Origin of the sequence: Cytobacillus kochii (genome assembly GCF_020171845.1) — a bacterium.
GTDB lineage: Bacteria > Bacillota > Bacilli > Bacillales > Cytobacillaceae > Cytobacillus > Cytobacillus kochii.
Genome location: NZ_JAIVAM010000009.1, coordinates 115,344 through 172,719 on the forward strand (window position 1 = coordinate 115,344; position 57,376 = coordinate 172,719).

Sequence of the window (57,376 nt, forward strand, 5' to 3'; positions counted from 1 at the left end):
AAGAACAAATGTAGATGCACTTTTTCATAACCCTAAGCACCCTTATACACAGTTATTATTACAATCGATCCCTAAATTGGATGAAGAAGAGAAAGAATTAGGGTCGATTGACGGCTTAGTACCATCTCTTAAAGATATGCCAGAAGTTGGTTGTAGATTTGCTGATCGTTGTCCAAAAAGAATGCCTGAATGTACTGAAATCACACCTTTATTAGGTTTTGTTGAAAATGGACATGAGGCTGCTTGTCTTTTATATGAGAACAGCTATCAGACTAATGGGAGGAATACATATGTCAAATAACACAGCTGAGAAGCGAGAAGTGTTATTAGAAGTAGAAGATTTAAAAACATATTTCCCGATTAAAGCAGGTTTCTTTCAAAGAACGGTAGGACATGTCAAAGCTGTAGACGGAGTTAGCTTTCAAATACATAACGGCGAAACGTTTGGACTTGTTGGAGAATCGGGTTGCGGCAAATCAACGACAGGTCGAACGCTTTTAAAACTTATGAATCCAACAAATGGAAAGATTATTTTTGATGGACAAGATATTTCAAGTTTGAAAGGAAAAACTTTAAGAGCAATTCGCAAAGATTTTCAAATGGTTTTCCAAGATCCATACGCCTCACTTAATCCAATGCAAATGGTTGGGGACATCGTCTCAGAACCGCTCGTTAATTTTAGAGGGAAATCAGTGAAAGAATTAAAAGAAGAAGTCATGGATCTCCTTAATAAGGTCGGACTTCCGTCAGATGCTTATTATAAATATGCTCATGAATTCTCTGGTGGTCAAAGGCAAAGGATTGGTATTGCGCGAGCATTAGCACTACGTCCAAAGCTAATTATTGCGGATGAACCTGTATCAGCACTTGATGTATCTGTACAGTCCCAAGTATTGAATCTCTTAAAGGAACTGCAAAATGAATTTCAATTAACCTTTTTATTTATTGCACATGATTTGAGTGTTGTTAAGCATATGAGTGATCGAATTGCTGTGATGTATTTAGGTGGAATTGTTGAAGTAACTGATAAGAATAGTATTTTTGCAGAACCACTTCACCCCTACACACAAGCTTTGATTTCGGCCATACCTGAGCCGGATCCGAGAAAGAAGAAACAGAGAATTATCTTAGAAGGTGATGTACCAAGTCCGGCCAATCCTCCAACGGGTTGCCCGTTTCATCCACGCTGTTCACATGCCATGAAAGAATGCATGGAAGTAAAACCGACTTTAAAGGAGGTGAAGGCTGGTCATAACGTAGCTTGTCATTTATATAACTAAAAAATCATTTAGGGGGAGAACAATGAAAAAGAAATCTTTTTGGTTAATTTCGTTATTACTCGTATTCTCTATGTTTCTAGCAGCTTGTAATAGCGGGAACGAAACGAGTGGGAATGAAAAAGATGGAGATAAAGAAGAAGCCAACACTGGTGAACCGGTTGAGGGTGGGAAAGTCACGTTAGCGGTAACCACTGCGCCTGAAGGAGTATTTGAGTATGCTTACTACCGTAGTGCAGTTGATGCACAAATCTTGGAATTCACCGGTGGTAGTATTTATCAAGTAAATGATGACCTAGAATATGAGCCAGATCTTGCTTCATGGGAAATTAGTGAGGATAAGTTAACATACACTTTCAAATTTAAGGAAGGTGTAAAGTGGCATAATGGTGAAGAGTTAACAGTTGAGGACTGGCAATTTGCTTTAGAAACAATGGCTGATCCAGCATATGATGGTGAGCGTTTTAACTATGTAGAAGGAATTAAAGGCGCAAAAGCGAAAAAAGATGGGAAAGCAGACTCGATTGAAGGAATTAAAGTGATTGATGACTATACAATCGCAATTACATTTGAAGAAATGAAGCTAAATAACCTTGAGAATTTATGGTCCTATCCGATGCCTAAGAAGCATTTTGAAGGTATAGCTGTAGCTGATTTAGGTGAATCAGAGCAAGTAAGAACAAATCCTGTAGGTCTTGGACCATTTAAAGTAAAAAGTGTGAAACCAGGTGAGTACGTAGAGTTAGAGAAATTCGCAGATTACTATAAAGGCGAACCTAAACTAGATAATATAGTAGTAAAAGTAATTGACGCTTCTGTAGCTAATGGAGCACTCCAAAATGGTGAAGTTGATATTATGGAGGTAATTCCTAACCAAGTGGAAGAGCTTGAGAAGATGGATCATATTTCTGTTGAAGAGACAACAGGAGTTGGTTACTCGTATATTGGTTTAAGGTTTGGACATCGTGACCAAGAAGCACGTACGAATAAAGATGATATTGATAAGTTCAAAAACAAAGATCTTCGCCACGCCCTTTTATATGCAATCGACCGTCAAGCAATGATTGATGCATTCTTGGCTGGTAAAGGTAAAGTCTTTAATACGGTTATTCCATCTACTTTCTGGATAGCAGCAGACGAATCTGAGTTAAATCAATATGAGTATAATCCAGAAAAAGCAAAAGAATTATTAGCAGGAGCGGGCTATAAAGATGTAGATGGAGATGGGTTCGTGGAAGATCCCGATGGAGAACCTTTCTCAATTTCTTTTGGGCATTATGCAGGAAATGCTACATTTGAAGGCCGTGCTCAAGCGATTATTCAATCTTGGAATGATATCGGTGTAAAAACAGAGTTAGCGACAGGGTCATTAATCGAATTTAACCTATATAACGATATGAAAACAGAAGATGATGAAGCATTAGAAGCATTCTTTGGATCATGGAGCACTGGTTCTGACCCAGATCCATCAGGATTATGGGCGAATAATGCGGAATGGAATTTTGGTCGTTGGGTAAATGAGGAAAACGATAAATTACTGAACGATGCATTGAGTGAAAAAGCGTTTGATAAAGACTATCGTAAAGAAGTTTATGTAGAGTGGCAAAAACTATTCAATGAAGAAATACCAGCTATTCCATTATGGGAAAACTTAGATTTATACGGTATTAATAAACGCTTACAAGGTGTTCATATTAATGCTGTTGGATTCCAAACTAATACTCATGAATGGTATGTTACAGAATAAGCGTCACGCGAACTTTTAATTGATAAGGAGAATGGACATGCTGCAATATTCACTTCGCAGAATATTAGGTATGATACCGTTGTTATTCCTTACTTCCATTGTGGTTTTTTCCCTGGCGAAGTTTATGCCAGGGGACCCTTTTGGGGGTGAAATTGACCCATCGAATACAAATCCAGAATATATTGAAGAGATGAGAGAAAAACTGGGATACAATGATCCCATTCATATTCAATATATCAGATGGGTGACAAATTTCGTACAAGGAGACTTCGGACACTCGACAGCACATAAAATACCTGTGTTTGATTTAATTGTAGACCGTTTACCAAATACGATATTTTTGGCGATCGTATCACTTATAATTACATACATTTTTGCTTTTGCTATGGGGATGTATTCCGGTAGAAGGCCATATACATGGGGAGATAATCTAATTGCAGGTTACAATTATGTAGGTCTTGCTATTCCCTCCTTTGTTGCCGGAATCATAGCTATTTACTTTTTCTCTTTTCAACTAGGTTGGTTTCCGTTTGCAGGATCTGTTGAAGTAGGGCTACAACCTGGTACTTGGGATTATTATGTTAGTAGAATGCATCATGTGCTCCTACCAGCTTTAATTCTTGGTCTTATGGGGACAGCTTCCTATACGCAGTTTTTACGAAATGATGTCATCGAAAACAGCCGTAAAGATTTTGTACGTACTGCTAGAGCAAAGGGCACAAGTGAATCTGCTATTTATAATAAACATATTTTACGAAACTCAATGATACCATTAATCACTTTTTTAGGATTTGATATTGCTACATTAATAGGTGGTGCGGTTATCACTGAAACAATTTTTACTTATCCAGGTATAGGTTTATTGTTTTTGGAATCAGTGGATAGAAGAGATTATGCTGTGTTAATGACGATTACCATGCTGCTTTCATTTTTAACTTTATTAGGTAACCTAATTGCGGATTTACTTTATGGCATTGTTGATCCGAGAATTAGATTAGGATAGGAGGCAAATATGGTGAAAGCATCTTTAAATACAGACGGTCAAGTTTTAATTAAAAACAAACAAAAGCAGTTCTCTCCTTGGAAATTAGCGAGAAAAAAATTTCTCAAGAATAAAATTGCAATGACTAGCTTAATTGTTTTCGTCTCTTTTGTACTGATAGCGGTTTTTGGCCCACTATTTACTACACAGGATATTACACGAATCAATTTTATGTCGATGAACTTGCCACCTTCTGCGGAGCATTGGTTCGGAACAGATACAAATGGTAGAGATATATTTACACGTATGGTATATGGAGCGAGAACATCACTGTTAATTGGTTTATCATGTATGACATTTATTATTGTTATCGGAACAATAGTCGGAGCAATTGCTGGATACAATGGCGGAAAAATTGATCAAATATTTATGAGAATAACAGACTTTGTACTAAACTTTCCATTTCTAGTCTTTGTTATTGTTCTTAATACCATTTTAGTTGGGAAAGTCTCTGGCGTTTGGACATTGATATTAGTTATCAGTTTATTAAGCTGGGGTGGCGTTGCCCGGATTGTTCGCAGTCGTTTTTTATCAGAAAAAGAAAATGAATATGTTTTAGCAGCGAAATCAATTGGAACAAGACCTATCAAGATTATTGGGAAGCATATATTACCTAATGTAGCTTCGACAATCATTGTTCAAGCAACTTTAATGTTGGCAGTTACAATCGTTGCTGAAGCAGGTTTAAGTTTTTTAGGGTCTGGTGTACCAGCTAATATACCAAGTTGGGGGAATATGTTATTTGAAGCCCGTGATTCTGATGTATTAAGGAATAAAACTTGGATTTGGGTACCGCCCGCTGCAGCTATTACAATCACCATACTAGCAATTAATTTCATTGGAGAAGGCATAAAAGACGCTCTAAACCCTAAATCTAGAAGGTAGAGGCCTAGCAAGTAAGTCTGAAAAAGAATGCAATTGACCTTTTAAGGTAAATGCATTCTTTTTTTTTTGGATAAATTGGTTATTTGATTAGTAATGAGTGGAAAATTCAATCATTTACTATTTATTCTAAATTATATTAATATTTATTTTAGTGAATAATAAATGAATATTATAACATTTACTTCCATATTAAATACACTTTATATCGATTGTATAATTCAATATAAAGTACAAATTGCTTTCTCATCAAAGATAAAAAAGAATAATAATGGATTAGATTGTAAAAGAAAGGAATAAAAACAGAGTTGTTTGCCCATACTTATTGACAAATAATCATGCGAGTGGGGGTTAGGAAATGTTATATCTTCATGATGTTTGGGTGAACTGGTTTGAAGGGGAAGAGAATGGTTACAATGTTTGTCAATTTCATGAATGGCGAAAAGATGATGCAGTTGAATTATTGGATCAAGTACCATTACTAAGGATCACACCAGCACTATTTCATTATATTGAAAATGATTTATCTGAATTACCACAACAGCTATTGAATGACGTGTATCAAAAAGCGTATTTAAGAAAAAATCATGAAAGAGTGCAATTGGATTATTGTTTTGTCATTACTGATGGGACAAGCATTATGGCTGTTGATACAATAGGGTATCATATTCCAATTCGAAAGAGTAGATTGATACCAAGACAAGAACAACTTACATATGAAATGATTTCTAATCACGATGAAATGGAATATACTTTTGAACAAAAGCCGAGTCTAAAAAGTTTTCACATTCTTTCTCCAGATCCAGAATTAATGAAAGGCCTGACAAGGAAGGAAAGGCAGCTCAAACAATTAATGTTTATGGCATTAGATCAACTTCATAGTTCAGAAAATGAAGCGGAAATTCGCTATTGGTTTACAGAATGGATGCCTGAAGAGTATAAAAGTATTCAATCAATGGGTTTCCATGATGCATGGATGAATTTATATGAAGACAGTAAGATAGGTTGGTCTAAGAAACATGAAAGATTTTGTGAGAATATCATTAAAGGACAACCTTTTTTTGAAAAGTTATGGGAAATGGAAAATGGTTCAAAGGTAAATTAAATCAAAAAGGGACGCTCAATTTAATTTGAACGTCCCTTTTTTTATTTCCTTTTTCTTCCTAATCCCATAGCGTTTTCCATCTTTTTAACCATTTTACCTGCCACTTTATTGGCATTTTCTGCTCCTGCATCTAATATCTCATCTAATTCTGCTGATTCCATGAGATGATGATATTTATCTTGAATAGGTTTTAAGTGGCTAATAATTACTGTAGCTAAATCCCCTTTGAAATCACCGTACCCTTTTCCTTCATATTTATTCACAATATTTTCAATTGATTCACCTGAGAATATCGAGTAAATCGTTAATAAATTTGAAACGCCAGGTTTATTCTCTTTGTCAAAAGCAACGATGCCATCAGAATCTGTTACAGCGCTTTTAATTTTCTTCTCAATTTGTTTCGGTTCGTCCAAAATTGAGATAAATCCTTTTTTATTAGGGTCAGATTTACTCATTTTTTTCGTTGGATCTTGAAGTGACATGATTCGTGCACCCACTTTTGGAATGCTTACTTCTGGAATCGTAAAGATGTCATTGTATTTCTTGTTAAATCTTTCTGCTAAGTCCCTTGTTAATTCTAAATGCTGTTTCTGATCTTCTCCAACAGGGACAATATCTGTACCATATAATAGAATATCTCCTGCCATTAGTGGTGGGTAGGTTAATAAGCCTGCTGAGACAGCTTCTTTACCAGCAGATTTATCTTTAAACTGCGTCATTCTTTCTAACTCACCGATATAAGAAATACATTGTAACATCCATGCGGCTTGTGCATGTGCAGGTACTTCGGATTGAACGAATAGAGTTGCCTTATTGGGATCTAAGCCCACAGCAACATAAAGTGCTGCTAGGCTACGGATATTGTTTCTTAGTTGTAAGCGATCCTGTGGAACAGTGATAGCATGCTGATCGACGATACAAAAGTAGCAATCATACTCATTTTGCAACTCGACAAACTGTCTTAATGCTCCGATATAGTTACCAATTGTTATTGTGCCACTGGGTTGAATACCAGAAAAGAGTGTTTTCTTCATCATAATCCTCCTATTTGCTATGAGAAATGAACATATAAAAAGACCACTCATCCCTAAAAAATCTAGGGACGAATGGTCCGCGGTGCCACCCTAATTATTCACATATGTGAATCTCTTAAAGACAGATAACGTTAGTCTAACGTGAATCGATATATTCATGCTCAAAAAGTCCATTCGATTTAATAGGTTGCTTATTCTCACCTACCATAAGCTCTCTTAAAACCATCTTAAATGTACTACTCTTTTCTCACAGCAATTTGTATTATTTATTTGTAATCATAATATAATATATGTAGAAGTAAATCAAGTGAGCGTTATAACAGCAAAAAAAAAATTATTTGTTATATACCAATAAAAACTTATGAAAACCCTTACATGACAATAATAATACATGTTTCGACATTTTTTTGAAAAAATATAGATAATTTAGATTATTTAAAACGGGCTTGAAATAAACTTTTAAAGAAACTATAATAAAACCTACCAAACGACATCTTTACAAACATATTACATTTTGTTCGGTTACAGGTAAATGGAATGATGAAAAGGTGAGTTTATCGTAGTCTAATAGATACAAATTTTAATATTCAAGCTGAATTATCTGAATAGAGGGAATTTGTTCTATCAAAATAAACTCCTTTCCTTAGTATGCATTAAGGAATCAACTCTTTTTTTATAATAAAAATTGTTTGATTTTTTCATCAATCTACGCTATGTGAACAATTGTTATTTCTGTGAAGAATCGTTTGAATTAAAAATAGGGGGTTTCACCGTGAAAAAAAGATGGTCAATCTTTTTAAGTATGCTACTTTTAGCTAGCATGGTTCTAGCAGCCTGCGCTGGCGGAGGCGATGACAATGCAGATGGTGGCGATGGAGGTAGTGATGTACCTCAAGAATTAAAAGTAAATATTAATACTGAACCACCTTCATTAAATCCAGGTTTGGCTGAAGATTCTACTTCTGGTACTGTTCTTCGTAACGTATTAGAAGGATTAACTCGAATTGGTCAAGACGATAAACCAGCGGCCGCTATGGCGGAAGATTGGGAAATCTCAGAGGACCAAAAAACATACACATTTAATATCCGTGAAGATGCACAATGGTCAAATGGAGATCCTGTAATTGCAGAAGATTTCGAATATGCATGGAAATGGGCATTAGACCCAGCTAATCAATCAACATATGCATATCAACTATATTATGTTGAAGGTGCAGAAGCTGCAAACACAGGAGAAGGTAGCTTAGATGATGTTGGCGTTAAAGCTGTTGATGAAAAAACTTTAGAAGTTACACTAGCAAACCCAACACCTTACTTTCTTGAACTAACAGCTTTCTATACTTATTTACCAGTAAATAGTAAAATCGCAAAAGAAAATCCAGACTGGGCAACAGATGCTGGTGAAAATTATACAACAAACGGACCTTTCCACTTAGCTGAATGGTCTCACAGTGACCAAATTACTCTTGAAAAGAGCGACACTTATTGGGATAAAGACGCTGTAAAATTAGATAAAATTGAAATGTACATGATTAATGATCCAAATACTGAATTATCTATGTTTGATAATGGTGAATTGGATTGGGCAGGTTCTCCAACAGGAGCTCTTCCAACAGATGCAATGCAAGCACTTAAAGATGATGGTAGATTAGAAACACAAGCAATTGCTGGTGTTTATAACTACAAATTCAATACTACAGTTGAACCATTAGATAATGCAAATATTAGAAAAGCTTTAACTCACGCAATTAATCGTGAATCAATTATTAATAACATTACACAAGGGGAACAACTTCCAGCAATGGCAATCGTTCCACCTACGATGTTCCAAGAAAATGAAGAAGGGTACTTCCCTGATAATGATGTTGAAACTGCTAAAGAATTCTTAAATAAAGGTCTTGAAGAATTAGGATTAAGCGATGCATCAGAATTACCAGAAATCAAGCTTTCTTATAACACATCTGAAGCACATCAAAAGATTGCTCAAGCCGTTCAAGATATGTGGAGTGAAAATCTTGGAATTAATGTAACTCTAGATAATGCTGAGTGGAATGTTTTCCTTGATAGTGTAAATAGTGGAGACTTCCAAATTGCTCGTATGGGTTGGTTAGGTGACTTCAATGACGCCATGAACTTCTTGGAAATGTACAAAGATGCTGACGGTGGAAATAACAACACTGGTTGGGAAGATCCTGAATTCCAAAAATTACTTGAACAATCACAAACTGAAACAGATGCTGAAAAGCGTCAACAAATGTTAAAAGATGCAGAAGCTATCTTTATGGATGCGATGCCAGTAGCACCAATTTACTTCTACACAAACAACTGGGTTAAAGATGAAAACTTAAAAGATGTATTTGTATCTGGTTTAGGTGATGTTCAATATAAATGGGCTCACTTTGAATAATTTGATCTTTTAAATGTAAGGTATATGGGATGAAACTTCCTATATACCTTCGTTCTTGTAATAGGTATTATCCTTCTAATGGTAAAATTGTATTATTTTATCTATTGTGAGAATTGCAGTTGTAGACATACTGACCTCAGTAAAATCAATTGGAGGTGTTGGACAATGACGAAATATATAGGAAAACGTCTGTTATATATGATAATTTCATTATGGCTAATTGTAACGGCAACATTTTTCCTTATGCGCATTGCACCTGGAAACCCGTTTGCTTCAGAAAAGAAACTACCACCAGAAATTGAAGCGAATTTACAAGCACATTATGGCTTAGATCAGCCATGGTATCAACAATATTTTGATTATCTAATCAATGTAGTTACATGGGATTTTGGCCCATCTTTTAAATACAAAAGTCAAACAGTTAATGATTTGATCACAGAAGGATTCCCTGTATCTTTTGTATTAGGCTTTCAAGCAATACTAATTGCCGTTGCCTTTGGTGTTTTATTTGGTGTTATCGCTGCTTTAAGACAAAATAAATGGCAAGATTATTCAACAATGGCTGTTGCTGTTTTAGGGATATCAGTGCCATCATTCATAATGGCAACATTTTTACAATATTTCTTAGCAATAAAACTGCAAATATTCCCTGTAGCTCGTTGGGAATCATTTATGCACACCATTTTGCCTGCTATTGCACTTGCAGCGGGACCGATGGCATATATCGCAAGACTCACACGATCTAGTATGATTGAAGTATTAGCAAATGATTATATTAAAACTGCTAAAGCAAAAGGCTTGAGCGGTGGTGTAATTACAGTTAAGCACGCAATGAGAAATGCTCTTCTTCCGGTAGTTACTTATTTAGGCCCATTAACCGCGGGTGTTTTAACAGGTAGCTTTGTTATCGAGAAGATTTTCGGTATTCCAGGGTTAGGTTTCCACTTCGTAACAAGTATTACAAATCGTGATTATACAGTAATAATGGGTGTGACAGTGTTTTATAGTATTCTTTTACTATTAGCTATTCTCCTAGTGGATATTGCGTATGGAATCATCGACCCAAGGATTAAACTAGCTGGGAAGAAAGGAGAATAATCAATCATGCAAAGTGCGAATGATAAATTCAAAGTTGTCGGCACACAATTAGATGATGCTGAAAAGATTTCGAAGCCAAGTCTTTCATTTTGGAAAGATGTCTTCATTAGATTCCGAAAAAATAAGCTTGCTATGTTTGGTATAGTCCTACTTATTATTCTCATCTTCATGGCAATCTTTGGACCATATATGACAGAATATGACTACAAGTCAAATGATTTAACAAATAAGAATCAGCCACCTTCTGCTGAGCATTGGTTCGGTACCGATGATCTTGGACGAGATATGTTTGCTCGTACGTGGGAAGGTGCTAGAATTTCCATCTTTATCGGTGTTGCAGCTGCGTTAATCGATTTATTTATTGGTGTTGCCTGGGGCGGAATCGCCGGATACAAAGGTGGTAGAACCGATGAAATAATGATGCGTGGTGCCGATGTTTTATCAGGTATTCCTTACTTGTTATTAGTTATCTTATTAATGGTTGTACTTGGCCAAAGTTTAAGTACGATGATTATCGCTATGACAATAACCGGATGGATAAATATGTCCCGGATTGTTCGAGGGCAAGTACTTAGCTTAAAGAATCAAGAATTTGTTCTTGCTTCTAAAACCTTAGGTGCAAATACAACAAGAATTATGGGTAAACATTTAATTCCAAACTCAATGGGTCCAATTTTAGTTACAATGACATTAACAATTCCTTCTGCAATCTTTACAGAAGCTTATCTTGGATTCCTAGGATTAGGTTTAACACCGCCTCTAGCGAGTTGGGGTACAATGGCCAATGATGGTTTACCAGCGTTAAGATATTACCCATGGCGATTATTCTTCCCTGCGATCTTTATTTGTTTAACCATTTTTGCATTCAATGTAGTCGGTGATGGTCTACGTGACGCACTCGACCCAAGAAGCCGTAAATAAGGAGTGAGAACATGGAAAAAATTCTCGAAGTAAAAGATCTAAAAGTCTCATTCCAAACTTATGGAGGGACGGTACAAGCTGTTCGTGGTGTTAGCTTTGACCTTCATAAAGGTGAGACATTAGCTATTGTTGGTGAATCAGGTTCAGGTAAAAGTGTTACTTCACAAACACTTATGAAACTAATTCCAATGCCTCCAGGACAAATTACTGGTGGAGAAATTCTTTTCTATGGTGATGATATTGTACCTAAATCAGAAAAAGAAATGGAAAACATACGCGGTAAAGATATTAGTATGATCTTCCAGGATCCAATGACTTCATTAAACCCAACAATGAAAGTTGGTAATCAAATCATCGAAGGTTTGATTAAGCACCAAGGCTTATCTAAAGCAGATGCCAAAAAACGTGCAATAAAATTATTAGAGCTAGTTGGTATTCCAATGCCTGATAAACGAGTGAATCAATATCCGCATGAATTCTCAGGTGGTATGAGACAGCGCGCAATGATAGCTATAGCTTTGGCTACAAACCCTAAATTATTGATTGCTGATGAACCTACAACCGCTCTTGATGTAACTATTCAAGCTCAAATTTTAGAGTTAATGAAAGAGTTACAAGCGAAAATGGATACTTCTATTATCTTTATCACTCATGATCTAGGCGTTGTTGCCAATGTGGCAGACCGTGTAGCTGTTATGTATGCTGGTCAGATCGTTGAAATAGGCACAGTAGATGAAATCTTTTATGATCCGAAGCACCCTTATACTTGGGGACTACTTGCTTCTATGCCAAGTGTCGATAATGATACAAAAGATGAATTAGCTGCGATTCCTGGTACGCCACCAGACTTAACAAATCCGCCAATTGGTGATGCATTTGCTGCAAGGAACAAATATGCATTAGCCATTGATTACGAGGAAGAACCACCAATGTTTCAAATTTCTGAAACACATTTTGCGAAAACTTGGTTGTTACACCCTGATGCACCTCATGTTGAACCACCTGCAGCGGTGAAGTTGCGTCAACGTCAAATGTCCTCCAATTTTGATAAACCAGTAATTGTGAAGGAGGGTATTTAAGTTATGACAGAGAAATTACTTGAAATAAAAAATCTAAAACAACATTTTAATGTTGGTAAATCGAATATGGTTAAAGCGGTTGATGGCATTACCTTTGATATTTACAAAGGTGAAACCCTTGGTCTAGTTGGTGAGTCAGGTTGTGGGAAATCAACGACCGGTAGAACAATTATACGCTTGTATAATGCCACTGATGGACAAGTTTTATTTAATGGTGAAAATGTTCATGGTAAAAAGTCAACCAATCAACTAAAAGCATTTAACCGTAAAATGCAGATGATTTTCCAAGACCCTTATGCATCCTTAAATCCTCGTATGACAGTTGCGGATATCATTGCTGAAGGTATTGATATTCATGGGCTTGCAAAGTCGAAAAAAGAGCGTATGGAACGCGTCTATGAGTTACTTGAAACAGTAGGCTTAAATAAAGAGCATGCTAACCGTTATCCACATGAGTTCTCTGGTGGACAAAGACAGCGTATCGGTATTGCTAGAGCGCTGGCTGTTGAACCTGAATTCATTATTGCTGATGAACCGATTTCTGCTCTTGACGTATCTATTCAGGCACAAGTTGTTAACCTAATGAAAAAACTTCAGCGTGAAAAAGGGTTAACTTACTTATTCATTGCTCATGATTTGTCAATGGTTAAGTATATTAGTGATAGAATTGGTGTAATGTACTTTGGTAAGCTAGTTGAACTTGCCACTGCGGAAGAGTTGTATAGCAATCCTATGCACCCTTATACACAATCATTATTATCTGCTATTCCTTTACCTGATCCAGAGTCAGAAAGAACACGTCAACGAAAAACATATGACCCAGCTGTTCATCAATATAGTGCTGATGAGAAGGTTGAAATGCGTGAAGTTCGTCCTAATCACTTTGTTTTCTGTTCTGAAAAAGAATTTGCACAATACCAAAAAGAACATAAAAGTTAACTTAAAAGCGATCTCTTATTGAGGTCGTTTTTTCGTTGATTAAATTTGCTTAAGACCTGCCTCCATCCTAAAGATTTATTTTCGAAACAAATATTCAGTTAGGAAAAATATGAATATTAGGAATATGTTTAGTGCTTTCAATCACTAAAATGTATGAATATAGTATACAATAGTTTGTATGAAATTACTATCGCAAAAATTAAAATATTTCTCATTATTACTATTTTCTTTTGCATTGTGTTTAACTTCTAGTAGAATAGGAGATAAGAAAAAGAAAATAAATGGATGAGGAGGGAAAAATAGTGAGGTCGATTAAAGTTGCTTTTTTCTTACTTTTATTAAGTGTAGTCCCACAATTAGACCATGCGAATGCTGAACAACAAAGTTATCAGCTTCATGCACAGAAAGAATATGCTGGCTTTTTAATGGAATTACCTGAACAAATGAAACGGTTTACATACGATTCAGGCTACGACTTTACCTACCCAGACGCTATTAGAGGTATTTATGTTACTGGTCCATCAGCAGGAGGAGCAAATTTTGAACGGTTATCTAATTTTGTTGATAAGACAGAATTAAATTCGATGGTTATTGATATTAAAGATGATTGGGGAAACCTTACATACCAACCGGAAGATGATAGTAAATATAAGGATATTGTCGAACCTTATATAAAAGATACGAAAGAGATGTTAACGACATTAGAAGAAAAAGAGATTTACCCTATTGCGAGGGTCGTTGTTTTTAAGGATTCAACACTAGCCAAGTTAAAGCCTGAATGGTCGTATAAAGAAGGAAATAAAGTATGGACAAACGGAAGAGGAGAAGCCTTTGTTAATCCGTTTATGGAAGAAGTGTGGCAATATAATGTAGATATTGCCATAGAAGCAGCTAAAATGGGATTCCAGGAAATTCAATTTGATTATGTTCGATTCCCTGAAGGATTTGAGCATATGGCTGATTCATTGAAGTATAGTAAAGGAAAGTATACGAACGGTAAAGATGATGTTCAGCTGAGAGTAGATGCTGTTACAGACTTCGTTAAGTTTGCGAAAGAACAGTTAGAGCCTTATGGTGTCAAAGTATCTGTTGATATTTTTGGTTATACGGCTACTTTACCAGAGGCACCTGGGATTGGACAGAACTTCTCAAAAATCTCAGAACATGTGGATGTCATATCTTCAATGATCTATCCAAGCCACTGGGGGCCATACTTTGGGATTCAAAAACCAGATTTAGAACCTTACAAGCTTATTAAAGAGTATGCAAAGGTAGAGAATGCCAAACGGGAGGAACTAGCTTCTCCGCCTATTTCTAGACCTTGGCTACAGGATTTTACTGCATCTTATTTAGGTACCGGTAATTACAAGCCTTATGGTAAGCAAGAAATAGAGGATCAAATTAGGGCTCTGAATGAGGAAGGAATTGACGAATTCTTATTATGGAATGCCGGCAATCATTATACGGAAAATGTTGATTATACCCCATTAAATTAAAAAGAAGCAGCTGATATGATGTTTATCAGCTGCTTATTATTTGACACTTATTGTGTATGCGTTATCATAGTATATAGGATGAGGATTATTTCTTCTTTCCGCCCACGTTTTTCCATCCGGTTTGCATAAATGCAGATTGGTCTACGAATTCGGATTTTTTCTTGCCGCCAAAAAATTTTATTCCCAAGCTGTTTATTAGTACACCTAAAAGGGAAGTTAAACTGAGTATGAGCAATGAAACGATAATCAAGTCTGAAAAGTAACCAATCATTGATAAACCTCCAATTTTCTTTTCGGAAAATTCAAGTTATTCTGATGATGTTCTATTTCTAATAATAAAGCATTTATTAAAGAATGAAAAGAATGAAAATCACAAATACTTTGATAGAGCGTAACAACTTAGTTTATTTATACGTGAATGATGACTTATTTATACGATTTTCTTATACAAGAAGAGAAAGCTGGAAGTTTATCACGACTGGAAATATTTAAATAACAAAGGGGTTTGGTCCATGCATTGGTATGAAAAATTGAATCAGTATTTTCCTGTAGAAGAGATGAAGTCAAAAGAGCATATGGAAACACTTTTGAAAGAGAGACCTGATATTTATCATAAAGATGAGGGTCCAATGCATGTGTTAATGTATGTTGAACTTGAAACTTTTGTCTTTATCGACTACTTATTTGTGTCGAAAGATTCAAGAGGACAAGGTTTAGGACATAAGTTAATTGATCAATTAAAGGAAAAAGGCAAACCGATTATACTAGAAGTTGAACCTGTTGATTATGAAGATACTGATACAGAGAAACGCTTGAAATTTTATAAAAGAGAAGGCTTTGAGCACGCTCAATCTATAGGTTACCGTCGTCGATCTCTTGCAACAAATGAAGTGAATGCAATGGAAATTTTATTCTGGGCACCTAATAACGAAACGGAAGAAATGATTTTTGATGCAATGATTAAAACCTATGAATTGATTCATACTTACAAAGATACTCAATTCTATGGTGCATCTTATCAACCAGTAGATGAAGTCCTTACTTTTTCTGAGAATGACAATAATAATGATCTTTTAAAAGATATTTAATCCCTAGAAATCCCGAACAATCTCGATGTTCGGGATTTCTTTATAGAAAGAATGGCTCAACATCATTTTCTTATAAAGTTCTTTTCATTTAAAGTCGATTATTGAGAAAGTAAATGTTTATTCTTAAAAAAAAAGGGTAAATGTCTATCATAGTTATATAAGTTAAATAGTAACAGATTTCATTATTCTATAATTGAACAGTTTGTGAACAAATAAAAAAATCAATATTTCATGAAACCTTTCTTAAATGAAAACGTCTTATATTATAGATTCACTAAGGCAGAAGTTAATTGTTTAATTGGCATTAAAGTGTATGAAGAATAGAAAAATATATATCATCTGTTCCACAGATGGTGTATAATGAAGTGGAACAGCTTATTTAAATTAATTATAAATTACAACATTAGTTACAGCCTAGTGGATTATTCTCAATGAGAAAGTAAGCCTGTTCATTGAAAATGGAAACAAGTGTAACAATCAGTAAGAATAGCATAATTAAACAATTACGGCGAATAAAATATACTTTAAATTTCTAAGGAGTGTGAAATTGTAAAATGGTCACATTATACACTTCACCAAGTTGTACATCATGTAGAAAAGCAAAAGCATGGTTAGAGGCAAACGATATTGCATACAAAGAAAGAAATATTTTCTCAGAACCTTTAGCGATTGATGAAATTAAAGAAATCCTTCGTATGACAGAAGATGGAACAGATGAGATTATTTCTACACGTTCTAAAACATTCCAAAAGTTGGATGTTAATCTTGAAACGATGCCTTTACAGGATTTATTTGAATTGATAAGAGATAATCCTGGTTTATTAAGAAGACCGATTATCTTAGATGAGAAAAGATTACAAGTAGGTTATAATGAAGATGAAATTCGACGCTTCCTTCCTAGGAAGGTTCGTACGTATCATCTACGTGAGGCTCAAAAGTTGGTTAACTAAAACCATTCGTACTTCACTAAAGTGTGCTTAAATGAAAACGAACAAGTCCTTTTTATACGGATTTGTTCGTTTTTTAGTTTCTATAAAAAGAGGTTTTGTACATCTTTTGATATAAGAAAAGCGTAGGTTAGGAGATTTGCGCGTTCATCTGCAGAGAAACCAGCAAAGATAGCCGAACCAATTTCTTTAATCTATTCACTAGACATTTCTGATACATAATAGAGGAAGAACTACATTTTCCCCCATGATATTCGTACTAATTATTTTACTGTTATTCATACCCGATTATTTCTAAAATCCATAACAGCGTTTTATCACAAATCAGTAGTGAAAAAAGCTTTTCATCAGCCTAAGCTTGTTTCTTGTAGGGGACAGGTTTTTTTGATAAAATACAAACACAATAAATATATATTGTATAAACGAATATAGGCATTCATTCGTTTTTTGCCAATTGTATTTTTGGGCATTCCCTTTACAGCATATTTATCATAAAATATAACAAAAGGTAAAACATAATAGGTATATCTGTTTTTACACGTTATTTTCTCATTATTCTTGCTAGAATGATCACTAAAAGAATAATTTTCTTGAAATAGGGTAAATGGTAGTAAAGTAGTACAAATTAGGGGTTATAATCCCTTCACAAAAAGCAAGAAGGGAGAGTTGCTAAGTGGAAATCGAGAGAATTAATGAAAACACGGTGAAGTTTTATATCTCGTATATTGATATTGAGGAAAGAGGCTTTGATCGTGATGAAATATGGTACAACCGAGAGAGAAGTGAAGAACTTTTTTGGGATATGATGGATGAGGTTCACACAGAAGAAGATTTTGTGATGGAAGGTCCATTGTGGATTCAAGTTCAAGCACTTGATAAAGGATTAGAAATCTTAGTAACGAAGGCGCAGTTATCTAAAGACGGTCAAAAGTTAGAGCTCCCTGTTTCTGATGAAAAAATGAAGGATTTTGCTGTAGATGAAAGAGTAGAAGCAATGCTTGATCAATTACAGGAAAATGAAGAAGAGGAAGCGGAAGAAAAATTAGATTTCGTTATTGCCTTTCGAGACTTTGAGGATATCATTTCATTAGCCAAGCGAGTGGAACTAGGAAATGTTCATACGCAACTGCGTTCATACAAGAATAACTATTATTTAATCGTTGAATTTCCCGAGGAACAATTTGAAGAGGATGAAATTGATAATATTCTTAGTATACTACTTGAATATGGGCATGAAACAGATACAACCATTCACGTCATTTCTGAATATGGAAAGGTAATTATCGCTGAAAATGCTTTAATTGAACTAAAAAAATACTTTTAATAAAAAAGCCGATTTCGTTAAGAAGTCGGTCTTTTCTTTTTATGCAGGAATAAAGAACGAGAAGGGAGAAGTTAGAATGTATAGAAAGGATGTGAACCCTATGTTAAAGGCAATAACGAATGATGGCAAACTTATTACTGCTCAAGATGTGCAATACGGTAAATTGAAGGAAAAGTCTTTTTACTGCCCAGAGTGCAAGGATGTTGTCATTTTAAAGAATGGCATCTTTAAAAAGTCTCACTTTGCTCATAAACCGCATAGTCAATGCTTTGAATCATATGAAAAAGAGTCAGAAATCCACTTGAAAGGGAAATTATTGTTATACGATTTATTAAAAAAATACTATAGAAATGTTGAGATTGAAAAATATTTCGCTAACATCCATCAAAGGGCGGATCTCAGTTTTGAACATAACGGAGGTGTTTATGCCATTGAGTTTCAATGTTCAATCATTCCCACAAAAATAGTTCATAAACGTACAAATGGTTATATAAAGTCAGGAATAAAACCACTATGGATATTATCCCACCAACAGCTCCATACTATAGGGAATCATTTATTTTCTTTCACTGCTTTTCATTATTCTTTTCTTCAGCAAACTTCCGCTAATAAATTTATCATCCCTATTTTAAACGTTGATACAGAAAATTTGTATTTACTCTCACATCTCCTACCAATTTCTACGAAAAAGTCTTTTGCCCATCTAGATCTGAAACCACTTCGCTCGAATAATTTGTACGAATTATTAAACCTAAGAAATAATAGAATGAGAATGAGCTTTTCTTCTTGGTTGCGGGAAAGGGAGAATATAAAAAGGTATGGAAGCTTTAAATATAGCTCATTTTCTAAACGGTTTAAAGATGAAATCTACCGTTGCGGGTTTCATATGGGAAATCTACCAGATTTTTGTGGTCTCCCTGTAAGGGGGAGTGCTAAGCTAAGTACTTCACCAATTCAGTGGCAAACATATATTTTTATAGATATATTACGACATGAAGAGTTATTTTCTCTAGAAGATGCGTATGATTCCATGCAATGCCGCCTGGAGAGAAAAGATATTCGTATACGCGTAGAGGTACCCATAGATCTTAAAGAAGTAATCGATGCTTATTTATATCTTTTAAACATTATAAAAGTAATTGAGAAAATTGATGGTACCACATTTCAAATCAGGTCTTCTGATATGAAAAATAAGAAAATAAGTAAGGAAGAAGGGGAAATGATTATGAAAATGGCATTAAGATGATATTGAAGTATTTTAAATAAATTGGTGAAACATAATACTGAACAATTACTTTCATTTGATGTAAGATAGTAACAGATAGTAATTTTTAACATAATGAATGTAGGAGGAAAACAATATGGCTAACGATTCTACAGTTAAGAAACTACCAACAAGAAACGAGGTACCAGTTGAAGAAACTTGGCGTCTTGAAGATATTTTTTCAAGTGACGATGAATGGAATAAAGAATTTAATGAAGTAAAAGAGTTATCTAAAGAAGCAGGCAAGTTTAAAGGGATGTTGCATGAAGGTACAGAGGTTCTTTATGATGTTTTACAATATCAAGATCACTTACTTTCTCGTATTGTGAAGCTCTTTACATATGCAAGAATGAGATATGATCAAGATACAACAAATGCAACGTATCAAAGTTTAGATGATAAAATCAAAGGGCTGTATTCAGTGGTTGCTAGTGAACTTGCTTTCATAGTGCCAGAAATTCTTGCCATTGATGAAGATCAATTAGCTCAGTATATAGCCGAGAAAGATGAATTAAAAATCTATGAACATGCACTTGAAGAAATCAATCTTCAACGTCCTCATGTACTTACAGCAGAAAAAGAAGCTCTACTTGCACAAGCATCAGAAGTAATGGATGCCTCAAGTAATACTTTTGGAATGTTAAATAATGCTGATTTAACATTCCCATCGATTAAAAATGAAGAGGGAGAAGAGGTTGAAGTGACACACGGTCGATTTATCAACTTCCTAGAGAGTGATGATCAGCGTGTACGTCGAGATGCTTTTCGTGCGATGTATACAACCTATGGACAGTTTCGTAATACATTCGCTAGTACGTTAAGTGGAAATGTGAAAAGAAATAATTTCAATGCAAAGGTACGTAACTATCAATCAGCTCGACATGCCGCTTTATCGGCGAACAATATACCAGAATCTGTTTATGATCAATTAGTAAGCACGATTAATGATCATCTTCATTTGCTTCATCGTTATGTGAAACTAAGGAAAAAAGTTTTGCAATTAGATGAATTGCACATGTATGATCTCTACACACCTTTAGTCAAGGATGTAAAAATGGCGATTACTTATGATGAAGCGAAAAAGCTAATGATTGAAGGGTTAGCTCCTTTAGGTGAGGAATATCGTAGTATTTTGGAAGAGGGTCTACAGAATCGCTGGGTAGATGTTTGGGAGAATAAAGGGAAGAGAAGTGGTGCCTATTCTTCTGGTGCTTATGGTACGAACCCTTATATCCTCCTTAATTGGCAAGATAATATCAATAACCTTTTCACATTAACACATGAATTTGGTCATTCTGTTCATAGTTATTACACACGTAAATCGCAACCATATGCTTATGGTGATTATTCCATTTTTGTGGCTGAAGTAGCATCAACTTGTAATGAGGCGCTATTAAATGATCATTTATTAAAAACGATTGATGATGATAAAAAACGTTTATTCTTACTCAATCATTTCTTAGAAGGGTTTAGAGGAACGGTATTCCGTCAAACGATGTTTGCTGAATTTGAGCATGAGATTCACCAAATGGCTCAAAATAATGAGGCTTTAACAGCAGATGCACTTACTGAAAAGTATTATGAACTGAACAAGAAATACTTTGGTGGTGAGGATATCATTATTGATGAGGAAATTGGATTAGAATGGTCAAGAATCCCTCACTTCTATTACGATTATTATGTATACCAATATGCTACCGGTTATAGTGCTGCAACGGCTTTAAGTGAGCAAATTTTAAAAGAAGGAAAACCTGCAGTGGATCGCTTTATTGGTTTCCTTAAAGCAGGTAGTTCTGATTACCCGATAGAAGTGCTTAAAAAAGCGGGTGTGGATATGACAAGTTCAGAACCGATAAAGGCAGCATGCAAAGTGTTTGAAGAAAAGTTAAATGAGATGGAACAATTGTTAGAAACGATTTAATATTATTATCAAGCAGCCTTTATCAAATGATTTAGGCTGCTAACTTAAGGAATTGAGTATACGGAATACAGGTTAAATCAGTAGGTAAGAACGGGTCAGAGGTTGTACATATAAAAAAGTATGAATAGTTACCACAATCGTTTGAAGACTGAATATATCGTTTTAATGGTGTGGGCAACAAAATACCACAAACATTATTTAAGTTGGTCAAAATTTTTTTAGACCAGGCCAGAGACCGCAATGACGACAGAACGGTTAACCAGATGATTGTTGAAAGCTGTCTTTCTCAACGGATGCGACCTATAATAAGCTTGTGTTTTCAGAATTTTTTAATTGATTATTAAACTTATAAACCTTTATTTGTATAGGTATAAGGGAGAGACGTTCTTTGGGGGAAAGGACCATTTATAAAAGTGAAGGGAAACAGCTTATTACTCAACATTACGATAATTATCTAGAGTCGTTTGAATTTGATGTTGAGCAGATATATGTTGATACAAGTTATGGTGAAACACATATTCTTATAGCAGGACCACCAGAAGGAAAGCCTATTTTTATATTTCAGGGTGGTAATTGTATAAATCCAATGACTTTATCTTGGTTTTTACCACTCGTAGATACATACAGAGTTTATGCACCAGATACAATTGGTCATCCAGGATACAGTGGTGAAAGTAGAATTTCAGCGAAGGACAATAGTTTTGCCCAATGGATAAAGGAACTAATGGATTACTTTAATATAGATAGTAGTGCATTTGTTGGTCCGTCCTACGGTGCAGGTATTATTTTGAGATTAGCCACGTTTATGCCAGACAAAATTGACTGTTCTGTTTTGGTATCACCAGCAGGAATAAGATTAGGATCTAAGATGAGAATGATTAAAGATATTTTACTTCCTTTAGTCTTATTTAATGGTACTTCATCGCAAAGATATCTCAATAAAATCACTGATATTATGTAAGATAATAGTATGAGGGAAATTGATAAAAAAATTATTGGAGATGTATTTAAATATATTAGACTTGAACAAGAAATGCCGAAATTAACTACGAAGGAAGAATTAACACATTATAGTTCTCCCACTTTAATTATAGCAGGGAAAAAAGATATCTTTTTTCCTGAAAGTAGATTAAATAAAGTAGCTAGAGAAATCATTCCAAATTTAATTGCATTTAAGACTTACGATATGGGACATTTCCCATCTGAAGAGCATCTGATAAACATTAACAATGATATTGTAGAGTTTTTAAAGAATTATTACTAACCCTGTATCTTTTAACTTATGGAGCTTTAATGGAACTTGGAACTTCAAACCAATATGGGGTTCCTTTAAATGGTTTAAAAAATCCAGCACTATTCTTGATCATAACTAATTATAATGGCAGTTCACTATAAGTAGTAGAGAATTTGACAATAATGTGAAATGGTACACAAACTATTGCGAGCTTAAAAAAGCCATGGTATATTTGTATTGTGAAGTTAATCACAAACAAACAATTTACCCCTTTGTTTGATCGTGAAAAATTTCTCCCATCCCCTTTGTTAAATATATTTACATGAAAAACCCTACGCCTCATGAGAGAGTGTAGGGTTTTTTACTATGTGGATTGAAGGTTGATTGACTTATGTTTTTAATAAAAATAAATGACACACCGTCCATAAACTGATTCCCACTTGATTGGATTTTACAAGCCATTTTGACTAAGAAAAAGCATTAGATAGAAGTTTCGTTGCACTTACAAGAGAAGCAAATGGTGTGAACAATAAAAGAGTGTGTTAGGCATTGACAGGGAGTGTGAGCATGAATAGGGGAGACGCTTCATACTGTAATGTACTGTAATGGTGAGGTTTTTCCTTTTAGTCCGCCCTTTTACCACGGCATAAAAAAGACTGATGATAAGTATCATCAGTCTAGTGATTTCCAAAAAGATCCGTGCTTTGCAGGTACTTGCTCAACCACTTGCTTCAGTTGAAGTTTTTTCATTTCTTTATTTACTTCTTGCTCCGTCATATTATAGACGACTGCTATTTCTGAAGTTGCGACAAGTTTATAATGTTTAATAAACAGCTCTATGTCAGGTAATGGAGAAGGTTCGAGTCTATATGGAACCATTTCCTTTAGTATTTGCTCATACACATCAAAGCTGTACTGCCCTGTAACTTTTATGCCTTCATCTTCAATGTTTTCATTGAAGAACACCATCGTTGGAATTTCTTCTACATCCATCTCAGCTGTAATCTTTACATCACATTGAAATGCTTTTGCAGCACTTTCCGAATGTATATCGGTTACAAATTCAACTACGTCTAAGCCAATTTGGCTGGCGCATTCTTTTAATACATCAAAGTCTGATACATTTTTCTTTTCGAGAAACAACTTCTCTTGAAGTTTTCTCAAAAAACGAATGCCGGCTTTTCTGCCCTGTAGTTCGGCTGCCTTAATGGCAATGGAGGCTAACTGAGGGGATAATACCGGATTTTCGTACCAAACAGAGCCGTCACATGACATCCCTGATCGACTAGCGGTTTTCTCCCATTGTTCAACTAATTGGTCGTAGTTTTGTCTTTTGCCTCTATTTAAAGCATTGAGCTTCCCACTTATTACATGCTTGAGAGAAAAATACCGACCATATTCTACAGACAGTTTTTTAATTATCGGCTCTAAACTCCAACATTCTGGGCATAGCGGATCAATAAACATATAGATTTCTAACGGCTTATTTTCACTACCATGACAATGTGGTGAGACAGATTTACTTTCAAATTCTTCATGATTCATTTGTCATCACCCTCTAATTCATCTTTTTCAGGTGTATTTACCATATGTTGTGCTGTGAGAGTCAGTCTCTCGAGAAATCCTTCTTTCAAGCGTGTATCCAATTCGACTTCATTCATTGCATCCTCCATACAAGAGAGCCATGCCTTCGCACGTGTCATTGTGATGGCAAAAGGTAGGTGCCGTGCTCTCAGCATCGGGTGACCGTGTTCTGAGGTATATAATGGCGGGCCGCCTAAAAATTGTGTCAGAAACTGCTTTTGTTTTCTAATTGTTTCAGTTAGATCGTCAGGAAAGATTGGGACGAGCTCAGGATGTTGTCCAACCCGTTTATAAAATGCTTCAACAAGTAGGTGAAGTTTTTCCTCACCTAACGCGTCGAACGGAGTATTGATATTCTCGACCATTGTGATAGAACCCCTTTAAACAAAAGTATGTTAATAAAAGCGATGATTATTTCATCAGCTAGACATAATTCCTTCATGTTTTGATATTATTTTATCAATGTAACGGCTATATCTCAAACAAATAGCTTTGTGCCACGAATTAATATTAAGTATGCAAGTATTTTCAGTTCTATTATATGGGGCAGATCTCTTGGAAAACAAGTACGGAGGATGATTCTCGAGGTTGGATTTCTAAAACAAAAAAGTAGTGACTCAAAAATGAAGTCACTACGATACTTAGACAAATTGTTTTTGGTTTAGTAAATTCTCTGTCACCTTTTGAACATAGTTTTGTGTTTCTTTAAAGGGTGGAATGCCATTATACTTATCAACATTACCAGGACCAGCATTATATGCTGCTAAAGCAAGCTCGGTATTATTCCCATAACGATCAAGCATTTGTCTTAAATATTTTGTTCCTGCCATAACATTTTGGGTGGCATCAAATCTATCATTCACACCAAGCCACTTAGCTGTTTCGGGCATTAATTGCATCAAACCACCTGCACCTGCTGAACTAACTGCATTCGGATTAAAGTTGGACTCTTGTTGAATAACAGCAGTAATTAATTCAGTTGGTACGTTATAGGCGGATGCAGCTTGATGAATGATATCTTGAATTGATTGATCACTATTCTCTCCTTTAAACTTCGTAAGCTGTACAGGAGGAAGAGAAACAGGTAAAGAGGTGAGCATTGTTTCGGCTATCGTTTGAACTGCTCCTATCTCTTGTGAGAAATCAGCAGAAGAATCATTCATTCTTGCTGTAATTGAATTTGATAATAATTGTGAAAAATCAGTTGTATTGCTGTTTTGTGTTGTATTTGGAAGAAAGGTTTGTAAGCTTTGCATTTGCATTAATAGTTTAAGCTGATCAATATTCATTATGACTCTCCTCATATGTCCTTGTTAATCATCTATTCTTCTTTTCTGAACTTCCCGAAATAATCTTTTCACTTTGTTCTCTGTTTTTCTTATCGGTATATTCATCTCTTTTAATAGTTTTTTAAAGGAATTTAAGCCATTTTCCCTATTCGAAACCTCATATTCTAATTCATAGTCCACCTTATTTAAATATTCACTATAATCTAGGACGATTAAACCGTCCTCATTATTTTTTTCTGCACGGCTTGTTAATAAAGAACCAAATAATTTAAACGTCTCCTCAGGGAAATGGAGGTCACTTTTAAGTGAAGCTAAATATTGCTTATCGATGTACCCTTGTTTGATGATATGCTTTGCTTCTTCCGGTTGAAGATCATGGTTTGTTTCTAATAAGCCATCAGGGTGAGGCTGCTTTAATGTAAGTTCGAATTGATTATATTTTTCTCTAATTCGAAGCGCACATCCTTCGTTTTTTAAAAAGAAAGTTGGCGTATCAAAATAATAATTGATTTGAGTGAAGAAATCTTTGTCTTCTATATGAAGCTGCTTTTTTAATTGAACAAATTCCAGTTCTGTAAGCATATTTTTAAATTCAATTTCTATATTTTGTGACATGATTAATCCTTCCTATTCTCTCGACTACATGTATAATCAAATAAGGGATACTTGATTTCTTAATACTTATCATTATTATGGCGCTGTATCTCATAATCTGCAATGTTCTTTGAGATTTTTTCCCCTTCTATGGTAAAATGTAAGAGTTTGGAGGTAGATGAAATGAATAAAAAAGTAGAAGTACAAAGTGCGTTATGGAATGATGAAGGAAAGGAATTATTATTAGAAATTGACTCCACTTTATCTGTGAATGATTTCGAGCCAAGAGAACAGATGCTAGTAGATTCCGACCATTTATCATTTATATACATAACAGAAAAAAATGATGATTATACATATATCATGTTACATGAATCATTATGGCAACAATTAAAGCAAGCATTGGTTTTTAATGGTGAAGTGTATTTGCATGATGGAAAAGAAAAGCTTAAATTACCTTTATTTCAAGAGGAATTACAATATCTTATTGAAAATATACGGGGTAACAGTAATTATGGAGATGAAATGGTTGAGAAAGTCGAGGCTATGTTTGAATAACTTCTCTACTAATAAAGAGTAAATCATGTACCTAAGTTTCTTTCGTCGCTTTATTGCAAAAATTTCTAACTAAATCAAGTTAGAGAAATGAACTTACATAAGGGTGGTGCATGTATGAAGCATTGGGATCAATTTTTAGGTCCATATAAACAAGCTGTAGAAGAGTTAAAAGTGAAACTAAAAGGGATGAGAAGTCAGTTTGATTTCGTTCCAGAGCACTCTCCTATAGAATTTGTGACCGGCAGAGTAAAACCTATAGCTAGTATATTAGATAAAGCCAACCAAAAAGGAATTCCACTTAACAGGTTGGATGTAGAAATGCAAGACATAGCAGGTATGAGAATGATGTGTCAATTTGTTGATGATATCATGAAGGTAGTAGAATTGTTACGTATGAGAAATGATTTTGAAGTGGTGGAAGAAAGAGATTATATTTCTCATGAAAAAGCAAGTGGGTACCGCTCTTATCATGTAGTTATTGCTTACCCTGTACAAACTATCCATGGGGAGAAAAAGATATTAGCGGAAATTCAAATTAGAACGTTAGCGATGAATTTTTGGGCCACGGTTGAGCATTCATTAAATTATAAATATAAAGGCCAATTTCCATCTGATATTCAAATGAGATTACAAAGAGCAGCTGAAGCAGCCTTTAGATTGGATGAAGAAATGTCATCGATTCGAGGAGAAATTCAAGATGCACAAGCATTTTTTTCACAAAATAAAGAAAAGCAGCAAAAGAATAAGTCATAGAATGAAAAATAAGAGGAGCTACTAAACAATGAGATTTGCGATTACGTCTAAAGGTGATACGAAATCGAATACATTGATGCATAAGATGAGATCGTACTTACTTGATTTTGATCTTGTATATGATGAAGAACAACCAGATATAGTCATTTCTGTTGGTGGCGATGGAACTTTGTTGTACGCATTTCACAGATATAGCAGCCGCCTTGATAAAACAGCATTCGTTGGTGTTCATACGGGGCACTTAGGATTTTATGCTGATTGGGTACCTGATGAAATTGAAAAGCTTGTAATCGCAATAGCAAAAACTCCCTTCCAAGTGGTTGAATACCCTCTTCTTGAAGTCATTGTCCGCTATTTGAATGGTGGCAAAGAAACAAGGTATTTGGCTTTGAACGAGTCTACAGTTAAAGCTGTGAATGGTACATTTGTGATGGATGTAGAGATTCGAGGTCAGCATTTTGAAAGATTTAGAGGAGACGGTTTATGTTTATCCACGCCTTCAGGGAGTACGGCTTATAATAAGGCATTAGGTGGTGCGATATTACATCCGTCATTGCCCGCTATTCAATTAGCTGAAATGGCATCGATTAATAATAAAGTGTTTAGAACAGTCGGTTCACCTTTAGTTTTACCAGCACACCATGCTTGCCTTTTAAAACCTGTGAATGAACCGGATTTTAAGATTACAATCGATCATTTATCGCTTTTGCATAAAGATGTAAAATCAATTCAATACCGTGTAGCCGATGAAAAAATTCGCTTTGCTAGATTCAGACCATTTCCATTTTGGAAAAGAGTACATGATTCATTTGTTGCTGATTAACTGCGTGACTTTGGGTAAAATGGATGCTAGTTGAATGGAAATCCGAACAATTTATTCTAATTCTGTCAAAGGGTTTGAATATGTTCGGATTTTTCTTTCCTGTAAATGCAAAAATATATAAGTCCAGGTATCCATAAGCAAAATAAAAAAAGTTACTATTACCAAGCATCCAAGCTTTTGACAAAGATAATGGCAATATCATTCATATTGTTTGCACACTAAAGGAGCATGATGTAGACGCTTTAATCTGCTGTCCACAGCAATTTTTGTAAGGTAGGCTGGAAAAATAAGCATCATTTCACTCGTATCCCAATGCTTTTTAAAGAACTGTCTTTGTTTGCATTTACTTCGTTTATAAGGAGAAAAAAGAATGTTTACTTTACAATGGCAAATTGATTCACTTGATACACCAGTTAATATTAAATCATTCCTATCACAGCAATATATTTCTAAAACCGCTTTAACAGATATAAAGTTTGCTGGAGGTTTTATAAAAGTGAATGGAGTAGAACAAAATGTGCGGTATATGCTTAATAACGGCGATGTATTAGAGGTTGGCTTTCCACTTGAGAAAAGAAGTCAAGGTTTGCAGCCTGAAGATATTCCGCTCTCCATTCTTTACGAAGACGATGCAGTATTAATCGTTGTGAAGCAAGCAGGTATGAGCACCATTCCATCGCGAGAACATCCAGAGGGAAGTTTAGCGAATGCTTTATTAGGTTATTATGACAAGCAAGGAATAGAGTCCACTATTCATATTGTTACAAGACTAGACAGAGAGACGTCAGGTTTAGTGTTAATTGCCAAGCATCGACATGTTCACCATCTTTTAAGTCGTCAGCAGCAAAATAATGGTGTTCAAAGGAAATATAAAGCTTTTGTGTGTGGGTTAATGGCAACAAAGGAAGGGTGGATTGAGGAGCCAATTGGCAGAAAACCTGATAGCATTATCGAAAGAATGGTTAGCCCAAATGGCAAACATGCAGCGACTTACTTTAAACAACTATCTCAGCAAAAAGAAAGACAATTCACTGAATTAGAATTGTCTTTAAAAACGGGCAGAACCCATCAAATACGAGTGCATCTTTCTCATATTGGTTTTCCTTTAATAGGAGATAATTTATATGGCGGTTCGACTAAATGGTTGCGACGTCAAGCCTTGCATTGTTTTTCCCTATCTTTTACTCATCCTATATCGAAGGAAATCCTGACCTTTTCCATTCATTATCCAGAAGATATGCAAGCATTATTAAGTTAATCAAAGCGAGCAAATTTACCCTCCTGGAAGGGAAGGGAAGAGGAAACAGATACAGTCTGTAATTCAGGGTACTTAAGAGCAGTTAATTTATTGCCAAAAACGGCGCCAGTATCAATATTATATGTTTGATTGATTTTACGCACTTCTCTCACAGGTGTATGGCCGTAAACAATTAATGTTTGTCCAGCATAATTTTGTGCCCAATCTCTTCTAATAGGAGACCCATTTGGATGTTTCTCTCCTGTAATATCACCATAAAGAGCAAATGTTTTTACTTTTTTATCTTTTTTACCAATCCACTCTTCCTTCATTCCTGCATGTACTAATAATAGTCTGCCTTCGTCTAGTAAATAATAAAGAGGAGATTGTTCGTATAACTCGATAAACTTACGAAGTATATCTTTTCTTTCTTGTTTATTTAAGCTTTGTAATTCCTCTACTGTCGTTTCTAAGCCGTGAGTAGTCTTTACAGGATTTCCTAGTGCATAGCGGTATAATTTATTGCAGTGATTGCCAGGAACATAATAGGCTCGATTTTTTTTTATTAATTGGTATACGGTTTGAATGACTTTTAATGATTGTGGACCACGATCAGTTAAATCACCGATAAATGCGAGCTGCCTATCGTGTCTTAAAGGAATGCCTGAATGCCAGTCATAGCCTAGCTGAACGGTGAGATCCTTAAATTCTTTATAACAACCATGAATATCCCCAATAATATCTAGTTTCATTTACAGTCCCTCACTTTTAAGGTAGTTTGAATCGTTTAGATATGAAAGTTATACAATTCTTATCGTTTGCATTTTTATTTTTCATATGTTTAGATTTTATTTCGACTAATTTTATTAAAAAGGAGTGATAGAATGGAACATGGAAATTCAGTCGCCTCACTTGTGATTGTTATCGTGATTGCTTTCTTAGTACCGATTATACTACATCGTCTAAAAATCAACTTTATCCCAGTTGTAGTAGCAGAAATACTAGCAGGATTAATTATTGGGAAAAGTGGATTTAATATAGTACAAGAGGATATGTGGCTTGAAACTTTATCGACATTAGGATTTATCTTCTTAATGTTTCTAAGTGGGCTTGAGATAGATTTTTCCGCATTTTCATCGAAAAAGAAAAAGCACCGATTGGAAAATGGCAAACCTGAACCAAATGCATTTCTCACTGCGAGCATCATTTTCGCCGGTATTTTTATCGTGTCATTAGTTTTATCATATGTATTTGTTTTAGTAGGCTTTATCGATAATGTGTTTCTAATGACATTAATTATATCAACAATCTCACTTGGCGTTGTTGTTCCTACCTTAAAAGAAGGGAACATCATGAATACTAATATCGGGCAAATCATCTTGCTTGTAGCGGTCATTGCCGATTTAGCAACGATGATTCTACTTGCCGTATTTGTTTCAGTAAATGATGGCGGAGAAGGGAATACATGGTTATTATTACTACTATTTGTCGTTGGCGTGATCTTATACTTTGTAGGAAGAAGATATAAAAATAATAACTTCATACAGTCGCTATCAACTGGAACAATACAAATTGGCACGAGGGCTGTTTTTGCACTCATTATTTTCTTAGTAGCTGTTTCAGAATCTGTTGGAGCAGAGAATATCTTAGGAGCATTTTTAGCCGGTGTACTTGTCTCATTATTGGCACCAAACCAAGAACTTGTTCATAAATTAGATTCGTTTGGATACGGCTTTTTAATCCCGATTTTCTTTGTAATGGTAGGTGTTGATTTAGATATTTGGTCACTTTTCGCTGAGCCAATGTTATTAGTGTTTATCCCATTATTATTATTGGCATTGCTCATATCTAAATTAATCCCGGTTTTTTATATGAAGAAATGGTATGATATGAAAACTGTTGTCGCGTCAGGATTTATTTTAACTTCGACGCTTTCATTAGTCATTGCAGCTGCGACCATTGGTCAAAGAATGGGTATGATCTCTGAAGAAATGGGGGGGATGCTAATATTGGTAGCTGTTATCAGTAGCATATTTACACCTATTGTCTTTAAGAAATTATTTCCAAAAGAAACGGTCAAAGAGAAGAAGATTAAAGTTTCCTTCATTGGTGCGAACCAGATTACAATGCCGTTATCAAATGAATTAGCTTCAGATATGTACGAAACAAGTGTTTATCATACAGTTCAGCAAAAAGAGGAACCATTTATTACACCAGCCTTCGAGTTGAATGAACTTCCTGCTTTTTCAATGGAAGCAATAAAAGAAACAGAAATTTTGCAAGCTGATGTTGTTGTGATTACCACTGGAGATGAGGATATTAATCTTGAACTGGCAGAAGCACTGAATGAATCAGGAATTGATCGTGTCATTTGTCGATTAGAAAACCCCATTCTTGAGGAAAAGGCACTAGCTGCTGGTATTGAATCATTTTCAAGTATGTTGTCAACGAAAACTTTATTACGAGCGTTGATCGCTTCTCCGAGTGTAGTGGAAATATTTGAAAATCAAGAAACGACCTTATATGACGTCAAATTACGAAATTCTAAATTTGATGGGATGACAATTAGACGATTTCCATTTGCCGGTGATGTTATATTTGTTCGTATCTTAAGGGGACAAGAAACCATTATACCCCATGGTGATACAGAGCTTTTATTAAACGATCGCTTAATCGTCACCGGTTCTCGGGAATATGTGGAAGAATTGAAGTGGGAATTAGAGCTTCACTAAAAGGGTTAGTTATTTCGAGGTACGAATAGATTCTATAACAGAGTCTATTCGTATTTTTTTATATAACCTCACGCATCACATTCCTATTGAAAGTTGAATGTTTTTCATGTAATATTAGTACTAGGTACTAATAACTTGTATAAATTATAGGGGGATTATGATATGACGATCTCATTAAAAGGGAAAACTTACGTTGTGATGGGCGTAGCGAATAAACGTAGTATTGCCTGGGGAATAGCAAGGTCACTACATACAGCAGGTGCAAACCTCATTTTTACATATGCTGGTGAAAGATTAGAGAAAAGTGTCCGAGATTTAGTAAGTACCCTTGATGGTGCGGAGAACTCACTTGTATTACCTTGTGATGTGACGAATGATGAAGATGTAGAGAATTGTTTTAGACAAATGAAAGAGGCAGTTGGAGAAATTAATGGGATTGCACACTGTATCGCATTTGCCAATAAAGAAGAGCTTCAAGGAGAGTATATGAATACATCTAGGGATGGCTTCTTGTTAGCGCATAATATTAGTTCGTATTCTTTAACAGCTGTTGCTAAAGCAGCAAGACCATTAATGGCTGAAGGCGGTAGCATTGTTACCATGACTTACCTTGGTGGTGAAAGAGCAATTAAAAACTATAATGTAATGGGTGTAGCAAAAGCTTCACTTGATGCAAGTGTTAAATATTTAGCAGTTGACTTAGGAAAAGAGAATATTCGCGTAAATTCTATCTCTGCTGGTCCTATTCGAACTTTGTCAGCAAAAGGTATTGGAGAATTCAATTCCATCTTAAAAGAAATCGAAGAGAATGCGCCATTACAAAGAACAACAACGCCTGAGGAAGTAGGAGATACAGCTGTGTTCTTGTTTAGCGACATGTCAAGAGGTATCACTGGAGAAAATATTCACGTTGATTCTGGTTATCACATTCGCTAATTTAGTATTTGTTAATAAATGAATGGCTAGCATTCATTTAAAATTGCACAATCTATTTCATGCGCACACAACTCGTCAAATATAAGACAAGTTGTGTGCGCATTTTCTATTTTCATAGCACGGTGTGTTGGATTGGAAACGAGACGCGAAATGTCAAGCTAATAATATACATGAAAAAAAAGAATCATGGTAATGTGAGTGTATCTTCGGTTTGCACATATTTTGAAAACGCTCTTAGCTCGGCTTACATCTTTGATTTTGTATTTCAGTGACATGCCAATCCTATTTGCGGTGCTCTCATGTGAGATTTCGCATTTGAGAGCTGTGCAAATGCCATTAGCGGGGCTCTCATGTGAGATTTCGCATTTGAGAGCCGTGCAAATCCCATTAGCAGGGCACTCGTGTGAGGTTTCGTATTTGAGAGCCGTGCCAATCCCATTAGCAGGGCACTCGTGTGAGGTTTCGTATTTGAGAGCTGTGCAAATGCCATTAGCGAGGCACTCGTGTGAGGTTTCGTATTTGAGAGCCGTGCCAATCCCATTAGCGGGGCACTCGTGTGAGGTTTAGCATTTGAGAGCCGTGCCAATCCCATTAGCGTGGCACTCAAGTGAGGTTTCGCATTTGAGAGCCGCGCAAATCCCATTAGCGAGGCACTCATGTAAGATTTCGCATTTGAGAGCCGTGCCAATCCCATTAGCGAGGCACTCGTGTGAGATTTCGTATTTGAAAGCTGTGCAAATCTCATCAGTGAGGCACTCGTGTGAGATTTCGTATTTGAGAGCCGTGCAAATCTCTTTAGCGAGGCACTCATGTGAGGTTTCGCATTTGAGAGCCGTGCAAATCACTTTAGCGAGGCACTCATGTGAGATTTCGCATTTGAGAACCGTGCAAATCCCATTAGCGGGGCACTCATGTGAGATTTCGTATTTGAGAGCTGTGCCAATCCCATTAGCGAGGCACTCGTGTGAGGTTTTGCATTTGAAAGCCATGCAAATCCCATTAGCGAGGCACTCGTGTGAGGTTTCGTATTTGAGAGCTGTGCAAATCCCATTAGCGAGGCACTCAAGTGAGATTTCGCATTTGAGAGCCGTGCAAAACTCAGCTCTCATCATGCCATTTACATTTTGAAAGGCTTCACGCTTAGTTTCTTATTTCTATTATTCTTAATCTAACTTATGACACACTTCTTCACCATTTTCTACTGATCTTTTGGAAAACCTTAAACCGTAGTAACATGTACTGATAATTGATTACTGTTCCATAAGATCTTTTTTCATTATTTTTTTTGATCGATAAAGTATCTTTAAAAATAAGTAGAAATAAGACAATCAGGGATATGAATATAAATGTAGTGTAGTAGGAATCTACATTAAAGCATTTCGTGTCTTCTGGTGAATTCTTTCCTTTCAGTTAGTTAAATGAACGCCCATTTTTATTTCACATATAATATGTTGGAGCTTCGAATTTATTGAAGAGGGACAGGTGAAAGACATGGATACACAAAATAAAAAAAAGAAGCCTTTATTATATGTACAACAATCTAATCTTCCTTCTCCTTCGACATCAATGCAGTCAACTTATTCCAGTAAAAATGAAGTTGAGGAAGAAGAAAAAGAGGTTATCACAAATTCTTCAATAGATGAACAAGGTGAGGTGGAAAAAAAAGAAGAAGATGTACAGCAAGTTTTAGAGGAATACGAGGAAAGTCAGTCAGAAAGTGAGCAAGGATTTAAACGTGTGAAAAGTTTTAAGGATATGAATGTACAGGAAAGGATTGATTATCTCCTTCATTTCCCTAAGCAATTACCTCCTGTACCTTGCTTATTTATAAGTGATGATAAACATATTAGGGGATTTATTGAATTAAAACAAGGCAATGAGTTAATGATTAAAACGTTAAGCGGCAGTATGCAAACCATTCATATTCATAGTATAAAATCGATAAAAATGGTCGGTTTTAGGTAAGTAGACTGTATATAAAAAGCCAGTCGAGTAAACGACTGGCTGATATACAATTAGTCTTCGAAATATTCAACACAATTATCTACTGGTAAATATATATCTTGAATACATTGAACTGCACAGAAGCAATCCAAATCTACAGAGATACAGTTCTCACTAGAACGGAAACCATCTACTTTACAAATTTTAGATAAATCAATGCAGCAACCTTCTGTAATGTCAGCTGTTTCATAGCAACCAGGACTTGTTTCAGTAACTGGTTCTAAAACTCTTAGCGTAGCACATGAATTATCGAATATCTCTTCTACTCTAAAGAAAATTGACGTACAAGAGCAATCATCAACATTTGTTAAAAATGCGTGGAATGGTGAACCATCAGCTGTGCTTAACGTAAATACGCGCGTGTTAGGGCGTCTCACTCTCTTCTTCTTACCACTCTTTGGAGAAATCGCACCAATTGGTTCTAAAAAACAATTAGAGCCGCAATTACAATCTTCATCTTCACGAACTTGATCTTGGATATCTCTTATCGCACGTACGACTTCAGCTACACAGCTGCCGTATTTATTATCCTTTTTGTTACAACCCATATTCTTTTCCTCCTTATTTCATTCTTTGATCTACATTAATAACATATTGATGAAACAGGCTATGGGTTACGGACAAACGCCTTATTTTTTAAAAAAATAGGCATATTTTTTAAAGGAAGGGTGGAGATAGGAATGGATCTTACCTTTTTTGAATTTCTTTTACTCTCATTTGCTTCTTTCCGTCTAACAAGGCTAATCGTTTATGATCAAATCACTGAATTTATAAGAAGGCCATTTATGTCAGAAGTTGATGAAGAGGACGAACATGGGAAAATAGAGACATATATCATTCCAAAAAATAAAGGTATAGCTGGTTTTTTTGGTAAGCTTCTTAGTTGTTATTGGTGCACTGGGATATGGAGTGCGATGATTATATATTTAATGTATGCATATTTCCCTACAATAGGTGTGTTGTTAGTGGTGATTTTGTCAATTAGCGCAATGGCGGCAATTATTGAAGGCGTCATTCAAAAAATGATTATTCAATAAAAATTGGGCTATTGGATTATACGAGCTCTTCCTCACTTGAATATGTTAAAGGTAAAAGGCATATACGATGAAGGAGGGCATTTAAAGATGAACAAAAAAATATATACAAATAAAGAAGCTTTTAAAAAGAGAATTGCAGAATCAGGGGGAAGTAAAAAATCCTCCGGTTGTGGTTGTGGAAAGAAAAAGAAGAAAAGCAATTAATATAAAAAGACGAGCCATTAATAAAAGGTTCGTCTTTTGTTTTTTTTGGATAAGAAATTAACTTTTAGAGAAAATAAAAAAATAATGAAAAAGATAAGGAAGGGACAAGAATGCCAAAATACTTGCTACTACTTATAAGTTTATTTTTAATTACTGGATGTAGTAAACATGATTCTAATGAAGCACCGTTATCACTTATTAAAGCAACAAACCCTACTCCATCATTAATACATAGTGAATCACGGTCAACCGATGAAGATATGCTGCAAAGTATAGAAAAAGATATCGAAAAACAGAAAGAATTGTATGATGCAGCAATTGTAAAGAATGATGATACCGTTTTAATTGCTTACAAAGTAAGACATTTACAAAGATTTCACATGAAAAAAATCGAGAAAGATGTTAAAGGAAAACTAGAAGACAAATATCCTGATGTTAAATTTATTGTTTCAAGTGATTTTAAGATTTTTCTTGAAGTGGTCGAATTACATGAACAAATGAAGAATCCAAATTTTAGTGCAAAAAAAGCCGAAAAAAAGTTTGAGAAAATAGTAAAGTTGAAAAAAGAATTAACATAGGAAGGTGAGTAAGGATGTGTGCTAAACCAAAAAAAACGCCTGACCAAGAGCAATATGATCAATTAGAAAAAAAATATGAAACGAAGCGACCAGTTTTGAAAAATTGTCTTCGGGCATTTTGGGTTGGAGGATTATTCTGCATAGTAGGACAAGCGATTTCATATTTTTATATCTATTTCTTTAATTTCACAGAGCAAACAGCAAGTAATCCTACTGTAGCTACTATGATATTTATTGCGATGCTTTTAACTGGATTTGGTGTTTATGACAGACTTGGTCAATTCGCAGGAGCAGGTAGTGCTGTGCCAGTAACCGGTTTTGGAAATGCGGTTATTTCAGCAGCAATTGAACACCGCACAGAAGGGTTTGTCCTTGGTGTCGGATCAAATATGTTTAAACTCGCAGGTTCGGTTCTCCTGTTTGGAGTATTCTCAGCTTTTGTGGTTGCGTTAATTAAGACTATTTTAATTTATATGGGGGTAATTTAATGCTAAAGGGGAAGCAATCATGGGTTTTTAGTCAACGCCCAGCTATTATTGCTACCGGTGTGACTGGAGGGCCGTTTGAGGCAAATGGTAACTTAGCTGATGACTTTGATCTTCTCCATGAAGATTTATGGATGGGAGAAGATTCATATGAAAAAGCACATCGTGTGCTAATGGAAGGTGCTAGTCGAACGGCATTAAGAAAAGCAGAAATGGAAAAAAAAGATGTGCAATTCTTTCTAGGTGGTGACTTAATTAATCAGATCACCCCGACTAGTCTCAGCGCAAGATCATTGGAAATACCTTACTTCGGTTTGTTTGGTGCATGTTCCACATCAATGGAGGGATTAGCGCTTGGTTCATTTATGATTAATTATGGTGGAGCAAATGCAGTTATAACAGGAGCAGCGAGTCATAATGCTGCTGTTGAAAAGCAATTTCGCTACCCTACAGAGTATGGAGGGCAAAAGCCACCAACTGCTCAATGGACAGTAACAGGTGCTGGTGCAGCACTTCTCGTTCAAAATAATGGAGGAAATGATCCGGTTACGACAGCTGCAACAATCGGTAAAGTTGTTGACATGGGGGTCACTGATCCATTTAATATGGGCGGGGCAATGGCTCCTGCAGCAGCAGATACCATTTATAATCATTTTCAAGACATGCAAATAGAACCCTCTTATTATGACTTAATTGTTACTGGTGATTTAGGAAAAATTGGTCGTGTAACTGCATTGGAATTATTAAAGAATAAGGGGCTTATTATTCCAGATGAACAGTTCCAAGATTGTGGCATACTCATTTATAAAGAAGATCAGCCCGTACAATCAGGCGGAAGCGGTGCAGGTTGTTCTGCATCCGTTTTATATGGTCACCTCTTAAATAGAATGAAAAGAGGAGAGCTAAAAAAGATTTTAATGGTCGCTACAGGAGCCTTATTATCGCCACTTACAGTACAACAAAATGAATCAATTCCATGTATTGCACATGCTGTGGCGATTGAAATGCCATAAAGTTAGGAGGATAAATATATGCTGCCAATGTTTTTTTGGGCTTTTGTTGTTGGAGGCTTATTTTGTGTGATTGGCCAAATTTGTTTTGATGTATTTAAACTGACACCAGGTCATACTTTAAGTGCGCTTGTCGTGTTAGGAGCGATATTGGATGGGGTAGGACTTTACGAGCCATTATTGGATTTTGCTGGTGCTGGTGCATCTGTACCCATAACGAGTTTCGGTAACTCACTTGTGCACGGAGCTTTACAAGAAGCAGAGCAACATGGATTAATTGGCGTTCTAACAGGGATGTTTGAAGTTACGAGCTCAGGTATTTCATCCGCCATCTTGTTTGCTTTTATTGGCGCCCTTATTTTCAAACCAAAAGGATAAGCCTGATTTCAATGAATTAAGGGCCAAGCGGGTACATGCCCATACATTCTCACCTAACTATACATAATGTATAAGGACAAATACATTAGTGAGGTGATCTATATGGGCTTTGGAGGCTATGGCGGCAATTGTGGTTGTGGCGGTTATGGCGGCGGCTACGGTTACGGCGGTGGCGGTGGCGGCTATGCTGGAGGTACTTTCGTTTTAATCGTTGTCCTCTTCATTTTATTAGTCATTGTCGGTGCTAGTTTCTGCTAATTGTCTTTTATTCTTGGGGAGATGCGTAATAATAAATAGCATCTCTTCTTTTTTATAAACTCTCTGAAAGATATTTTTATCACGTTTTTAATTGGGCTACATAAGATAAATGGAGTTCAAGAAGGAGCGTGAGGTAGCGGATGGATAATCATTTTTTTAAGAATATCGAGAAAAAAACAGGCGTGAATATGAAGGATGTATTTGAATTAGCGGGCTCGTTACAAAATGCAAATTTTAAAGATGAAGACACGGTTCGTGGCGTCATTCGCAGGGTGTCGCAAATCGCCAACAAACCAGTATCTCAAGAAATGGAAGACAAAATTGTCGATTCTATTGTAAAAGAAGGTAAGTCTTTAGACTTTAATACAATAAACAAAATGATTAATAAAAAATAATGAGAGTCTAACAAGAATTTTTTATCGAACGATTGATAGCCTGCGTGAGTTGATATACACGCAGGTTTGTTTTTTTATTTACTATATATTTTATTTTTGATATGGGGAAGAAAGCGTGATGGATAGGCTTTCTTCCCTTTTCTATGTTGCAAAAGTGATAAATGTAACTGTTCCTTGGCTCTAGTCATTGCTACATATAATAGTCTTCGTTCTTCTTCTAAACTCTGCTCTGTTCCTGTACGATATTCTTCAAGGGCATAATCGTGGGGAAGGCTACCATCGACTACACTTAAGATATAGACAAAGGGATACTCTAACCCTTTGGCTTTATGGATAGTACTAAAGGTTACAGCGTTCTCAATCGTTTTACTTATTTGCTTCATTTCTTTGATTTTTGCACGCATATGATCCGCATACTCAATAAACTCAAGTAAGGTAGTAAACTTTTTAGCAATTAATTTTAGTTCTTTTAAATCCTCTGAACCTTTATCCATTTTGTTCCCTTCATTACCACGCTTCTTAATAAAATCTTGTATTTGTAGCTCTTTTTCGATTTTTTCAAGTGCTAATAAAGGTGATAGTTGTTTAATTGCTTTAATCGTAGTTACCGTTTTCTTTGCTTTGCTTTGTTGAAAGGCATATTTGCTCTGTACCATAGATAAACATTCAAGTAAGCTGCAATCATGTAAGATACTATTCGCTTTCATATCTTGTAAGTGTGATTGTGTTAAAAAAAGAGCCGGTAAGATATCCTTAAGAGCCTGAGCATCTTCCTCATTAATCGCAAGTCTTAAAAAACTAAGCAGTGTCCGGATAATAAAGCGATCATAAAATGATTCGGCATCTTGCTCTATCTTAAATGGAATATTAGACCTGGTAAATCGTTCAAATAGTGCACGACTTGTTGAATGGGTTCGATAAAGGATAGCAAAATCATTAGGTTGGTGCCCTTGTCTTATTCTCTCTTGAATATCTGTCAAAATCATTAAGGCTTCTTCTTCTTCATCGTAAGGGTAGAAGAGTGTAGGGTATGCTTCGTTTTTAAATTGCGCGACCATGTTTTTTGCTTTTCTTCTTTTGTTTTTTTTGATAACTTGACTTGCAAATGCAGTGATTTCGTGACTGGAGCGATAATTTTGTTGTAATGTAATTTGAAAACTATCATCAAACATCTGTTCAAACTCGGTTAAATAAGATGGATCACTACCTCTAAAAGCATATATAGATTGATCATCATCACCTACTGCACAAATATGCTCACTTTCAGGTACTAGCATTCTAAGTAATTCAAATTGAACTTTATTTACATCTTGGAATTCATCAATTAAGATATATTTAAATCGCTTTTGATACTGTGCTAAGATTTGCGGATTTTTTTTAAATAGCTCATAACAGCTACTGAGCATATCATCAAAATCAAAGGTATTCAATCGCTGTTTCTCTTCTTCATAGGCTTGATACATTTGTTGTACCTTTTCCTCCCATGAATCATTCGCCCTTACATCAGTAGGGGATTGCAACGAGTTTTTCCAAAAGCTAATTAACTGTAAGGCCATATCAAAAGGGAAATCCTTTTCATCAATATGTAGAGCCCTTGCTGATTGTTTGATCATTTGTTCCTTCTGCCAGTTCTTTAAAAGGTAACGGTGGTCCCATTTTTGATTATTATGATCATGAAAAGAAAGAATACGATAGAAAATGCTATGGAAAGTTCCGCAAACCATTTGATTAATATGCTTTGCTGTAACGTATGGATAGGTTTTTATCCGTTGTTTCATTTCGTTAGCTGCCTTAGCTGTAAATGTAACGAGTAGAACAGAACGGGGATCAACTTGATATTCATGGAATAAATAAGCCGTTTTCCCTGTTAATACGCGTGTTTTTCCACTTCCCGCTCCTGCGAGAACAAGTAACGGACCATGACAATACGTAACAGCTCTTTTCTGATCATGATCAAAAGAAATACCGTGCTCTTCAAGTGAACGAAGATACCCCTCAGTAGGACTAGCTTGTGAACCTGTATTTTCTGCAAATGGTGGAATGTTTTCAATACGTACAGGAGTTTTAAAAGGCTTTTCCACTTCTTCGAGAATTGATCGACCTTGAGGTAAACGAAAGCCATTGACTTCTTTTTCTTTCGTTTTTTCTGTTGCTTTCGGAATGACTTCGTCCACATATTCGCACTCTTTTTCATTGCTATGATAAAATTTTGGTTCATCCTGAATGCCTAAATAAAATAAAACGTTTTCACCACAATGGGTACAATAAAGGTTCCCACGTTTTCCTTCTTCATGTATAAATGGATAGTCTGATCGTTTCAGTGTATGTAATTGAATTCGTTCTTGCATTAATCGTGCACTTTTCATCATTTAGCCTCATAACTTAAAAAATTTACTGCATAAAATTAATCATAACAAAGATTTTAGCGCTAAAAAAGAATAAATATGTTTGTTATTAATTGAAAAGGGTTAGTAGTAAAGTAAAGGGGGCAGTGTAATGATTTATCCAATCTCAACCGTTCAAACAGCATACCAACAATATGTGGAGCGAATGTTTATGAATCGAAATCGCTCAATGACTTATAGAAATATTGAAAGGGTGGATCCGTCCCTTGGACAATCAGAAACCAATTATTTATATAAGGACAATAGAAAAAACCATTTATCCTCTTCTATGAAAGATAGAGAAACAAATGGTAAACAAGGAATAAAAGGCAAATACATTGATTATTACGCATAATATTTCAGTAGGTTTGAATATGTAACCCGTCTTCTTTTTCCCAGTCAGCATATAGAATTTCCTTCACATTCGTATACCCTTTCTTTTTTAATTTTTCATCTAGAAATTTGACATCCCAACCGAGAATGTTTAGGTTTTCATGAACAATCTCACCATCTAAAATGATATTAATTGGCACCTTAATCTTCGGATACTTTAATTGCAAGTCCTCAATAGTTGGCGTTGTATATTCAGGCTTTTTCAAGGCGGTAATCGTACCATTTGTCTCTAAGAAGGCATATTCGCATTGTCTTATAGAGAATATATCTTTTGCCCTCAGTAATTCTTGCAGCTGGTTAAGGTCCAAATGATTCTTTTTCAATTGCCCATATTCAATTTTTCCTTTACGAATCACAATGGAAGGACCGCCTTCTAATAATTTTCTTGTTCTTCTGAATTTCTGTGTGATATTTTCTGTAGTAAGAATTAAAATGGTCCAGAGAAGAACAGAGAAGAGCATTTGACTTATCCCTGTATTCTCATCATAAAGTGCATTTCCTACTAGTTCTCCTAAAACGATGGCAGAAATAAAGTCAAAAGGAGTGATTTGGGATATTTGCGACTTTCCAAGAATCTTGGTCATGATGAAAAGGGCAATAAATCCAACAAAGAGAACGAAAGTAATATGTATATATTCATGCATGGGAAACACACCTCTTAAACAAATTTACTGTGACCTTGTTATTGTGTGCTCTTCCCCATTTTTTATGATTAAAACGACGATCGGATTTTTATTAAATTTAAGCTTTTACTTTGTTAATGAAGATAAAAAAAGAGATGCGGAATGCACCTCTTTTTTTGCATTTAAATTTGTTTCTTCATTGTTCGGTGAGGTATTCCTGCATCAAGGAATTCTTCAGAGATGACTTCGTACCCAATTCGTTCATAAAAGGGAATCGCATGTGTTTGTGCGTGAAGTTTTAAAGCCGGTACACCTTTTTCTTTAGCAAAAGATTCAATGGCATGCATTATTTCTTTGCCGGCTCCTGTTTTTCTGGCATTTTCTTTTACACAAATGCGTTCTACTTTCCCATAGCCATCTACAATTCTAAAACGCCCAGCACCACTAGGTTCATTATCTTTATAAAGGACAAAGTGTGTTGCTTCGTCTTCAAATTGATCGATTTCTTCTTCTAATGGAACATTTTGTTCGTCTACAAATACTTCTTTTCTTACTTGATAAGCTTCTTGCAGCTCTTGCTCGTTTTCTACTATTTTAACGTTCATGTTGTTCATTAACCCTTTCCGAGGCGGAATGTTTCATGTACACTCCAAGATCCGTTTTCTAATTGATATAATAAGTGGAATCGATCAACCGTTTCTTCGTGTTCTACATCAAGCATTTTCAATGAACCATAAACATCAGAATGTTCATCATCGGAAAGTTTTTGTCCAATTGTAATATGAGGGACAAAAGCATATTCTGATTTTTCTCCAACTGTTTGTTCATTGATTTTTTCATGTAGTCGTTCGAGTTCATCTGTTGGGTTAATCTTTAAGTAAATAACGTTATTAACAGGTTGAAATGAACTCACCTTTTTAACGTTCATGTGAAAAGGTTGTTGAACTTTTGCAATTGCATTCAAAGCATCAGTTGTTTGTTTTACTTCTTCTTCTGTAGCTTCAAATGATTTTAATGTTACATGTGGAGGAATCAATGCGTAGTGAGGGTCATATCTTTTCCGATAAGAGTTTGCCAAGTCTTGAATTTTTTTTGACGGAAAAATAACGATTCCATATTTCATAGTTCTACCTCCAAAATAAAATATTTTAAAGAACTTGTCTTATTTTACTATTATAACAAATTTTCAAAAATCATCATATACTAACGAATGGAATTAGAAGAAAAAGACAGTTTGACTAAGAAGTAGCCAAACTGCTGTTTCATTAAAGCATTTGCTTTAGAGCACGTTTTAAATCTGGTTGCCAATATGTCCATGTATGATCGCCATCAAATTCATCATAAAAATAAGGGAAGCCTTTATCCTTTATTAATTGTGAAAGTTCACGATTGGGTGTAAGGAAATCTTGCTCTTTACCGTCAGTTGTTTTGACTGTTGTCTCTCCTGTACCAATGACATGATATATATTTAACAGATGTGTATCTTTAAAGGATTTGACTTCTTCCATTACTTTTTCATTCGCTAATGGCGATTGTAAAATGACTGTCCCAAAAGTATTAGGGTATTGTAAAGCAGTTAAAAGAGATACAGTCGCTCCTAAAGAATCGCCGATCAATGCTCGTCCCATTCCCATTTGGTACGTTGGATATTTTTCGTCAAGGTAAGGTACAAGCTCATGAGCCAAGAATCTGATATAAGCAGCATTTTGTTCACCATCTGGATGATATTTACGACGGCGGTCTTGTACATTTTTATAAGGAATACCAATGATGATTGTATTTTCCATTTCTTTTGCATCAAGCAACTCATCCGCTGTTCTGCCGATTCGTCCTAATTGAAAATAGTCTTTGCCATCTTGAGCAATTAAAATATTATATTTATATAGCGGTGAATAATTGCCCGGTAAGTATACAAGTATTTCTAAATCTTCCCCTAGTACCTCACTTTTAAAAGTAAAGTCCGTGATTGTCCCTTTTGCTGTATTCATAAAGTAGAACTCCTTTGTTAAAATAATAATCCTATATGGGGTTATATTATCACACAGTGTATGAAACTTCATATAGTAAGTCTTCATTTCCTTAATGAAGAAAGATTCACTCAATTAAGTATGTAAGTTTATTTTCCACTTCTATTATATGTAAAGAGTTCTATAATTATAAAACTTCATGAGAATTGAGCAAATACCAGTGAAATCAATTGACAGAAATACGCGTAAATAGTATATTTATAAATGTCTTAAATATATACATAAACGATTCCGTAGCTCAGCTGGGAGAGCGCTACCTTGACAGGGTAGAGGTCGCTGGTTCGAACCCAGTCGGAATCATACTGAAAGTCTTGATGCGTCAAGGCTTTTTTTATGTCTAAATTTTGATGAGTCATACTAATTTGTCATTAAAATAGAGGAATTAAAATATATTCTTCAGTATTAAATAAAACGCAAACGAGTTTCAATAGAAACAAAGAATGAGCAATGAGAAAAGACGCTATAGACCCTTAGAGGAAGAAATGAAATGAGGTAAATCAGGCAGGTTAAATTGCGAGAGTAAAGCAAGTCTTACTGCGAAGAAAGTCGAAAAGTGAGTGGGGTGTAAATTAGTAAAAAAAGCACCTCATTTCGAGGCGCCTATAAATTATGATTCTGTTCCTTTACTCATGTGCAAAGGAGGCGGGATTAACCAACCTTTTTCCTTATTTAATTTTAACATTTTGGCACCAAACTGAGCTTTATTCATATGGAACTGTCCATACATCATTGCGACATCTTCTCTGATTGATTGACCAATTGCCTGACTACATGCAACTAATCCAGCTGCAGTATCAGCGGAGATTGCAGCACTGATTTCAGGGTCAGTAGATCTAGCACCAACAGGAATATCATTTAAATCTGCATTAGGGCGGGCAGGTGGTGCAGGTGGTAACCCGATTCCATTACTTTTTAAAAGCTCTTCTAATTGTTGGTTCTCAGCGCGTAACCCTTTAATAGCTTCTTCTATTAGCTTTTTTAAGTCGTCATCGCCAGCATGGTTCATAAGTGTTTCATAACCAGATATCGTTCCATTATTTGTAAAAAGGTTAGTGAATAGTCCATAAACTTCACCATAATGTAAAGGTTCATCTTTTGGATTTCCGCTTAAAATTCCCATAATTGCACTCCCTATCTTATTAAGTTTCATGATTTTCTCCTTATGTAAGGATTGGCCACGATAGATAGTTTGTGTTTGCAATATATAAATTATTCATGAGTAAAAAAATAGTTAACGCCCTGTTTTTTAAACGAGGCGTTTTTTTAAGCTCTGCTTAATTAGATATAAGAATATAAGTAACAAAGCTCACAATATAAATGATAAAAAATAAGAAAGCGGTTTTGGCGGTTTTAGATTGGAGGTATCCTTTTAAATTACTTTTAAAAATACCTGAAATGAAAATTATAAGCGAAATAACGAAAGCTACAATAGCAATTATAAAGGTGATCTGTTCCATAAATAATCTTCTCCTTTCAAAATAGGTGTCAATAAAAGCTTAGATTGTGGAGGAATTCCACACAATCGAAAGACATTACAAAATATGTATTAGTGTGACAATTTCGTCATATTAAGAAAAAGTGGGTAAATAAATTATGATATTTGCACAGCAGGCAGTAGATTAATCCAAAAGGGTAAAATTTGAAGTTAAAGAAACCTATCTTGCCTAGCTCACCTGTACCTTCTTTGTAGAATTCCTCGGTCAAGGGATAATTAAGTGTGGTGAAATGAAGAGGTTAAGTAGTAGGGGTTATGTTGGAGGAACGACCATGTACTAACTTGATGATGATCATAGGGGGTAAAGAATGTTTTGAGACAAATAATTCTGATGTTTTGGAAGTTGGACGTACGAACAAAACTAAAAAACATAAAAAGACAAATATTGAAGGTCAATAGGTCTATTGTCTAATCTAAATAGACATAAAAAAAGAAGCCTCTGTAAACAAGGCATCTTGGTATTTAGAGTAGGGGGAAAGAGTCTGTATTCACAGTTTGTTTCAAGATACTACTTTTTGTAGTACCAGTAGGATAGAAGTTAACGCCATAGATACAGCCCGAACATATGTAAATGTCCGGGCTTTTTGATTTATTGATCTCGATTTTCTCTATCTTCTTCTTTTATATCAGATAAATCATTTTCTTCAGCGAATTCTGTAGAGTAACTCACTTGTCTTCCATCAATAACACGATTATCGACGTCTCTGTCTTCTTCTTCTGTCATTGGTGCAAAGAGAAGAGATAGGCAAATGAGGCCGCTAATTCCGACTAATGTATAGACAATTCGAGAGAGGATGGCATCTTGGCCTCCGAAAATCGTTGCAACTAAATCAAATTGGAATAATCCAATAAGTCCCCAGTTAATCGCGCCAATAATAACAAGCGCTAAAGCGATGCGTTGTAATGTTTTCATTGTATGATCTCCTTATTCTAATTTTTATTACATCTATATTTTTTGATAACAGGATTTTTTTATACACGAAGACATTTGTGTCTATTTGATATTTCTTACTAATTATGGTACTGTTAGAATAATCAAAAAATAATGATAGCAATTGTTCTTTTTTAGGATATCCTAATAAAGAGGTGATAAAAGAATGTGGTGGTTTCTTTTCTTGATTATTTCGCTTCTAGGATTTGGCCTCGTGATTGACTGGATAGCGAAGAAGAAAGGCTTAACAAAATTTGATCCGGAAGAGAATGAAAAAAATGTCCCAGATTCACAACGTATTTATACGGAGAATTATTTACAACAAATACGAAATCAAGACGATCAAGGTTTTCATTAAAATAATTAGAGGGTGTCCACGAGGGCAGCCTCTTTTTTTATTAGGATTAGTAAAAATATTTACAAATAATAAATACAGAAGTGCATCTTACTTAGAAATACTGTATTTATTAAAGGAATAAAGGCAACTTTGGAAAATAGTGAGGTAATATCAACAGTAGAGAGCACTCGATTATAAAAAGAAGTTTAAGAATAATCATGAATAAGCTTTTTGGTGAGTCTTCTAGCTTTATGAGGACTCACCTATTGTATTTTAATTTGATTGCTCATCCATAACCGTACTTAACTTTCCTTTGACCTCAGAAATTAAGCTGATTTGAATAATATTGAAAATAATAGATACCGCCAGACTGCCAATAAAGAAACCGAGTAAGGTTTTTAACTTTCTATTGATTATTTTCATCATCTTATTTGCCACTCCTTCCGTTAATATTAGGTATTTTTAGCTTTTATTTGTAAATTATGTATGTCGAGAAAGCCATGAATAATGAATAAAAAACGATCTCTTGAAACATATTGAGAATGAGGCTAATTGTGAAGGAGGTAAAGTTATGAGTAAGGAGGAATATCTAACAGCATTACATATAGATAGTAAACAACTTCAACAATTGCTATCTGAATATTGGAAGGCATATTCTGACTATACGCATTGGCAATTTTGGATGGTACTCTTTCTCTTTATCGCTCCTTTAGTGTTCGTCTACTTTTTTATTGATCGAAAGCGGATATTTGAGGTGTTTTTCTACGGATATACAGTGAATATGTTATGGACCTTTATCGATACAATGTTATTGCGAAAAGGTTTGTTTATTCATAATTATTTTCTTATTCCTTCATTACCAAGTGCAACGAATATGACGACCTCTTTACTTCCGGTTGTTTTTTTATTTGTTTATCAATATTGTACAAATAGACAAAGAAATTTTTACTTATATACGATTATTGTAAGTGCTATTATTGCATTTGGTTTTGCAACGATTGAAGAGAAGGTAGGCTTCGTAAGTTTTTATGGTAGTATGAATCAGTTCTATATATTTTTGATTGACATAGGGATATGTTTTACTTCCTATTGGTTCACCATATTTTTTCTAAGGTTAAAAGAAAATGCGTTTGCCAATAATTGAAAAAGAAATGTTCTAATGCAGTTGGAGTGCTAATTAAGGCTCCCCTTTTGGTAATTGATAATAGAAAGGTCTTTATCGTCATGTCTATGACGATAAAGACCTTTTTCACATTTATATAGCTCTCACTTTCATTTGCATATAAACAAGGGATTATAAAAAGTGTGCATGAGAAGTGGAAAGCGGTAAAGAAGCCGAACGAGAAGGATATAATGATTCATTTTAATTTTTTCCATTTATAAATTTGTGTACATACAAACACATTAAAAATAGCGAGGGAGTGAACGATAAATCGATTCACTTCCTCGCTTTAAAAACCGTTGGAGACCTTTTCTTTGCCTCCCTAGGGCATTTCTTTTTACTTAATGGCTATTTTTGATTACGGAGCTGTTGTTCACCTAAAGCAACCAGTCGTTTAGTCATTTCCCCTCCGACTGATCCGTTCGCGCGTGCAGTGGTTTCTGCGCCAAGTTGTACACCAAATTCTTGAGCGATTTCTTCTTTCATTTGATTTAATACTTGACCTGATTCGGGAACGACTAATTTATTTCTGCTCATTGAACAAATCACTCCTTCGTCATTTTGAGCAAGTGTAACATTGCTCTTTTATAAGGTTTCCTAATGTAAGGGCTATCATTCATATGGGTAAAAACTAACAGGTAAAAAGATGAGTAAATTTTCTAAAAAATATAAAATCGAGCATTGACTTATGAGAATTTTGCGATAAAATAAGAATAACTTAGTAGATGTCATATAATCTAACATCTATTAGTTAAGTTATATGACGTAAGAAGTGGAGGAGAAAAGATATGGATGAAATATTTTATCTGAACAGTGTGTGGACAATGATTGCTGCAATTTTAGTTATTTTTATGATTGGTGGATTTATATTACTTGAAGCAGGTTCTACACGAATGAAAAATGCAGGTCATATTACCGGGAAAACTATTTTTACAGTGGGATTAACCTTCCTTGTTTTCTGGGCTGTAGGCTATGGATTTATATTTGGAGGAAATGCGAATTTCTTTGTTGGCATGACGGACTTCTTCTATTCAGGCGCTGAAAGTGGAGAATCAGGTTTATCTGATACGGTTTTCTTTGTATTCCAAAGTGCCTTTGCTGCTATTGCTGTTTGTATCGCCTTAGGTGGTTTTGCTGAGAGAGCAAAGTTCCCAGTCTACGTTGTTTTTACTATTTTATTCTCTGCTGTTATTTACCCGGTTGTTGCACATTGGATATGGGGCGGAGGCTGGTTAGCGGGGCATGAGAAGCAAGATTTCGCAGGCTCAACAGTTGTCCATTTAACAGGTGCAATGGCGGCCTTAGCAGCAACTATTTTATTAAAGCCTCGTATCGGGAAGTTCAATAAAGATGGTTCTAGTAACAATATTGCGGGACATAACCAAGTCTATACTTCATTAGCTGTACTTATTCTTTGGGTAGGCTGGTTTGGATTTAATGCAGGTAGTACGACATCAGTTGATAGTGCGTTTTTCGGATTTGTTGCACTAAACACGAATTTAGCTGCGGCGATGGGTGCGGTTGCAGCGTTAGCTATCTCTTGGATCGTTCTTGGTAAATCTGATATTGTTACAACATTAAATGGTGCACTTGCAGGTTTAGTTGCCATTACGGCATCTTGTGCTTTCGTTGAACCCTGGGCTGCTGTTGTTATAGGTTTAGTTGCCGGGCTTTTAGTATTCTTTAGTGTAAAGTTCTTTGATAAAATGAAAATTGATGATCCAATCTTCGCATTATCTGTTCATGGTGCAGCTGGAGTATGGGGTACTTTATCTACAGGATTCTTTGCAACACCAGAATTAGCGGAACAGGTAACTGGTCAAGCAGGATTATTCTATGGTGGCGGATTTGGCCAATTAGGCGTTCAAGCGTTAGGAGTTGTAACATCTGGACTTTTTGCCTTTGTTGCTTCATTTGTCATTCTCTTTGTAATGAAGAAAGTAATGAATGGTCTCCGTGTTAGTGAAGAAGAAGAAGTGATGGGCTTAGACATGAGTGAACATGGTAACTATGGTTATCCAGAAGAGTTTATGTCAAGTGAGAAACAAACGAAATTAACATCATAAGGTCAAGCCTCCTATAGTGGGAGGCTTTTACCCTCTGTAAGGAAGTGTTGTTTTTGCCAACGGATGATTTTGAGACATATGAAGCGATTAGAGATTGGCGGGATTATGAATTAACTGTGAAAAAGTTTAATCAAGTGCAATTAAACAATTTTCATGATGAAGTAATGAGAGCTACGTTTCATTATGCAGTGAGAAAATTAGGGGAAAAACCACCGAGCGGGTTTGCTTGGTTTATAACAGGTAGCGGTGGAAGAGAAGAGCAAGGTTATATAAGTGATCAAGATCATGGCATCATATATGAAGAAAAAGGAACCACTTTACAAAGATATTTTCATCAGTTAGGCAAAGAATTAGCCCACGGGCTCAACATTGTTGGTTACCCTTACTGTGACGGGAATATTATGAGTAGTAATCCTCTTTGGTGTAAGTCACAACCTGAGTGGTTTGAGCAACTACAGTCATGGCTAGATGAAAAATCTTGGGCAACAATGAGGCATCTGCAAATATTCTTTGATGCAAGAGTGTTAGTGGGAGAAAGCGAATATATTAATCATTTAAAGAAAAGTGTACATGAGGCAGTCCAAAAAAATCCTCATAGCTTAAAGAGATTATTGGATAATATACAGCATATAAAAACCTCTATTGGACCGTTGGGGCAAATATTAACGGAAAATCATGGATCACATAAAGGGGAAATCAATATAAAGTACGCAGCATTCTTACCTTTCGTTAATGGCATTCGATTACTTTCTATAAAGGAGGGAATAGTTGAAAGCTCGACTTTGTCACGGTTAGAAAGATTAATGTGTAAAGAGCCATATAAACACGTATTATTACCGTATCATCATGATTTCCAACAGCTACTAAAATTACGGCATTCACTACTTACCCATATGTCAACCTATGAAGATGGCCATTATTTAAATGTGAGAAACATGAATAGGGAAGAAAAAAGTAAGATAAAGGTGATTTTGAAAAATGGCAGAAGACTCCATCAATATGTAGAAGATGTAATTGAGCAGGAAGTGAAATAATGGCTTTTGAACCTTTTTTTCAATTTGTCCGAAAGTTAAATCAAACGAGGTTCGGTGGGCTCCAGACGCAAGACTCTAAATCAATGGCTTTCATGAGACAGCTTCAAAAAGATTTAAATCAAGATCGAATGATACAAACGTCATTAAATCAAATGAGTGCTGTAGTTGTCGATATAGAAACAACGGGGTTTAGTCCAGATAATGGTGATCAGATACTATCTATTGGAGCTGTCAAAATTCTAAATGGAAGAATTGATCATGACAATTACTTTTACTCTTTAATACAATATGAAAAAGATTTAGCTTCATCAATAAAGCATTTAACGGGATTGAAGGAAGAGGAGTTAAAAAATGCGCCACCTTTAGCAGATGTGTTAATGGATTTTTTGAAATATACGGAGAGCTTACCTTTCATTGCTCATCATTCAAACCATGAAAAGCGCTTCTTTCAGCATGCGTTTTGGCAGCTTTATCGAACATCATTTAAACATCGCGTATTCGATACCTCCTTTTTATATCGTATCATTGATACAGTGGATCACTCTGTTAGGCTAGAGACATTATGTGAAAAAAATCAGATTGAAGTCAAACATCGTCATCATGCTTTAGGCGATGCCATGTTAACAGCCAAACTTTGGGTATGTTATGTTGAAAAAGTGAAAGAAAAGGGCTGTTTTACAATGCAAGATGTTTATGAAAAGTTAGCTCGGATACCTTAATTGAGGCCACAGATGATTGAACTGTGGTTTTTTTTATGAAAAGAATTTCAAGTAGTGACATTTGTCATGTGAAGGGGGTGACATCACACACTAAACGGACAAGTAAACCATCTCATATAATTTTAATGAGGGATTGGTGTTTATGGAATCCATTATTGCTACGAAACATTTGACTAAAAGGTATAAGGATCTATCGGCAGTTAACGATGTGTCTTTTGAAGTTGAAAAAGGGGAGTTATTAGCTGTACTAGGGAAGAATGGGGCTGGAAAATCAACAACCTTGCTGATGTTATTAGGGTTAGTTAAACCAACCTCAGGAAATATACTGATCTTAAATAAACAACCCCATGAGCGAGCGGTGAAAGAAAGAATTGGTGTGATGCTCCAAGAGGTCAGTGTCATTGATGCATTGTCTGTGAAAGAAGTATTACTCATGTTTAGTAGTTATTATGAAAACCCTTTACGTTTAGAAGAAGTGTTGGAAATTACAGGTATCCCTATAGAGATGCTTAAGAAAAAGGCATATAAACTCTCGGGTGGTCAAAAAAGAAGGTTGAATTTTGCATTAGCCATTATAAGTAATCCGCAAATCATTTTTTTAGATGAGCCAACTGTTGGTATGGATAGTACGGTTAGGAGAAAATTTTGGCAAGCGATACAATATTTAAATGATGAAGGTAAAACGGTTATTTTTACCACTCATTATTTACAAGAAGCTGATGATGTTGCCAAAAGAATTATGTTATTTAATCAAGGGAAGGTGATTGCTGATGGAACACCTTTACAATTAAAAAGTCACTTATCTGATGGGGCTATCTCGTTTAAATCAGATCAGGTTGATATCAGCTTGCTACAAACATTTTCTCATGTCATAAGCGCGAAAATAACTGATCAACGGATTGTGTTAACAACCTCTTCCACTGATGCGCTTTTGGGGGAGTTATTTGAAAAAAAGGTTGTTATGCGAGACATTCATTTACACCGGGCAAGACTTGAAGATGCGTTTGAATTATTAACAGTAGAAAGGGGAATCAGTGAATGAGAGGATGGTTGATGCAGACAAAAGTAGAGATATTACGGATATTTAGAAATCCTTATTTTGTTTTTTGGTCATTATTTATGCCTATCGTTTTTTATTTTGTTTTTACAAATATATTCAATACTGGAATGGGTGACAGTTGGAACAGTCGGTTCTTAATGTCCGTTACTTGTTTTAGTGTGATGGGGACGAGTATTTTGACGTTGGGCATTCGATTAGTAGAAGAAAAGGCTCATGGTTGGTCCAATTTAATGAGAACAACCCCGCTGAGCTCAAGTGTTTATTTCTCAGCAAAAATGGTTGGGCAAACGATGATTCACATTTGTTCTGTAGCCATTATTTTTGTTGTTGGTGCGGTAATAAATGGAGTTAATTTGAGCGTTTGGCAATGGCTGACAAGTGCGTTATGGATATTAATTGGCGCTTTACCTTTTCTCGCTATTGGAACAATTATTGGTGCAATGAACAAGGTGGAGACAGCTGCTGGAATCAGTAATTTCTTTTATATGGTTTTAGCTTTCATGGGGGGGTTATTTATGCCAATTGAAGTGTTGCCATCTATTTTTAAGTCCATTGCTAAAGCAATTCCCTCTTATCATTATGGAGCGGGCGTATGGGAGATTACAGAAGGTGGCACCCCTTCTTTGCTGAATATTGCTGTATTAGCAGGATATTTCCTTCTATTTGTAGTATTAAGTATTTATATTAGAAGAAAGCAAGAAGTGGTGGTGTAAGCTTTTTGGGTTATAAGATATTTCCTGTCAAATATGGTTTTCTCCCATATGTTTTTTTGATCTATTTAATGTTTCCGATTGTTGTTTTAATAAATGAAACAGGGGTAAAGGCAGTGGTTGGATGGATGCTTTTATGCCTTTTTTTTCTATCTTATAGGAAACTTTTCTTTGATCCACCAATATCCTCTTATATGGGTTGGTTAATACTACAATTGATCATTATTATTATTTTTGCCTATTTTTATCAACCTTCATTAGTATTACTCGGGTTCTATTGTGCAAATTTTATCGGGTGGCTGCGTAACTCTAAGATGTTTATCATTAGTATGATTTTATTTGTCATCTCTTCCAGTTTACCTGTTATTTTACAATATGAAATGTTGAGCGAATACTTTTATCTCGTCGTAATGGTTGTTGTTATGGTTATATCTCCTTTTGGTATTCACTCCATGTCGACGAAAATGGAGTTAGAAGAAAAATTAAATGAAGCAAACGAACAGATTGAAGTATTAATTAAAAGAGAAGAGAGAATGAGGATAGCTCGGGATTTACATGATACACTCGGACATACACTATCTTATATAACATTAAAATCTCAACTCGTAGCAAAAATGACTAAGCATCAAGCAAATCCCCAAGTTGTCACCAAAGAGGTAAATGAAATCGAGCGGACTTCACGGATTGCCTTAAAACAAGTAAGAGAGTTAGTGGCAGACATGCGAGTTTTAACAATTGCTGAAACGATTAGTGATTGCAAAGGGATATTAAATTCAGCCAATATTACGCTGGAGGTAACAGGGCTGAATAGATGTGACAATATAACATCAATGATGCAAAATATGATTAGTATGTGTATAAAAGAAGGAATTACAAATATCGTTAAGCATTCTCGGGCGACTCATTGTGTAATTGGATTATCGCAAAATAACTTAGGGATAGAGGTAACTATTTCAGACAATGGAGTAGGGTTTAATCGAGACACGAAATTAGGGAATGGTTTAAAAGGCATGTCGGAACGTCTAGAGTTAGTTGAAGGTAGTTTGAAGTTTTTTCATTATGAAAGAGGGTTATCTGTCAATGTATTCATTCCAATTGTAGAAAGAAAGTTCGGAGGTGCTTAAATGATATGATAAGAGTTTTAATAGCTGAAGATCAGCAGATGTTAAGAGGAGCGTTAAGTACATTATTAAACTATGAGGAAGATATAGAAGTCATAGCGCAAGCGAATAATGGAAAAGAAGCAACAGAATTAATTCATCAATTGGCACCAGATGTATGTTTATTAGATATTGAAATGCCTATAAAGAGTGGATTAGATTTAGCAGAGGAAATATTTGAAGCAAAGTCATTATGTAAAGTTATTATTTTAACAACGTTTGCTAGAACAGGCTATTTTGAACGGGCAATAGGAGCAGGAGTTCACGGATACTTGTTAAAAGATGGACCGAGTGAAGAATTAGCTGAAGCCATTAGGCGTGTGGTGAATGGTCAGAGAATGTTTTCTCCGGAGCTGGTATTTAATCAATTGAAACAAGATAACCCACTCACTTCCAGGGAAAAGGAAGTGTTGAAGCTTGTTGCATCGGGTTTAACTTCAAAGGAGGTTTCGGCGCACCTTTTTTTGTCTGCTGGAACGGTGCGCAATTATATGTCAGAAATCATTAATAAGTTAGAGGCAAAGAATAGGATTGAAGCAATAACTAAAGCAAAGGAGAAAGGTTGGATATAGTGGTTTACATAAAAGGTGGAACGCCCTTACTAAATTCAGTTATTAATGTAGAAATTGATTGTAATTGTTGATCATCCAAGTCAAATGCTACCTTGACTTTATTTTCTAAATCCGATGTGACTCGTCTTTTACCAACTTCAACAAGTGCGATGAGCGAGAAGCTGCAGCTCACAATTCGAGCGAAGTCTCGTTGTGTCATATTATAACTTTTTCTAATAAATTTTATCATATCTTTATTCATATTTTTACTCAAATTCATCACCTACTATTATTGCAAATTTAAAATCACGCTCTCTATAAAATTAGCACTTTTTTACGTTGTTTGTCAAAGTATATTGTTGACAAATAACATTTTACCTGTTAGCGAATGAGTTGTTTCCTCATTGTAAAGATATAGTAGACAACAGTTATCTTCATTCTAATTGATTGCCAATAATAATAAAAAAAGAGACTGGGATTCATACTTTCCCAGTCTGCTTCAGATTAGACAATTTCTATGTTAGTTGTCTTTTGACTTCGTTGGTCAATTATTTTCTTAATGTAAATGATTAACACGATGATCGATAAGACTGTCCCAATTGTTAAAGATATTGGATAAGATAATTGCAATCCTTCAGGTGCGTAAAATATATAAGTAGCAGAGACCCCTGTCATGAACATTGCTGGAATTCCTGTTATAAGGTGCTGCTTATTAGATTTTAGTAGGAAACTTGTTGCTGTCCAAAGCATGATCGTGGCAGATAATTGGTTGGTCCAACCAACATATCTCCATAAAAAGGAATAATCAATCGTTGCTAAAAGAAATGTCGGGACACCCACTAATAATGTGACAAGTAGTACCTGTCCATTCCCTTTAAAGTTCAAGTACTTTGAAATAGTTTCAGAAAGCATCATTCTCGATGAACGTAACGCAGTATCTCCTGTTGTAATAGGTAGAATAATAACACCAAGTATCGCTAAAATGCCCCCTAATGTACCTAAAAGTGAAATGGAAATTTCATTCACCACTCCTGCTGGCCCTCCGTTCGCTAAAGCTTCCTGTA

General features: G+C 35.4%; 62 protein-coding genes, 1 tRNA gene and 1 other annotated feature (2 of these 64 only partly in view). Of the genes, 44 read left to right on the forward strand and 19 right to left on the reverse strand.

What is annotated here, in order from left to right; genetic code table 11:
* From LCM23_RS15305 to LCM23_RS15330, 6 genes are all read left to right on the forward strand, one after another.
* A protein-coding gene (locus LCM23_RS15305) for an ABC transporter ATP-binding protein (protein ID WP_224937739.1) crosses the window boundary here: on the forward strand, window positions 1-301 show its end. It extends 734 nt beyond the left edge of the window; 301 of the gene's 1,035 nt are visible here — the last part of the coding sequence; the start codon falls outside the window, past its left edge; its stop codon occupies window positions 299-301.
* Window positions 291-1,280 carry an ABC transporter ATP-binding protein gene (locus LCM23_RS15310; protein WP_224937740.1) on the forward strand — a complete coding sequence of 330 codons (990 nt, stop codon included), beginning with the start codon at window positions 291-293 and terminating at the stop codon, window positions 1,278-1,280. Before LCM23_RS15305 ends, LCM23_RS15310 begins: the two co-directional genes overlap by 11 nt.
* 22 nt (window positions 1,281-1,302) lie before the next feature.
* Entirely contained in the window at window positions 1,303-3,024 is a 1,722-nt protein-coding gene (gene opp4A, locus LCM23_RS15315; protein WP_224937741.1) for an oligopeptide ABC transporter substrate-binding protein, read from the forward strand.
* Between the two features lie 37 nt (window positions 3,025-3,061).
* Entirely contained in the window at window positions 3,062-4,027 is a 966-nt protein-coding gene (gene opp4B, locus LCM23_RS15320; RefSeq protein WP_224937742.1) for an oligopeptide ABC transporter permease, read from the forward strand.
* Between the two features lie 9 nt (window positions 4,028-4,036).
* The gene (opp4C, locus tag LCM23_RS15325; protein WP_224937743.1) at window positions 4,037-4,951 is read left to right on the forward strand and encodes an oligopeptide ABC transporter permease; all 915 of its coding nucleotides are present in this window, start codon (window positions 4,037-4,039) and stop codon (window positions 4,949-4,951) included.
* Between the two features lie 355 nt (window positions 4,952-5,306).
* Window positions 5,307-6,053, forward strand: coding sequence for a YjbA family protein (locus LCM23_RS15330; protein ID WP_095369805.1), 747 nt, complete (start codon window positions 5,307-5,309; stop codon window positions 6,051-6,053).
* A 41-nt stretch (window positions 6,054-6,094) separates the two neighbouring features.
* On the opposite strand, the gene trpS is transcribed toward LCM23_RS15330, so the two are convergent.
* Window positions 6,095-7,087 carry a tryptophan--tRNA ligase gene (trpS, locus tag LCM23_RS15335; RefSeq protein WP_095369804.1) on the reverse strand — a complete coding sequence of 331 codons (993 nt, stop codon included), beginning with the start codon at window positions 7,085-7,087 and terminating at the stop codon, window positions 6,095-6,097.
* 61 nt (window positions 7,088-7,148) lie between these two features.
* Window positions 7,149-7,347, reverse strand: a binding site (T-box leader).
* A 512-nt stretch (window positions 7,348-7,859) separates the two neighbouring features.
* Between trpS and LCM23_RS15340 the strand changes: the two genes are divergently transcribed.
* The 6 genes from LCM23_RS15340 (at window position 7,860) to LCM23_RS15365 (ending at window position 15,027) form a co-directional block, all read left to right on the forward strand.
* Window positions 7,860-9,494 carry a peptide ABC transporter substrate-binding protein gene (locus LCM23_RS15340; RefSeq protein ID WP_224937744.1) on the forward strand — a complete coding sequence of 545 codons (1,635 nt, stop codon included), beginning with the start codon at window positions 7,860-7,862 and terminating at the stop codon, window positions 9,492-9,494.
* 165 nt (window positions 9,495-9,659) lie between these two features.
* Complete coding sequence (locus tag LCM23_RS15345) at window positions 9,660-10,592, forward strand: ABC transporter permease (RefSeq protein WP_224937745.1); 933 nt, start codon at window positions 9,660-9,662, stop codon at window positions 10,590-10,592.
* A 6-nt stretch (window positions 10,593-10,598) separates the two neighbouring features.
* Window positions 10,599-11,513 carry an ABC transporter permease gene (locus tag LCM23_RS15350; RefSeq protein ID WP_095369801.1) on the forward strand — a complete coding sequence of 305 codons (915 nt, stop codon included), beginning with the start codon at window positions 10,599-10,601 and terminating at the stop codon, window positions 11,511-11,513.
* A gap of 11 nt (window positions 11,514-11,524) precedes the next feature.
* Window positions 11,525-12,592 carry an ABC transporter ATP-binding protein gene (locus LCM23_RS15355; RefSeq protein ID WP_224937746.1) on the forward strand — a complete coding sequence of 356 codons (1,068 nt, stop codon included), beginning with the start codon at window positions 11,525-11,527 and terminating at the stop codon, window positions 12,590-12,592.
* Window positions 12,593-12,595: 3 nt separating this feature from the next.
* Complete coding sequence (locus LCM23_RS15360; RefSeq protein ID WP_224937747.1) at window positions 12,596-13,531, forward strand: ABC transporter ATP-binding protein; 936 nt, start codon at window positions 12,596-12,598, stop codon at window positions 13,529-13,531.
* Between the two features lie 281 nt (window positions 13,532-13,812).
* Window positions 13,813-15,027 carry a putative glycoside hydrolase gene (locus tag LCM23_RS15365; RefSeq protein WP_263624271.1) on the forward strand — a complete coding sequence of 405 codons (1,215 nt, stop codon included), beginning with the start codon at window positions 13,813-13,815 and terminating at the stop codon, window positions 15,025-15,027.
* 85 nt (window positions 15,028-15,112) lie between these two features.
* Here LCM23_RS15365 and LCM23_RS15370 read toward each other — a convergent pair whose 3' ends face one another.
* A complete protein-coding gene (locus LCM23_RS15370; RefSeq protein WP_224937749.1) occupies window positions 15,113-15,298 on the reverse strand; it encodes a hypothetical protein in 186 nt (61 codons plus the stop codon).
* 241 nt (window positions 15,299-15,539) lie between these two features.
* Here LCM23_RS15370 and LCM23_RS15375 point away from each other — a divergent pair, with 241 nt between their 5' ends.
* From LCM23_RS15375 to LCM23_RS15405, 7 genes are all read left to right on the forward strand, one after another.
* On the forward strand, window positions 15,540-16,115 hold the full coding sequence (locus LCM23_RS15375; RefSeq protein ID WP_095369796.1) for a GNAT family N-acetyltransferase: 576 nt from the start codon (window positions 15,540-15,542) through the stop codon (window positions 16,113-16,115).
* Between the two features lie 554 nt (window positions 16,116-16,669).
* Window positions 16,670-17,065, forward strand: coding sequence for a transcriptional regulator SpxA (gene spxA / locus LCM23_RS15380; RefSeq protein ID WP_095369795.1), 396 nt, complete (start codon window positions 16,670-16,672; stop codon window positions 17,063-17,065).
* A 670-nt stretch (window positions 17,066-17,735) separates the two neighbouring features.
* A complete protein-coding gene (mecA, locus tag LCM23_RS15385) occupies window positions 17,736-18,386 on the forward strand; it encodes an adaptor protein MecA (protein WP_224937750.1) in 651 nt (216 codons plus the stop codon).
* A gap of 76 nt (window positions 18,387-18,462) precedes the next feature.
* The gene (locus LCM23_RS15390; RefSeq protein WP_224937751.1) at window positions 18,463-19,632 is read left to right on the forward strand and encodes a competence protein CoiA; all 1,170 of its coding nucleotides are present in this window, start codon (window positions 18,463-18,465) and stop codon (window positions 19,630-19,632) included.
* A gap of 115 nt (window positions 19,633-19,747) precedes the next feature.
* Complete coding sequence (gene pepF / locus LCM23_RS15395; RefSeq protein ID WP_224937752.1) at window positions 19,748-21,571, forward strand: oligoendopeptidase F; 1,824 nt, start codon at window positions 19,748-19,750, stop codon at window positions 21,569-21,571.
* Window positions 21,572-21,959: 388 nt separating this feature from the next.
* Window positions 21,960-22,532: an alpha/beta fold hydrolase gene (locus LCM23_RS15400; RefSeq protein WP_224937753.1), complete on the forward strand. Its 573-nt coding sequence runs from the start codon at window positions 21,960-21,962 to the stop codon at window positions 22,530-22,532.
* Window positions 22,533-22,541: 9 nt separating this feature from the next.
* Window positions 22,542-22,835: an alpha/beta fold hydrolase gene (locus LCM23_RS15405; RefSeq protein ID WP_224937754.1), complete on the forward strand. Its 294-nt coding sequence runs from the start codon at window positions 22,542-22,544 to the stop codon at window positions 22,833-22,835.
* 642 nt (window positions 22,836-23,477) lie between these two features.
* Here the strand turns inward: LCM23_RS15405 and LCM23_RS15410 are convergent.
* From LCM23_RS15410 to LCM23_RS15425, 4 genes are all read right to left on the reverse strand, one after another.
* Window positions 23,478-24,350 (reverse strand): ClpXP adapter SpxH family protein, encoded by an 873-nt coding sequence (locus LCM23_RS15410; RefSeq protein ID WP_095369791.1) that lies wholly within the window; start codon window positions 24,348-24,350, stop codon window positions 23,478-23,480.
* Window positions 24,347-24,754: a globin domain-containing protein gene (locus tag LCM23_RS15415; RefSeq protein WP_095369790.1), complete on the reverse strand. Its 408-nt coding sequence runs from the start codon at window positions 24,752-24,754 to the stop codon at window positions 24,347-24,349. The genes LCM23_RS15410 and LCM23_RS15415 overlap by 4 nt, the downstream gene beginning before the upstream one ends.
* Window positions 24,755-25,030: 276 nt before the next feature.
* Window positions 25,031-25,678, reverse strand: coding sequence for a lytic transglycosylase domain-containing protein (locus LCM23_RS15420; RefSeq protein ID WP_224937755.1), 648 nt, complete (start codon window positions 25,676-25,678; stop codon window positions 25,031-25,033).
* A 24-nt stretch (window positions 25,679-25,702) separates the two neighbouring features.
* Window positions 25,703-26,293, reverse strand: a complete 591-nt coding sequence (locus LCM23_RS15425; protein ID WP_224937756.1) for a CYTH domain-containing protein — start codon at window positions 26,291-26,293, stop codon at window positions 25,703-25,705.
* 162 nt (window positions 26,294-26,455) lie between these two features.
* Here LCM23_RS15425 and LCM23_RS15430 point away from each other — a divergent pair, with 162 nt between their 5' ends.
* The 4 genes from LCM23_RS15430 to LCM23_RS15445 all read left to right on the forward strand — a co-directional run bounded on the left by LCM23_RS15430 (window position 26,456) and on the right by LCM23_RS15445 (window position 29,664).
* Window positions 26,456-26,830 (forward strand): UPF0738 family protein, encoded by a 375-nt coding sequence (locus LCM23_RS15430; RefSeq protein ID WP_095369787.1) that lies wholly within the window; start codon window positions 26,456-26,458, stop codon window positions 26,828-26,830.
* Between the two features lie 114 nt (window positions 26,831-26,944).
* Window positions 26,945-27,583: a GTP pyrophosphokinase gene (locus LCM23_RS15435; RefSeq protein ID WP_095369786.1), complete on the forward strand. Its 639-nt coding sequence runs from the start codon at window positions 26,945-26,947 to the stop codon at window positions 27,581-27,583.
* Between the two features lie 28 nt (window positions 27,584-27,611).
* Window positions 27,612-28,406, forward strand: coding sequence for an NAD kinase (locus tag LCM23_RS15440; protein ID WP_095369785.1), 795 nt, complete (start codon window positions 27,612-27,614; stop codon window positions 28,404-28,406).
* A gap of 370 nt (window positions 28,407-28,776) precedes the next feature.
* Entirely contained in the window at window positions 28,777-29,664 is an 888-nt protein-coding gene (locus tag LCM23_RS15445) for an RluA family pseudouridine synthase (RefSeq protein WP_224937757.1), read from the forward strand.
* Here LCM23_RS15445 and prpE read toward each other — a convergent pair.
* A complete protein-coding gene (prpE, locus tag LCM23_RS15450; RefSeq protein WP_224937758.1) occupies window positions 29,661-30,395 on the reverse strand; it encodes a bis(5'-nucleosyl)-tetraphosphatase PrpE in 735 nt (244 codons plus the stop codon). The genes LCM23_RS15445 and prpE overlap by 4 nt on opposite strands.
* A gap of 132 nt (window positions 30,396-30,527) precedes the next feature.
* Between prpE and LCM23_RS15455 the strand changes: the two genes are divergently transcribed.
* The 3 genes from LCM23_RS15455 (at window position 30,528) to LCM23_RS15465 (ending at window position 35,276) form a co-directional block, all read left to right on the forward strand.
* Window positions 30,528-32,375, forward strand: coding sequence for a monovalent cation:proton antiporter family protein (locus tag LCM23_RS15455; protein ID WP_224937759.1), 1,848 nt, complete (start codon window positions 30,528-30,530; stop codon window positions 32,373-32,375).
* 162 nt (window positions 32,376-32,537) lie between these two features.
* Window positions 32,538-33,311, forward strand: a complete 774-nt coding sequence (gene fabI, locus LCM23_RS15460) for an enoyl-ACP reductase FabI (protein WP_224937760.1) — start codon at window positions 32,538-32,540, stop codon at window positions 33,309-33,311.
* Window positions 33,312-34,802: 1,491 nt separating this feature from the next.
* The gene (locus LCM23_RS15465; protein WP_224937761.1) at window positions 34,803-35,276 is read left to right on the forward strand and encodes a CotO family spore coat protein; all 474 of its coding nucleotides are present in this window, start codon (window positions 34,803-34,805) and stop codon (window positions 35,274-35,276) included.
* A gap of 50 nt (window positions 35,277-35,326) precedes the next feature.
* Here LCM23_RS15465 and LCM23_RS15470 read toward each other — a convergent pair whose 3' ends face one another.
* A complete protein-coding gene (locus tag LCM23_RS15470; RefSeq protein ID WP_224937762.1) occupies window positions 35,327-35,863 on the reverse strand; it encodes a CotY/CotZ family spore coat protein in 537 nt (178 codons plus the stop codon).
* Window positions 35,864-35,995: 132 nt separating this feature from the next.
* Here LCM23_RS15470 and LCM23_RS15475 point away from each other — a divergent pair, with 132 nt between their 5' ends.
* From LCM23_RS15475 to LCM23_RS15505, 7 genes are all read left to right on the forward strand, one after another.
* A complete protein-coding gene (locus LCM23_RS15475) occupies window positions 35,996-36,352 on the forward strand; it encodes a DUF1360 domain-containing protein (RefSeq protein WP_224937763.1) in 357 nt (118 codons plus the stop codon).
* 314 nt (window positions 36,353-36,666) lie between these two features.
* Window positions 36,667-37,134: a YhcN/YlaJ family sporulation lipoprotein gene (locus tag LCM23_RS15480; RefSeq protein ID WP_224937764.1), complete on the forward strand. Its 468-nt coding sequence runs from the start codon at window positions 36,667-36,669 to the stop codon at window positions 37,132-37,134.
* A gap of 14 nt (window positions 37,135-37,148) precedes the next feature.
* Window positions 37,149-37,622: a stage V sporulation protein AC gene (spoVAC, locus tag LCM23_RS15485; RefSeq protein WP_095369776.1), complete on the forward strand. Its 474-nt coding sequence runs from the start codon at window positions 37,149-37,151 to the stop codon at window positions 37,620-37,622.
* Window positions 37,622-38,632: a stage V sporulation protein AD gene (gene spoVAD, locus LCM23_RS15490; protein WP_224937765.1), complete on the forward strand. Its 1,011-nt coding sequence runs from the start codon at window positions 37,622-37,624 to the stop codon at window positions 38,630-38,632. Before spoVAC ends, spoVAD begins: the two co-directional genes overlap by 1 nt.
* An 18-nt stretch (window positions 38,633-38,650) precedes the next feature.
* Window positions 38,651-39,007, forward strand: coding sequence for a stage V sporulation protein AE (gene spoVAE / locus LCM23_RS15495; RefSeq protein ID WP_095369774.1), 357 nt, complete (start codon window positions 38,651-38,653; stop codon window positions 39,005-39,007).
* Between the two features lie 102 nt (window positions 39,008-39,109).
* Complete coding sequence (locus tag LCM23_RS15500; protein WP_224937766.1) at window positions 39,110-39,265, forward strand: YjcZ family sporulation protein; 156 nt, start codon at window positions 39,110-39,112, stop codon at window positions 39,263-39,265.
* 140 nt (window positions 39,266-39,405) lie between these two features.
* Window positions 39,406-39,660: a stage VI sporulation protein F gene (locus LCM23_RS15505; RefSeq protein WP_095369772.1), complete on the forward strand. Its 255-nt coding sequence runs from the start codon at window positions 39,406-39,408 to the stop codon at window positions 39,658-39,660.
* A 74-nt stretch (window positions 39,661-39,734) separates the two neighbouring features.
* Here LCM23_RS15505 and LCM23_RS15510 read toward each other — a convergent pair whose 3' ends face one another.
* A complete protein-coding gene (locus LCM23_RS15510; protein WP_224937767.1) occupies window positions 39,735-42,026 on the reverse strand; it encodes an ATP-dependent helicase in 2,292 nt (763 codons plus the stop codon).
* Between the two features lie 130 nt (window positions 42,027-42,156).
* Between LCM23_RS15510 and LCM23_RS15515 the strand changes: the two genes are divergently transcribed.
* Entirely contained in the window at window positions 42,157-42,399 is a 243-nt protein-coding gene (locus tag LCM23_RS15515; RefSeq protein ID WP_224937768.1) for a hypothetical protein, read from the forward strand.
* A gap of 4 nt (window positions 42,400-42,403) precedes the next feature.
* Here the strand turns inward: LCM23_RS15515 and LCM23_RS15520 are convergent, their stop codons facing one another.
* The 4 genes from LCM23_RS15520 to LCM23_RS15535 form a co-directional block, all read right to left on the reverse strand.
* Complete coding sequence (locus LCM23_RS15520) at window positions 42,404-43,081, reverse strand: DUF421 domain-containing protein (protein WP_224937769.1); 678 nt, start codon at window positions 43,079-43,081, stop codon at window positions 42,404-42,406.
* Window positions 43,082-43,242: 161 nt separating this feature from the next.
* Window positions 43,243-43,665, reverse strand: a complete 423-nt coding sequence (locus LCM23_RS15525) for a GNAT family N-acetyltransferase (protein ID WP_224937770.1) — start codon at window positions 43,663-43,665, stop codon at window positions 43,243-43,245.
* An 8-nt stretch (window positions 43,666-43,673) separates the two neighbouring features.
* Complete coding sequence (locus LCM23_RS15530) at window positions 43,674-44,183, reverse strand: YjcG family protein (protein ID WP_095369768.1); 510 nt, start codon at window positions 44,181-44,183, stop codon at window positions 43,674-43,676.
* A 142-nt stretch (window positions 44,184-44,325) separates the two neighbouring features.
* Window positions 44,326-45,048 carry an alpha/beta hydrolase gene (locus LCM23_RS15535; RefSeq protein ID WP_224937771.1) on the reverse strand — a complete coding sequence of 241 codons (723 nt, stop codon included), beginning with the start codon at window positions 45,046-45,048 and terminating at the stop codon, window positions 44,326-44,328.
* A 266-nt stretch (window positions 45,049-45,314) separates the two neighbouring features.
* Between LCM23_RS15535 and LCM23_RS15540 the strand changes: the two genes are divergently transcribed.
* Window positions 45,315-45,387: transfer RNA gene (locus tag LCM23_RS15540), tRNA-Val, on the forward strand.
* Window positions 45,388-45,694: 307 nt separating this feature from the next.
* On the opposite strand, the gene LCM23_RS15545 is transcribed toward LCM23_RS15540, so the two are convergent.
* Together LCM23_RS15545 and LCM23_RS15550 are read right to left on the reverse strand one after the other, a co-directional pair.
* Window positions 45,695-46,207 (reverse strand): DUF3231 family protein, encoded by a 513-nt coding sequence (locus LCM23_RS15545; protein WP_095373485.1) that lies wholly within the window; start codon window positions 46,205-46,207, stop codon window positions 45,695-45,697.
* Window positions 46,208-47,171: 964 nt separating this feature from the next.
* Window positions 47,172-47,495 carry a DUF378 domain-containing protein gene (locus LCM23_RS15550; protein ID WP_095369765.1) on the reverse strand — a complete coding sequence of 108 codons (324 nt, stop codon included), beginning with the start codon at window positions 47,493-47,495 and terminating at the stop codon, window positions 47,172-47,174.
* Between the two features lie 184 nt (window positions 47,496-47,679).
* Here LCM23_RS15550 and LCM23_RS15555 point away from each other — a divergent pair, with 184 nt between their 5' ends.
* The gene (locus LCM23_RS15555; RefSeq protein ID WP_224937772.1) at window positions 47,680-47,871 is read left to right on the forward strand and encodes a hypothetical protein; all 192 of its coding nucleotides are present in this window, start codon (window positions 47,680-47,682) and stop codon (window positions 47,869-47,871) included.
* A 252-nt stretch (window positions 47,872-48,123) separates the two neighbouring features.
* Here LCM23_RS15555 and LCM23_RS15560 read toward each other — a convergent pair whose 3' ends face one another.
* Window positions 48,124-48,276, reverse strand: coding sequence for a hypothetical protein (locus tag LCM23_RS15560; RefSeq protein ID WP_224937773.1), 153 nt, complete (start codon window positions 48,274-48,276; stop codon window positions 48,124-48,126).
* Between the two features lie 145 nt (window positions 48,277-48,421).
* Between LCM23_RS15560 and LCM23_RS15565 the strand changes: the two genes are divergently transcribed.
* Window positions 48,422-48,994, forward strand: a complete 573-nt coding sequence (locus LCM23_RS15565; protein WP_224937774.1) for a hypothetical protein — start codon at window positions 48,422-48,424, stop codon at window positions 48,992-48,994.
* A gap of 366 nt (window positions 48,995-49,360) precedes the next feature.
* Here LCM23_RS15565 and LCM23_RS15570 read toward each other — a convergent pair whose 3' ends face one another.
* Window positions 49,361-49,549, reverse strand: a complete 189-nt coding sequence (locus LCM23_RS15570; RefSeq protein ID WP_095369762.1) for an alpha/beta-type small acid-soluble spore protein — start codon at window positions 49,547-49,549, stop codon at window positions 49,361-49,363.
* 251 nt (window positions 49,550-49,800) lie between these two features.
* Between LCM23_RS15570 and LCM23_RS15575 the strand changes: the two genes are divergently transcribed.
* The 7 genes from LCM23_RS15575 to LCM23_RS15605 all read left to right on the forward strand — a co-directional run bounded on the left by LCM23_RS15575 (window position 49,801) and on the right by LCM23_RS15605 (window position 56,333).
* Window positions 49,801-51,078, forward strand: coding sequence for an ammonium transporter (locus LCM23_RS15575; RefSeq protein ID WP_224937775.1), 1,278 nt, complete (start codon window positions 49,801-49,803; stop codon window positions 51,076-51,078).
* Between the two features lie 53 nt (window positions 51,079-51,131).
* A complete protein-coding gene (locus LCM23_RS15580) occupies window positions 51,132-52,112 on the forward strand; it encodes a DUF294 nucleotidyltransferase-like domain-containing protein (RefSeq protein WP_224937776.1) in 981 nt (326 codons plus the stop codon).
* Window positions 52,112-52,831 (forward strand): exonuclease domain-containing protein, encoded by a 720-nt coding sequence (locus LCM23_RS15585; RefSeq protein ID WP_224937777.1) that lies wholly within the window; start codon window positions 52,112-52,114, stop codon window positions 52,829-52,831. Before LCM23_RS15580 ends, LCM23_RS15585 begins: the two co-directional genes overlap by 1 nt.
* Before the next feature lie 142 nt (window positions 52,832-52,973).
* Entirely contained in the window at window positions 52,974-53,873 is a 900-nt protein-coding gene (locus tag LCM23_RS15590; protein WP_224937778.1) for an ABC transporter ATP-binding protein, read from the forward strand.
* A complete protein-coding gene (locus LCM23_RS15595) occupies window positions 53,870-54,604 on the forward strand; it encodes an ABC transporter permease (RefSeq protein WP_224937779.1) in 735 nt (244 codons plus the stop codon). Before LCM23_RS15590 ends, LCM23_RS15595 begins: the two co-directional genes overlap by 4 nt.
* Window positions 54,605-54,609: 5 nt before the next feature.
* Window positions 54,610-55,725 carry a sensor histidine kinase gene (locus LCM23_RS15600; protein ID WP_224937780.1) on the forward strand — a complete coding sequence of 372 codons (1,116 nt, stop codon included), beginning with the start codon at window positions 54,610-54,612 and terminating at the stop codon, window positions 55,723-55,725.
* Window positions 55,726-55,730: 5 nt separating this feature from the next.
* On the forward strand, window positions 55,731-56,333 hold the full coding sequence (locus LCM23_RS15605; protein ID WP_224937781.1) for a response regulator transcription factor: 603 nt from the start codon (window positions 55,731-55,733) through the stop codon (window positions 56,331-56,333).
* A gap of 4 nt (window positions 56,334-56,337) precedes the next feature.
* On the opposite strand, the gene LCM23_RS15610 is transcribed toward LCM23_RS15605, so the two are convergent.
* Both LCM23_RS15610 and LCM23_RS15615 read right to left on the reverse strand, forming a co-directional pair.
* The gene (locus tag LCM23_RS15610) at window positions 56,338-56,586 is read right to left on the reverse strand and encodes a helix-turn-helix domain-containing protein (RefSeq protein ID WP_306469957.1); all 249 of its coding nucleotides are present in this window, start codon (window positions 56,584-56,586) and stop codon (window positions 56,338-56,340) included.
* 230 nt (window positions 56,587-56,816) lie between these two features.
* Window positions 56,817-57,376, reverse strand: the 3' portion of a protein-coding gene (locus LCM23_RS15615; protein ID WP_224937782.1) for a carbon starvation CstA family protein. Its footprint extends 871 nt past the window's final position; 560 of the gene's 1,431 nt are visible here — the last part of the coding sequence; its start codon lies beyond the right edge, outside the window — the gene reads right to left on this strand; it ends in the stop codon at window positions 56,817-56,819.

Bases quoted from the DNA above. Each gene is read 5' to 3' on its own strand.
- LCM23_RS15360 (WP_224937747.1), top strand. From the start codon at position 12,596: ATGACAGAGAAATTACTTGAAATAAAAAATCTAAAACAACATTTTAAT.
- LCM23_RS15355 (WP_224937746.1), top strand. From the start codon at position 11,525: ATGGAAAAAATTCTCGAAGTAAAAGATCTAAAAGTCTCATTCCAAACT.
- LCM23_RS15530 (WP_095369768.1), bottom strand. From the start codon at position 44,183: ATGAAATATGGAATCGTTATTTTTCCGTCAAAAAAAATTCAAGACTTG.
- LCM23_RS15405 (WP_224937754.1), top strand. From the start codon at position 22,542: ATGAGGGAAATTGATAAAAAAATTATTGGAGATGTATTTAAATATATT.
- LCM23_RS15375 (WP_095369796.1), top strand. From the start codon at position 15,540: ATGCATTGGTATGAAAAATTGAATCAGTATTTTCCTGTAGAAGAGATG.
- LCM23_RS15535 (WP_224937771.1), bottom strand. From the start codon at position 45,048: ATGAATACAGCAAAAGGGACAATCACGGACTTTACTTTTAAAAGTGAG.
- LCM23_RS15440 (WP_095369785.1), top strand. From the start codon at position 27,612: ATGAGATTTGCGATTACGTCTAAAGGTGATACGAAATCGAATACATTG.
- spoVAC (WP_095369776.1), top strand. From the start codon at position 37,149: ATGTGTGCTAAACCAAAAAAAACGCCTGACCAAGAGCAATATGATCAA.
- LCM23_RS15310 (WP_224937740.1), top strand. From the start codon at position 291: ATGTCAAATAACACAGCTGAGAAGCGAGAAGTGTTATTAGAAGTAGAA.
- fabI (WP_224937760.1), top strand. From the start codon at position 32,538: ATGACGATCTCATTAAAAGGGAAAACTTACGTTGTGATGGGCGTAGCG.
- LCM23_RS15565 (WP_224937774.1), top strand. From the start codon at position 48,422: ATGAGTAAGGAGGAATATCTAACAGCATTACATATAGATAGTAAACAA.
- spoVAD (WP_224937765.1), top strand. From the start codon at position 37,622: ATGCTAAAGGGGAAGCAATCATGGGTTTTTAGTCAACGCCCAGCTATT.
- LCM23_RS15415 (WP_095369790.1), bottom strand. From the start codon at position 24,754: ATGGTCGAGAATATCAATACTCCGTTCGACGCGTTAGGTGAGGAAAAA.
- LCM23_RS15585 (WP_224937777.1), top strand. From the start codon at position 52,112: ATGGCTTTTGAACCTTTTTTTCAATTTGTCCGAAAGTTAAATCAAACG.
- spoVAE (WP_095369774.1), top strand. From the start codon at position 38,651: ATGCTGCCAATGTTTTTTTGGGCTTTTGTTGTTGGAGGCTTATTTTGT.
- opp4C (WP_224937743.1), top strand. From the start codon at position 4,037: ATGGTGAAAGCATCTTTAAATACAGACGGTCAAGTTTTAATTAAAAAC.
- LCM23_RS15505 (WP_095369772.1), top strand. From the start codon at position 39,406: ATGGATAATCATTTTTTTAAGAATATCGAGAAAAAAACAGGCGTGAAT.
- LCM23_RS15465 (WP_224937761.1), top strand. From the start codon at position 34,803: ATGGATACACAAAATAAAAAAAAGAAGCCTTTATTATATGTACAACAA.
- LCM23_RS15435 (WP_095369786.1), top strand. From the start codon at position 26,945: ATGAAGCATTGGGATCAATTTTTAGGTCCATATAAACAAGCTGTAGAA.
- prpE (WP_224937758.1), bottom strand. From the start codon at position 30,395: ATGAAACTAGATATTATTGGGGATATTCATGGTTGTTATAAAGAATTT.
- LCM23_RS15555 (WP_224937772.1), top strand. From the start codon at position 47,680: ATGTGGTGGTTTCTTTTCTTGATTATTTCGCTTCTAGGATTTGGCCTC.
- LCM23_RS15545 (WP_095373485.1), bottom strand. From the start codon at position 46,207: ATGGGAATTTTAAGCGGAAATCCAAAAGATGAACCTTTACATTATGGT.
- LCM23_RS15525 (WP_224937770.1), bottom strand. From the start codon at position 43,665: ATGAACGTTAAAATAGTAGAAAACGAGCAAGAGCTGCAAGAAGCTTAT.
- LCM23_RS15410 (WP_095369791.1), bottom strand. From the start codon at position 24,350: ATGAATCATGAAGAATTTGAAAGTAAATCTGTCTCACCACATTGTCAT.
- LCM23_RS15605 (WP_224937781.1), top strand. From the start codon at position 55,731: ATGATAAGAGTTTTAATAGCTGAAGATCAGCAGATGTTAAGAGGAGCG.
- LCM23_RS15455 (WP_224937759.1), top strand. From the start codon at position 30,528: ATGGAACATGGAAATTCAGTCGCCTCACTTGTGATTGTTATCGTGATT.
- spxA (WP_095369795.1), top strand. From the start codon at position 16,670: ATGGTCACATTATACACTTCACCAAGTTGTACATCATGTAGAAAAGCA.
- LCM23_RS15420 (WP_224937755.1), bottom strand. From the start codon at position 25,678: ATGAATATTGATCAGCTTAAACTATTAATGCAAATGCAAAGCTTACAA.
- LCM23_RS15445 (WP_224937757.1), top strand. From the start codon at position 28,777: ATGTTTACTTTACAATGGCAAATTGATTCACTTGATACACCAGTTAAT.
- LCM23_RS15560 (WP_224937773.1), bottom strand. From the start codon at position 48,276: ATGATGAAAATAATCAATAGAAAGTTAAAAACCTTACTCGGTTTCTTT.
- LCM23_RS15390 (WP_224937751.1), top strand. From the start codon at position 18,463: ATGTATAGAAAGGATGTGAACCCTATGTTAAAGGCAATAACGAATGAT.
- LCM23_RS15350 (WP_095369801.1), top strand. From the start codon at position 10,599: ATGCAAAGTGCGAATGATAAATTCAAAGTTGTCGGCACACAATTAGAT.
- pepF (WP_224937752.1), top strand. From the start codon at position 19,748: ATGGCTAACGATTCTACAGTTAAGAAACTACCAACAAGAAACGAGGTA.
- LCM23_RS15595 (WP_224937779.1), top strand. From the start codon at position 53,870: ATGAGAGGATGGTTGATGCAGACAAAAGTAGAGATATTACGGATATTT.
- LCM23_RS15510 (WP_224937767.1), bottom strand. From the start codon at position 42,026: ATGAAAAGTGCACGATTAATGCAAGAACGAATTCAATTACATACACTG.
- trpS (WP_095369804.1), bottom strand. From the start codon at position 7,087: ATGAAGAAAACACTCTTTTCTGGTATTCAACCCAGTGGCACAATAACA.
- LCM23_RS15425 (WP_224937756.1), bottom strand. From the start codon at position 26,293: ATGTCACAAAATATAGAAATTGAATTTAAAAATATGCTTACAGAACTG.
- LCM23_RS15500 (WP_224937766.1), top strand. From the start codon at position 39,110: ATGGGCTTTGGAGGCTATGGCGGCAATTGTGGTTGTGGCGGTTATGGC.
- LCM23_RS15520 (WP_224937769.1), bottom strand. From the start codon at position 43,081: ATGCATGAATATATACATATTACTTTCGTTCTCTTTGTTGGATTTATT.
- LCM23_RS15370 (WP_224937749.1), bottom strand. From the start codon at position 15,298: ATGATTGGTTACTTTTCAGACTTGATTATCGTTTCATTGCTCATACTC.
- LCM23_RS15515 (WP_224937768.1), top strand. From the start codon at position 42,157: ATGATTTATCCAATCTCAACCGTTCAAACAGCATACCAACAATATGTG.
- LCM23_RS15365 (WP_263624271.1), top strand. From the start codon at position 13,813: ATGGATGAGGAGGGAAAAATAGTGAGGTCGATTAAAGTTGCTTTTTTC.
- LCM23_RS15480 (WP_224937764.1), top strand. From the start codon at position 36,667: ATGCCAAAATACTTGCTACTACTTATAAGTTTATTTTTAATTACTGGA.
- opp4B (WP_224937742.1), top strand. From the start codon at position 3,062: ATGCTGCAATATTCACTTCGCAGAATATTAGGTATGATACCGTTGTTA.
- LCM23_RS15590 (WP_224937778.1), top strand. From the start codon at position 52,974: ATGGAATCCATTATTGCTACGAAACATTTGACTAAAAGGTATAAGGAT.
- LCM23_RS15345 (WP_224937745.1), top strand. From the start codon at position 9,660: ATGACGAAATATATAGGAAAACGTCTGTTATATATGATAATTTCATTA.
- LCM23_RS15575 (WP_224937775.1), top strand. From the start codon at position 49,801: ATGGATGAAATATTTTATCTGAACAGTGTGTGGACAATGATTGCTGCA.
- opp4A (WP_224937741.1), top strand. From the start codon at position 1,303: ATGAAAAAGAAATCTTTTTGGTTAATTTCGTTATTACTCGTATTCTCT.
- LCM23_RS15470 (WP_224937762.1), bottom strand. From the start codon at position 35,863: ATGGGTTGTAACAAAAAGGATAATAAATACGGCAGCTGTGTAGCTGAA.
- LCM23_RS15330 (WP_095369805.1), top strand. From the start codon at position 5,307: ATGTTATATCTTCATGATGTTTGGGTGAACTGGTTTGAAGGGGAAGAG.
- LCM23_RS15550 (WP_095369765.1), bottom strand. From the start codon at position 47,495: ATGAAAACATTACAACGCATCGCTTTAGCGCTTGTTATTATTGGCGCG.
- LCM23_RS15430 (WP_095369787.1), top strand. From the start codon at position 26,456: ATGAATAAAAAAGTAGAAGTACAAAGTGCGTTATGGAATGATGAAGGA.
- LCM23_RS15475 (WP_224937763.1), top strand. From the start codon at position 35,996: ATGGATCTTACCTTTTTTGAATTTCTTTTACTCTCATTTGCTTCTTTC.
- LCM23_RS15570 (WP_095369762.1), bottom strand. From the start codon at position 49,549: ATGAGCAGAAATAAATTAGTCGTTCCCGAATCAGGTCAAGTATTAAAT.